Here is a 47,765-nt window from a genome sequence, read left to right as displayed (position 1 = left end):
TATCCAATCTATCGCATCAAAGAGAAATAATATTCCTAGGAAATCATTAAACTATAAAACGCCATTGGAAGTGTTTTTGAGTTATGTTGATAATGATATTTTGTCTAGCTTAATTTGACAAATGAAAAAATTAAAATATAATAAGTACAACAAAAAAACTTCAGCTATTTTGCTGAAGTTTTTAATAATTCATTATTCATTTAATTTTTGTTCTAGTTCACTGCCTTTAGGTTGAACATATAAACTTAATTTTAATTTTCCGTTAATGTATTGAGCCAGATAAACATTTGACACATCAGTATATTGTTTAGCTAATTCTTCATCCAACCAATCCCGATCTTTGCCAAAATTTTCTAAAATATCATTATCAACTATACCATTTGTGATAATTGGAAATTTAACTGATTCTTCACCGTATTGAATAATCGTCAATTGACCATTTTGTTCAATAATACCACGCTTAACTTGTTGTGTATCATATATATTAGCCATTCTTAACTTAAACATTAAATCACTAGCCGCAATTCCACGTTTCGCACATTCTTCAACAAGTACTTCACCATTTTTAATCAACAATGTCGGTTGCCCATCTACTAAACGTTTCATAAATCCAATATGTTCTTTTAAATATTTAAAAAGAGTGACAAGAAATGTCCAAATAACTAAAATCAGGAGAAAATTTAAAATTGAAATCTGATTATTATAGATAACACCACCTATAATACCACCTAAGGCATAATTTTGTAGTTGATCTAACGCTGAAACCGGTGCAAGATTGGCCTTGCCTAATAAATTCATTTGAATAACCATACACATAATACCTATGGCAAACTTAAGTCCTATTTGAATATAATCGTTCATCGTTTTAATCTCCTTCAATTATAACATTGACTTTATCCTGTATCAGAAATGTCTCTTCTAATTTATAGGAAGATAAATCGGGATTCATCTCAACCTGATAATAATCATCACCTATCTTAACAATCATTTCATCTCTAATTGATTGCGAATTAACAGCTAAATCGATTGCTTTCACATGTTGATTTTTAGCTAATTTATCTAAAAAACCTACCATTTGAGATGAATTGTTTTGATTAAGTTTCCCCACCTCATAATCATTCACTTGGATACCAACAAAAAAAATAATCGTTAATGACAATAGAATGACTAAATCGCGATACTTCATTTTTTCCAATGTACGAAACTGCTTTAAAATTAATAATAATAATAAAATTAGTAAAACAATAAAAATAATATACTTCGTTACATTTGTATGCTGTGATTGGTGTACAAAAAAACTATATGAATAAAAATCCATCTTATCCACCCCTTAATGAAATAAGTACAATAATACATGACTAAAAATTATTAGTATATCTCTACATTTATTATCATACCATATTCTGGTTTTACCAGTTTAGGCAAACTCACGATACGAAAAGAAAGCTATTTCTAAACAACTCTCAACTCTATAATCAATAAAAATCTTTAACTACTTGTTTAATCTCATTAAACACTTCCTTGACTTCTTCTAAATCTTTGGCATTAGCACCACTTGCAAGAGGATGTCCACCACCACGGTAACGTTTAGCAATTTGGTTGATTACAGGGCCTTTCGAACGAAGACGTACACGATAATGTCCTTCGGGCTGTGCCACAAAAATCCCCCAGGCTTTAACTGTTTCTATTTTTCCTGGAACAGAAATTAATGCCGGTGTTTCTGAGTCTACCATATCAAATTTATCTAGTATTTCTTGAGACAGCAAAATCATCGCAGCACCATTTTCATCAATAATTAAATTCTCAGTCACATAGCCTGACATACGTGCCACTTTCACAGTTATTTCATCCATTTTTCTTGTTAACGCGGACGCATCAAAATCATAGTCGCGTAATTTAGACGCCACCCATAGTGTGTGACTAGTAGTTGCCGGATAAAGGAATCGCCCAGTATCACCGATAATCCCTGCATAAAGAAGTTTGGCTGCTGCATCAGTCATCTTCAACTCAGATTGGTGCGCCTCATAAAAATCATAAATCATTTCACTCGTACTGCTTGCCTCGGTATTAATCCACGAAAAATCTCCATACGGTTCATCATTAGGATGATGGTCAATTTTTATAATTTCTTTCCCTAATTGATACTGAGAACCACTTACTCTTGACTCATTGGCTGTATCAGTTGAAATAACCAAAGCTCCTTTATACATTTCATCTGAGACTTCATCCATTGTCAGTAAGTAATCTAAATCATTTACAGGACCGCCGATACAAAAGATCTGCTTATTAGGAAATGTAGTCTTTAAAATTTCAGCCAATCCGCCTTGAGATCCAAGTGCATCTGGATCCGGGCTTTGATGACGATGAATCATAATCGTTTGATAGCTTTTTATTTTTTCTAAAATAGTTACAGTTGCATTCATTGTTTTTTCCTCTTCTCTTTACTACTCCATAATCTGACAAACAACAATTGCCCGTGCAACGGAGACATTATCAATTAAAACATCAATATCTAGTTTTGCGGATCGACGTCCAAAATCAATCAAGCTAGGACGAACATCAAGTTCACTATCAATTTGAATTAATTTATAATAATACAAACTAGATTGCTCAACAATTGAGTTTGTTTGGTGTTTCAACTGAATAGACCGGTAAGCTGCCTCTGCTATCAGTTGATTCAAAATACCATATGCCATAGTTCCCATACCATTTACCATTTGTGGAGTTACCGAAAATGAAAATGTCGGTAGTTCATCAACTTGACTTTGTTCTCTTTCAATCAAACCATTTGTAATTTGTTCTACGATAGTATTTCCGCCAGCAGATTGTTTTTGTTGTGACAGCTGAATAGCCTGGATAGCTTCTTGTCTTGAGATAATACCTTCTAATGTTAAATCATCTTTGACAACAGGAATTAACTCAATACCATCCCAAGTCATGATATGTCCTATACTAGCAACACTCATATGATTTTTAGCATATCTTGGATCTTTCGTCATAATCTTTTCAATAGACTGGGTTGGCAATTTACCGGCTATGTCTTTTGCTGTTACAATTCCCACTAATCGATTTCCTTTATTGATTACCGGATAACGGGTATGTCCTGTTTCTTCAACCAAGCGATAATAATCTTCTAATGTATCTTTGACATTCAGATAGTAGGTGTTTTCAAGCGGTTTTTGAATATCACCAACCACCAAAATATCCTTTTTAATCAGTTGATCACTCATCGCCCGATTAATCATAGTAGCTACTGTAAATGTATCTTCTGAAGTACGAATAATCGGCATCTCTACTCTATCAGCAATTGATAAGATATCAGGTGATACGTTAAAACCACCCGTTATTAAAACCGCAGCACCGTTTTCTAGAGCTAATCGTTGAACAGCTTCTCTATCACCAACAATCATCAAAGAGCCAGGTGTCAAATAACGCTTTATATTATTTTCTGTCATTGCACCGATAATAAATTGATTTAAAATTTTATTTAAGCCTTTGCGTCCTGCCAAAATATCGCCCTCAATAATTTGTACGACTGCTCCAAAGGACAATTTTTCAATAGTACTCTTTGCTTTTTTTTCAATTCGAATAGTTCCAACACGTTGAATAGTCGAAACCAAACCAGTATTTTCAGCTTCCTTAATTGCGCGGTATGCTGTCCCTTCACTTACGTGTAATTCTTTCGCTATACCTCGAACGGATATTTTTCCACCAACAGGAAGCATTTCAATATATTCAAGAATCTGGTCATGTTTTGTCATACTACTCATCTTATATTCTCCTATCCATTGAAGCAACTGTACTATTTTAATTAATATAACTGTTACAGTATACTCAAATATTCAATTAAAATTTTACCATGAATAGGATAAAAAAGATATTTCTTTAACTATAACAGATTTATTTATTTTCTAAATTAATTTGACGCCCCCTGATAAAACGGTAACTGGTTAACCCGAGTGCAACCATACAAAATATAAATGAAAAGAAATACGTGATGTGCATACCAAACGTAAAAACTTCTGAATTTCGACTAGTAATTGTTAGAATTTTTTTCCCGGCTTTTAAGCTCATTGACTGATACAAAATAGTCGTTGATAACGATATTCCTAATACCATTCCTAAATTTCTTGCCAGAGCGTTAAGACTTCCTGCAATTCCTAAATCTGAGTTATCCACGCTCGACATAATAATCGTATTATTTGGAGCTGTAAACATAGCATTACCGACGCCAACCAGTCCCATAATAGCTATAAACGCGGGTATCGGTGAAGATGGTGTTAAAAAAATAAAACAGAACTGAGAAGCTGCCACAATGAATAGTCCGGCTAGTGTAATAACGTACGGTCCTGTCTTATCTGTCAAGTACCCGCTGATAGGTGCCCCAATTACCATAATTAATGGGAAAACCATCATTAAAAATCCAGCCGTTTTTGGATCCATCCCACGAATATTTTGCAAATAAAATGGTAAAATGACATTTGAGAAAAAATTAGTAATAAAAATAAAAACAGCACAAATTAGACTAATTGTAAAAGTCGTATTTTTAAATAATTTTAATTGAATCAACGGATTACTATGTCGTTTTTCCCAAAATATAAAACCAATTAGCGCACATATCGAAATAATCACTGAAATAATAATACTTGGCTGATTAAAGCCTTTTTCTTGACCGATAAAAATAGCTCCGAAAAATAATGAAATAAATAAGGAAAATAGAATAAATCCAAAAAAATCAATATCTGCTCGCTTTTTAACTATCTGACTTTTCGGTAGTAACCTCCACCCGATTAAAATAGTCAATAAACCAATGGGTACATTAATCCAAAAAATATATGACCAATGAAAATGAGATAGAATCACACCGCCAATTCCGGGGCCTGCAATGGCACCTAAAGAAACGAACGAACCAATCATACCAAGTGCACGTCCTCGTTCAGACAAAGGAAATGCTTCAGTAATTATTCCGTTATTAGTTGCCATTGTCATGCTAGCTCCTATTGCCTGTACAACACGTGCAAGAAGCAATAAAGGCAATGTGTTCGCAATTCCACACAGAAATGAACCAATTATAAAAATAAAAGCACCAATTTTGAAAATTTTGACTTTACCATAGCTGTCACTAATTTTTCCAAATAATAATAAGAATGAACAAACAGCCATTAGATAGATTGACACGACCCATTCAGATTGATTGGTAGTCACACTTAAGTCATGAGATAATGTCGGTAGTGCAATATTAACTATACTACCGTCTAACGTAGACATAAATGTAAACATCCCGACAACCACTAAAATATACCATCGATATTTTTTTGATACTTGTTTGCTTTCCATATGTACCTCCTTAATCTTTCACTTCAATTATACTAAAAAAACTATTAATTCGCCTGAGGCAAATTAATAGTTTTACATTTTTATTTTTTCTTTTGACTGGCTTCCATGATAACTGGTAAAATAACTGGTTTACGTTTTGTCTGTTCATACAGGTATTTACTTAAATCATCACGAATCTCTTGTTTCAAGATGCCCCAATCAAATTCCTGTTTGTCTAAGTTAGCAAGTACTACTTTTTCCACAATATCTGTACTTTCCGCAATTAAATTATTGCTGGCTTTTACATAAACAAAACCTCTCGATGTTATACGTGGACTAGAGATAATTTTCTTCTGACGCCGACTAATTGTGACAGCTACGATAAAGATACCATCATCTGATAATAATTTTCGGTCACGCAACACAATATTTCCAACATCACCGACACCAAGACCATCAATTAATACATTATTTGCATCAACTGAACCGGTCATACGCAAACGACCTTTTTCTAACTCTAAAATATCTCCGCGACCAGTAATCAAGATATTTTTATAGGGAATACCCACTTCATATGCTAATTCTGCGTGAGCAGACAATACTCGATACTCACCTTGAATCGGCACCAAGTATGTCGGCTTCATCAAATTGATCATTAGTTTCAAATCATTTTGATTTGCATGTCCCGACACGTGAATATTATCAGAGATTGTCTTAACTGTTCCACCAGCACGATACACCATATCTTCTGTTTTCGCCATCATTGTTTCCATAGCACTCGATGGTGTTGTTGTAATGTATACTAAATCACCATCTGTTATATTAACCGAACGATGACGACGGCTTGACATTTTTTGCAACGACTTCAGTGGTTCTCCCATACGACCAGTTTCCAAAATTAAAATCTCATCTGGATTTTTTTTCTTCATTTCCTTCTCGGTGATAATTAAATCATCGCTCGGCATTTCTAATTTGCCTAAACGCATAGCTGTTTTAACAATCTGTTCAATGTCTTTACCTGTTAAAACGACTTGACGAAATGTCTTATGTGCGGCATTTAAGATTTGTTGTATCCGTTGAATATTGCTGGCGACACTCGCTACGATAATTCGACCATCCCAATAACGCAGTGTTTCATATATTTCATCAGCTGTTTCATTTTCTGATGCTACTATTGCATTACTCTCTGCATTTGTCGAATCACTCAATAGAGTTAGTACGCCCTCTTTACCAATTTCAGCTAATCGAGCAAAATCTGTTTGATATGATTCGCTTGCACTTTGGTCGAATTTAAAATCTCCCGTATACACAATTGTTCCTTCTTCTGTTTTCACAGCCATCCCAACTGACTCTGGAATAGTATGTGTCGTGCGGAAGAAACTGATAACTGCATTAGCAAATTCAATCTCTGTTAATTCATTAATTACGTGAAAATCATTATATTCTTTTGTATTTGGATAGTTTTTAACATTTAACTTAGCTAGTTCAATTGTTAATTCTGTACCAAATACCGGTACATCTATTTTTTCAAGTAAATACGGTAACGCCCCGATTGCATCGGCATGTCCATGGCTTAAAAAGACACCTGCTATGCGTTCTTTGTTCTCAATCAGATACGTAAAATCCGGAATAACCATATCTATCCCTAATTGTTCATCTTCTGGATATTTTAATCCACAGTCCATAATAAATATTTCGTCGCCTACTTCGATGACGTATATACTCTTTCCGTTCTCTCTGACACCGCCTAGAGGCAATATTTTTATTTGACTCACTGCTGTTTCACCTCAACTTATTCATTCTGTAATTTTTTAAACGCCTTTATTTTAGTCAGAATTACTTCAGTTTCATCAGCGGTACAAGCGACTAGAGGCAGTCTTGGGTTTCCGACAAATAAATCTTGACGATTATAAACAGCCTTAATCGGTGCAGGTGATGGGCAGGAAAAGACTGCTTGGTAAACTGATATCAACTGACGATGATATTTAGCAGCTTTTTCAATGTTACCAACACTGATTGCTTGAAACATATGGGACATTTCTGACCCAACAACATGACTTGATACTGAAATAACTCCTGTTGCTCCTATGACTTTTGCTGGCATAGCTAAAGCATCCTCTCCAGTATAAACTAAAAATCCATCTGGTGCATGCTCAACTATTTCAGATATTGCCTCTAATCCTTGACAATCTTTTATACCGATTACATTCGGCAACTGTGCCAAGCGTAGAGTTGTTGCTACTGACATTGAAATACCAGTGCGTCCTGGAACATTATACAACATTATAGGTAAATTACTAGCCTCTGCTAATGTTTTAAAATGCTGGTATAATCCTTCTTGACTTGGTTTATTATAATACGGAACAACACAAAGTGCTGCACTAACACCTTCCAGTTTAGCGACTTTTTTAAGAAAAGTCACGGTTTCTGCTGTATCATTTGTACCCACGCCGCAAATAATCGGAATACGTCCATTAACATGTGCGATAACAGTCTTAAACAATGACATTTCTTCGGAACGATCTAGCGTAGGACTTTCACCGGTCGTTCCAGCCACAACTAATGCTTCTGTTCCATTTCCAATTAAATAATCAACTAACGGTCCAACACGGTTTAACGCTACTGTACCATTTTTATCGAAAGGTGTCACCATTGCAGTAATGATTGATGCATCTGCTAAATGTTTCATCTTAATGTCTCCTTCCATCATTTTCTGGTACAGCAGCTAAATCTAGTCTATGAAGGCTTTCAGCAATTTGAATTGAATTCCAAGCCGCCCCTTTGATTAAGTTATCCGAAACAACCCACAAATGAAATCCTTTGACTTCATCGATATCCTTTCTAATTCTACCAACAAAAACATCAGGTAGATCAACACAATCTAAAGGCTGAGGATACAATTGCGTATTTGGATCATCTTGCAAGGTTACACCAGGAGCCTGTTCTAAGATTGATTTAATACTAGCTGTATTAACATCTTCTTGATCTATTTCAATATAAATTGATTCAGAATGTCCTGTAACAACCGGCACACGTACACACGTTGCAGATATTTTAATCGTGTCATCTGACATAATTTTTTTCGTTTCGTTAATCATTTTCCACTCTTCAAAGGTATACCCTTGGTCAGAAAAAACATCAATTTGCGGTAAAACATTAAAGGCTAATTGATAATGTTTTTTGTCTCCACCGCAAGGAAGTATTTCAGGTATAGGTATTTGGGAGTCGGTCAATTGTGCAATTGCTTGATTTTCCATTTCGCGGACAGCTTGAGCCCCTGCGCCGCTGACAGCTTGGTATGTCGACACAATAATTCGATTCAACCCAAATTGTCGGCGAATCGGTTCTAGTGCAACCATCATTTGAATAGTTGAACAATTTGGATTAGCTATAATTCCCTGGTGTGTTTTTAGTGCTGCTTCATTAACCTCAGGAACAACCAAAGGCACATCTTTCGTCATGCGAAAAGCACTCGTATTATCTATAACAACAGCTCCACGTTTAACTGCTTCTGGTGCAAATTTTTCTGAAATTGAACCACCTGCACTAAATAGTGCAATGTCCACACCCTTAAAAGAATCAGGTACTAATTCGTCAATTATATACTCTTGATTTTTAAAGGTTATTTTTTTCCCGGCCGAACGGCTAGAAGCCAAAAATTTTACATTTTTTATGGGTAGACTGCTTTCAGCTAATAATTCAGTCATTTTTTGTCCCACAGCGCCAGTAGCTCCAACAATTGCAATAACGTATTCTTTCATTAATATCAACCTTCCTTTTTTTATTTCCCGATATTTTTTATAGTCCCTATTTTAGCACATATCAAATAGTTTTTCTTTTGAGTATTAATTACCGACTTGATGTTTTGTTTTAGCTAAAGCAGTCGTCATCAGATACGCTCCCGCCACACCTGCGGACACTTGAAAAACATTACCCACTAATGAAACAATTGCGGCACCAAAGCCATATAATAATCCAGTTGCTAAAAAATAACTAGATACCATAACAAATGAAGCGATAATCAATATTGCGACTTTTGTACTCCAGCTCTTCTGTTGTGTCCATTGTCCTGCAATATACCCTTGCAGACCATGAATGACAAATGAAAAAATCATCCATTGAGGATAACCTAGAAGCAGATCTAACAGCAAGCCGCTGACAGCACCAACAACCAATCCAGCAGGACCACCGAATAAAAGTGCTGTTGTATAAATCCCCACATCTAGTAGATTAAAATAACCATTACTTCCGGGAATCGGCACATTTATCATCATGCCCAATACAACAGACAGCGCAATTAAAACTGCTAATAGGGGCAGTTTTTCTTTAATCATTTTCATACAATCACTCCTTTTTGTATGGTTTTAAGCATATCACTAATAACAATGTAAATAAATATTCAATTAGGATATTTTCAATAAAAAAACAATCCAAATATTTGGATTGTTTTTTACTCACCAATATCTAATATCAAACGTAAGTCGCTCACTGTCATTTGCTCTAGTGGCTTAACATCTTCAGCATTCATTACTTGATTAAATAGCTCTTTCTTAGACTCTTGTAATTGATGCATTTTTTCTTCGATGGTTCCTTCAGAAATCAATCGCCACACTTCAACTTTGCTTGTTTGTCCCATGCGATGAGCTCGACCAGTCGCTTGATCTTCAACAGCCGGATTCCACCACAAATCATACAAAATAACCGTATCAGCACCTGTCAAATTAAGTCCCGTTCCACCAGCTTTAAGTGAAATTAAAAAGACATCATTTTCACCACGATTAAATCGGTCTACCATTTCTTGCCTTTTTGCAATTGGTGTGCTACCACGCAGATAAAATGTATTAATTCCTAATTTTTCAAATTCCTTTTCTAAGATAGACAACATACTAGTGAATTGTGAAAACAACAAAATCCGGCGACCATTCGCTTTAGCTGTCTGAACTAAATCAAGTGTCTGATTCAACTTGCCGGACCCCCCAGCATAATCTTCTAAAAATAGTGATGGATCACAACAAATTTGTCGTAATCTTGTCAAACCTGATAAAATAGTTAATTTGTTGCGACTCAGCTCTGAATCTGACATTGTCGACACTTGCTGCTGCATCTGCTGTAAATAAGCCAAATAGACTTTCTTTTGTTCTTCTGTTAATTGACTGTACAAATCAGTTTCAACTTTATCCGGCAAGTCTTGTAAAACTTGTTTCTTATCACGCCGTAGAACAAACGGTTGAATCATCATTGCAATCGTTTCTGTTGGTAATTTTTTAAATTGACGTAATGATGGAAAGAAACCTGGCATCACTATTTTGAACAATGCCCATAATTCATCTAATTTATTTTCTATCGGTGTACCACTTAAAGCAAATCTATGCACTGCATGCAGGGTCTCAATTGCTTGAAATGTCTTGGTTGCTGCATTTTTAACCATCTGAGCCTCATCCAACACCAAACTATGAAAGGTAATTTCTTGGTATAACTCACTATCCTGACGTAGTGTTGTATAAGATGTAATTAAAATATCGACGTTTCCTAACTCTTTAGTTAGTGCTATACGCTCTTCCTTAGAACCAGTAACAATTTTCGACGTTAGTGTCGGGGCAAATTTTGCTAACTCTTTTTGCCAATTATAAAGCAGACTAGCTGGTGCCACAATCAAACTAGGCTGTGTTAAAAAGCCCTGCTCTTTTTCAGACAAAAGATAAGTGATCAACTGCAGTGTTTTTCCTAAACCCATGTCATCCGCTAGTATTCCGCCAAATTGATACTTACTTAACATTTTCAACCATTTAAAGCCGATTTCTTGGTAATCACGCAAAGCAGCATTCAATTGACTGGGAACAGCTGTAGGAAAATTTTCCGGCTGACTAAGATAACCAACCATTTCCTTTACGGTACTAGATGTTTCTACATCATCATTATCACTGACCAGTTGGTTGACTAAAATCCCACGATATTTTGGTACTGTCAGCTTACCTTTCTTAATTTTGATATCATGCCGTAATTTTTGCAATACCTGACTCGTCTCTTGAAATTGATCTTCATCTAAGAAAATTAACTGACCGCTCTTCAACTGATGGTATTCTTGATGCTTCATCAAACTAACTAAAACATCATTTACCTCATCATCTTCAATATTTGAAATATCAAAATTAATATCTAACCAAGATCCTTCATCAAGAATACTGATTTTCGGTTGATGTTCTGTCGGTTCAACAAATAAATGATTTAAGCCATCTGATAATTCTACGACAGCGTATTTTTCTAGAATCGGAATTTCTTCGCGAAAGAAGCGATACAAACTATCGCCCTTTGGAAAATTTTTCATAAAGGCTAACCCGCGCCGTGTGTACCCATAATGTTCCAAAAGTTTTTCAATTTGAGTTTCACTTACTTGATTTCTGACAACCCGACCTTGGTCAGGTAAGTCAGTGGTTATCTCAGAATTACTTGAAAAAATAAAATCACCATAAATAAAGTCTACACGAATACTTAACTGATCTCGTTTGCTATCAATAAATAAATGTGTTTTCAGTGGCACACGAATCATTTCAGATGTTAATGTATCTGAAATATGAATTGTTGCAATACTTTCTAAATTAGGCAAAATGTAAGAAAATAGTTTACTGACATTATCTTTATCAAAGACCATTGTCGGTTCTGGAATTCTTTTCAACAGTTGACGCAGTAATTGATAACGTTCAGATTGCTCGCTTGTCAACTCATAAATGGAATGACGCGCAATCACCCATTGATACTTTTCAAGATGCAGTTCCACCTGGTCTACAATTTTTAATTGATAGTCATTTAAGCCAACAGGCGATATATACAGATCAATGGGTAAATTGCTCGTCTTGAAATACAAAACATCCTTTTTCTCATCCCCCATATTTAATGACAATCGTTCTTCCATCATTAATTGAGTTATAAAAAATTTAGCATCTTCTTTGTCCAAAATTAAATAGCGTTTATTCAATTTGCCCTTTTGTTGTACACCTGTTGTATTAGTCAACATGTCTTGATTATGTGAAATTTCTACTAATCGATTCAATAACTGGTTATCACGTTTGGAAAAAGAATTATCACTAACAGAAAAATGATGCTCGTTTAGTAATAATATACCTTTAAATTCATAACACCATAATAAGTCCTTAATATTTTTTACAACATATGTACGACTCCCCGCCGTACGGTGGCCGATTTTAACCGATAGTCCAATCACCGATTGTTCTGGATGATGTGAAATTGCTTCGACAACTTCTAAAGACCAATCTAATTTTAATGTATCACTTTGAAGTAGCATACGATCAATAACTGCCTCTTGAACATGTTCAAAACTTTTAGCAAAAATATCAGAAGATGAAGGTGTTTGAAAGGTGTTTTTTACACCAGCTTGTTTCTTTATATAACGATTTTGTCCTTTTTCTCTTAATGCTAACTCTACAGCCACGGTATGCTTGCAAAAGCCGTGCTGCTGCCAATATTGACACTGACAGTTATCTTCTTCTTTAGCTGTGCCGTCCAATTCAACGTGAAAAACTTCCGAGCCAATGACATCAGCATACCAAACTTGCTGCTCCTCATTTTTACTAATTGATACAACACGTCCATCTTTTGCATATTCTCTGCCTTCTTCAACAATTTTCTCAGGGATGGACCATTTCATACTATCACGTCCTATTCAAATTCTAACAACTCTTTTACCTGACTTTTACCTTCAGGAGAAGCGGATACTTGCAACTGTTGCGGAATACGTTCTTTTAATTCGCGAACATGTGAGATTATACCAATCAAACGACCTTGTCCCCGAATTGTTTCTAATGACTCAATAGCCATTTCTAAAGAATCCTCGTCTAAAGAACCGAATCCTTCATCAATAAACATTGCTTCAATCTGGATACCTCCAGCATTTTGTTGGATAACTTCAGTCAATGCCAATGATAAAGACAGAGCTGCAATGAAACTTTCACCGCCTGACAGCGTATTGACACTCCGCGAAGCACCCATGTAATCATCAAAAATATCCATTTCCAGCCCTGTGCTTTTTTTATAAGAGCCCTGTTCTTGATTTATCTCAAATCGATAGCGGCCAGAACTCAAGGTACTTAGACGAACATTGGCTAATCGTAATATCTCTTCCAGATACATTTGAAGAACATAACGTTCCAGACTAAGCTTATTCAAGCCATCACCGTTCAGCACATCTGATAACTCCGTTAATTCTTGCAATTTCTTTAGCGACTCATTTGCGGCATCCTTTAATTTTATTACTTTATCAATAATTTGTTGATTTGTTTTCTGCATCACCACTAACTCAGTCAATTGATGCTGCTTTGCCGTCAATAATTCCTTTTTTTCTGCCAATTCTTTTGTCAAAATGGTTAAATCAGAAGGACTTTTATCTCTCAATTCAGCTGTTAAGTCGGATTTTTGCCGTTCAATACGATACATTTCACGCTCATAATTCTGAATAATTTGTTCTAGCTCATCTATTTGATTTAATTGTTTACGCTGCTCAAGATATTCAACTTCTGTTAAATCCTCAGCGGATAATTTTGTTAAATATAATTGCTGTTTTTTTTGGGCTGATTTTGTCAACTCTGACCATTGACGGTTGCTCTCCGCTTTTGTAGCTTCCAACACTTTTAATTGTTCCAAACTGTCTTGCAATTTGTTTTGAGCTTTTTCCACACGACTTTGCCAGTCGTTCAATTGTTGAACCAACTCAATTTGTTCACTTTGTAAATCACTTGTTGACAACTCTTCTTGCGGCAATCGGCTGTCTAAAGACGATAAACCGCCTCTATTAGCTGCAATTTGCTGTTTAAAAATATTTAGTTGCTGCTGCTGTTCAGTTTGTCTATTAATCAACAAGGCGTGCTGCTCATCTAATTTCACTTGCCGGCTTTTACGTTCGTTGATTTCTTCAAGCAGTTCAGTGCATTCTGATATTTTCTGATTAAACGTGCGCCGCTCATCAGATAACCGATTTTCCCAATCTGCAGGGTCAATGACAATTTGAAAAATTGCTAAAACCAATTCCTGCAGCTCAACTGTTTGTATTTCAATCGTCTCAACTAACTGTTCGGTCTGCTGCTTAAGACTGTAAACTTTATTATCTAAATCATTTTTCTGATTATTTTGATGTTCCAGTCGAGTTTCACAGTCTGCAACACGCTGCTCTAAAGCTATAATCGAGTCCATTGATATTTCTGTTTCTGCATGATCCGCAGGATGTTCTAATGCACCGCATACTGGGCAGGGTTCACCCGGAAGCAAATCTAATCGCAAACGATTAATTTGAACTATTGCTGATTCGCTTTTAGCTATTCGCAGTTCAGCTCTGCTTTTTTGTATAGCTTCAGCAGAAGATTGCACTTCACGTTCCAACTGCTCCAACTGTCGAATTACTTCTGATTTCTTTTTCTTAAGTTCGATCAAAGCGGCTAATTTCAGACTAGCATTATCAACCTCACGTCTAGACTGTTTGCACTGATTTAGTTGGTTTGAAACAAATAATTCTTTTTCCAAAAAGGCTGAGTTTTCTATTAATTCTTGATTTAATTCATTTACTGCAACATCAATTTGCTGCAAAGATGTTATAACCGATTGTTCCCTTTTTTTACTTTCAGCGATTTTTAAAAGAACCGAGTCCTTTTCTAAAGATAAGGGTAGCCATTTTTCAATATTTTGCAGACGCAGCTGCTTCTCTTCTATCTCAGCTGTTTGATCATTCAACCTATCAACATCAGCTTTTCTCAAAGAAACTATTGCTGATAGGTCTTCCATGTCTTGGGCTGTTCTTTTTATATTAATAAACGCTCTGTCTGCTTCCGATATTTTGTCAACTGCCGATTGATAGAAAGGCTCAAGCAAACCAATTTTTTTCAATCGCTGGTATACCTCTTTTTTAGAGTCAATAACCGACTGCTGTTCTGACAGCTTTTGTTTTTCCTCTGTTATCACAGACAGCTTTTCAAATCGTTGATTAATTAATTCACCTTGATTCAGGCGGTTGCCAACATCCTGATAAACCAGCTCCAATTCATTAATTTCGGCAGCAAGACTCTTTTCTATAGTTCTGTGCCGCTTAGTTTGTTCTTCATATAAATCTAAATAACCTCTAACATCATTAATGGTTTCAACAATTGGCAGATACTCCTGGTCCCAAGCAATTTGTCGCAAAAGTACCAAGCTTTCTTGTCGACTTTCTTCAGTTTCTATACTAAGTAATTTCTTTTTATCTTTAATATTTTCGGCAATTTCCTGATAAATATACGTATTAAATAGTTTCCGAAGAACTTTCTCCTTTTCGTTACTATCAGCATTTAAAAAACGTCTAAAATCACCTTGCGGCAGCATCATAATTTGCAGAAATTGTTCTCTGTTTAATTGTAATAAGTCACTAAGAAAAGGGCCGACATCTTTTTCTTTAGTCAGTTGATTAATTTCTTTGCCGTCTGAATCAAATATCGTTAGGCATACAGAAGCCGGCTGAATCTTGGTTCCCGTCCCACGGGCCTTATTTATTTCTTGTTCAGGTTCTCTTAAGAGTTCATATTTCTTGTTTAGATGTTTAAAAGTGAACATTACAGAAGTTTTTTTATCAGGTGACGCAAAGCTGGAGCGCATCTCCTTACCTTGCCTTAGTCCTCCTGACGTACTGCCGTATAAAGCATACGTCATACCGTCAAAGAGTGTTGTTTTTCCGGCACCCGTCTTGCCTGTGATTAAGAAAAGGGATTGGGCATAAAAATCACTAAAATCAATTAGACTATCCTCATAGGGACCAAAATTTTTCAAAGTTAATTGTAATGGCTGCATGAACCCCTCACTACCTTTCCTTAATTGTTTGAGCTGTTGCTTCATCCAACCACTCTTGCTGCTTAACAGTCAACGATCTGCCAACTACTTGTTCAAAATATTGTGTCGTCAGCTTTTCTGGACTTAACTTAGCGACTGTCGCCGCATGATGTTCTTGCAACTCATCTTTTTTCTGAGAGACTAACCGATCTAAGCTGATTAATTTCGGATAATTTTCTCGCAGACGATTCATACTATTATCAATAAGTGTCGTATCAGTTAAAGTAATTCCTACATAGTCTTGACGTGATATTTCAGGGTAATTAGTTTCGTCCAATAAGTTATCAAAAGAATCCGTTAAATGAAAGACATCATTTGTAGGAATAATAGGGCTAAATTTGCTGTCAACACCGCTCGCAGTTACATTTACGATGCGGACCCCTTTTGATTGGTTGACTTCGGATAGCGAATACTTTAGCAAAGCTCCGCTGTAAGCAATATTTGGATAATTTTTTAAAGCATCATAATAGTGCAAATGTCCTAATGCGACATAGTCAAATTCACTAAAGTTATCAGCAGAAACATTGTCTAATCCACCAACTTCCAAGGTTGTTTCTGACGCACTCTTTTCAGAACCAGATACAAAGAAATGTGACACCAGCAGCTGCTTTTTATCAATTTTAAATGTTTTCCTCATTTCTTCTATTACTAAGGGCATCGCTTGCTGAATTGTTCGAATATCTTCTTGCTCAAAGTATTGTCGTGCATGGAACGGTTCAAAATAAGGAAGCAAATATAATTGACAATTGCCATATTCAATCGGCGTAAATGCTTGTTCTAAGCGTGTATTCAAATAAAAATCTGCAGTTTTTAACCAAGGTGTTCCTACATCAAGCCGGATACTGCTGTCATGATTTCCGGAGATTGCAAATACAGGGAGTTGTTTTTCTAAATTCATTTCAATCATCATGTCGTGAAACAGCTGTACAGCATCAATTGACGGAATCGAACGATCATAAATATCGCCTGCAATAATAATACCGTCTACCCGTTCTTTTTCAGCTATTGCAATCATTTTTTTAAATACCTGTTCTTGCTCAGCTAAAAGAGAAAAACCGTTCAACTTTCTGCCTAAATGCCAGTCACCTGTATGTAAAAACTTCATAATCATCCTCCTGAAAATAGGTCTTCTTTCTATTATAACAAACATTTATTAAAAAATACCAATCAAGACCAACAAAAAAGCAGCAAGTAATCTACTTGCTGCTTTCTTTCGTCGGATGATGGTAAACAAAATCTGGATTAATTTCTTTATCTAGTTGATTAAATGCTGCTTGCATTCTGTTTTCCACTTCTGCAATACCGGATTTATCCATTTTTTTTATATCGGAAATATCAATCGGTTCGCCGTACTTAACTGTAACTCTGCGTTTCGTCCATAACCCCCAAAAAGTCATCGGCCCTTGATAAACAGCTGGAACAATTTTTTTCTTTGACATCTTACTCACTAAGGCTGCCCCACCCTTTAAATCTTCTTCATACCGACTACCACTCGGAAAAATCATGACACTTAAATCAGTATTTTTCAACGTTTTAACTGGTGTTTTTATAGCACTTGGTCCCGGATTTTCACGGTCAACTGCAAATGCATGACATTTAACTAAAATAAATCTCAATACTGGGTTCTTAAATAATTCTTTTTTGGCCATAAATGAAAAGCGGCGCGGCCAAGCACCTAATGCAAAAAAGATGGGTTCATACCATGTACGGTGTGGCCCGACCAATACATAGTTTTCATCTTTAGGTAAGTTCTCTTTGCCTTGAAATCTAGTATTTGTATTAACTAAAAATATCAACACGCCGCAAAGCCAAACAATAAACCTATAAAACATGTTTCTTCATCCTCTACTATTTAATTGTATTCAAAGTATGCCTAATAACTGGAAAACTTTCAAGTTTTTCTGCCTTTTTTTTGATATAATCAATAAAAATATAATATTTAAGGAGCTTTATCTATGAAGCCACTACTAAGAGACAATGAACGTATTGACCAACTGCTCTCTAAGAATATTCAAATTATCCAAAGTCCGGAGGTATTTTCTTTCTCATTAGATGCTGTCTTGCTGGCACACTTTGCGTCAATTCCAAAACGTGGACAAATCATCGATTTTTGTATGGGTAATGGTGCCGTTGCTCTTTTTATGCAACCACGAACTGCTGCAAAAATTACTGGAATTGAACTTCAAGAACGATTGGCTGATATGGCAGAAAGAAGCATTACATTGAATACACTTGATCAGCAAATAAATGTTATTCAAGGAGATGTCAAAGATGCTTTAACTTTTTTCCCATCTGATTCCATTGACTTTATTACATGTAATCCGCCCTATTTCAAAGAGCAAACCAATAGCAAAAAAAATCCCAACCCACATTTAGCCATCGCACGACACGAAATTCATTTAAAACCAGATGACATTTTTATCACTGCTTCTAAGCTGCTGAAAATGAACGGGAAAATCGCCCTAGTCCATAGACCAGATCGGCTGCTAGATATTATAGATAGCATGCAACGATACCGAATTGCACCTAAAAGGATTCAGTTTATTTATCCAAAACAAGGAAAAGAAGCAAATATTTTATTAATTGAAGGAATAAAAGATGGAAAAGCTGATGGCTTGAGGATACTTCCACCGCTGTTCGTTTATGATAATCAGCAAAATTATACATCAGAAATAAGGAGTTTGCTCTACAGTGATTGAACAAGAAACAGCTTATTTTTACGTGTTAAATTGTGCCGACAACACCTTCTACGCGGGCTATACTACTAATATTGAACGTCGCCTAGTTGAACATAATTCAGGCAAAGGCGCAAAATACACTCGTTTGGCTAAACGACGACCGGTCAAACTTATTCATTTAGAAAAATTTTCTTCTAAAAGTCTGGCTATGAAAGCCGAGTATGCTTTTAAGCAGTTAACTCGTAAAAACAAAGAAGCCTACCTAAAACAGACCAAAAGCGACATTATTTAAATTGATTTTCATTTCATGTATAATAAAACCAATCGAATAACAATTAATTAAGGAGGGATTAAATGGAAATCATAGAAAAAGCACCTGCTAAGATTAATTTAGGGCTAGATGTCATGCACAAGCGGCCAGACGGATATCATGAGTTAGAGATGATTATGGCAAGTATTGATTTGGCTGATTGGTTAACATTTAGTCCGCTGCCAAACAAACAGATTATTATTCAAACAGACAACGGCTTTTTACCACGAGATAGAAAAAATAACATTTACCAAACCATCGAAATTATGCAGAATGCTTATCATTTTAATAATGGTGTACATGTAACACTTAAAAAGAATATTCCTGTAGCTGCCGGATTAGGTGGGGGTAGCAGCGATGCAGCTGCTACATTTAGAGGCTTAAATCGGCTATTTCAATTAGGGGCGTCTCTTGAAGATATGGTGCCGCTTTCAATTCCAGTAGGAACAGATGTACCATATTGTTTATACGGTCAGACCTCGCTCGTTCGCGGCTTAGGGGAAATTGTCGAACCTCTGACTTGTCCTATCCCACAATGCTGGGTCGTTTTAGTGAAGCCTAAATTAAGTATTTCAACACCTAAAGTTTTCGCAAAAATGCAATTAGAGGAACTGCATCACCCTGATATTGTAGCTTTAAAATCTGCTATCGAAGCACAAGATTACTTTGAAATGACTAAACATTTAGGTAATTCATTGGAAGCCTATACGATGAAACGCTATCCAGTTGTACAATCTGTCAAAAATAAAATGTTGGCTTTTGGTGCAGATGCAGCCGTTATGAGCGGTAGCGGACCAACCGTCTTAGCTCTCTGTCACAAGCATTCACGAGCTTTGCGTGTTGCTAATGCCTTAAAAGGATTTTGTGATGAAGTCTATCTTGTTAGAACTATTAATAAATAAAAAGCAGAGTCTTATAATTAGACTCTGCTTTTGGTTTCACTTTATAAAAACTGACGGACTAATTCTTTCAAAGGTGGCAATTTAGGAAAATGATGATCCTTTTCAAGATACTCAATTGTGTATTTCCCATACCCCTCTGCTTCATCTTTAACAATTTTTCCTGGTAACGGTGCATCATCTGCCACATAAACATTTACTAAAGTTGGTTTAGAAACATGTTGCAAATCAGGCAATAAGTTTTCCAATTCTTCAGGAGTGCGAACACTATAGCCAGTTCCGCCACAAGCTTCGGCAACTTTAGCAAAATCAATATCAGCTAAGTCTATTTCATAATTCAACTGACCAGATGATTCTTGTTCATATTCAATAAAAGCCAATTTTTGATTGTTCACTACAAATTGAACCATTGGTAATTTATATTTAACTGCTGTAACAAAGTCCTGCATAACCATTGCAAATGCACCGTCTCCGGCCAAAGAAATAATTTGTCTATCAGGACAGTTTAATTTTGCTGCAATCGCTCCAGGTAATGCACAACCCATTGTGCCTAACCACGCTGAAATCAAGTAAGACTGTGTAGGTTGAATATTTAAAAATCTAGCACCCCACGATGTAGATGTACCAACATCAATAGAAAAAATAGTGTCTAGCGTTGAAATTTGTTCAATACACTTCATCATAAATGCCGGGTGAATTATATCTCCTTTCTTATTTTTTTCTTCTTCCATCCATTGATTCCAATGAGACATTGTTTCTTGACAAGCAGATAAAAAATTCGTATCACTGCGGAGCTCACCCAATTTATTTATCTCACTCAAAAATTCTTTCACAGTCGTTTCTAGTGCAACAGTAAGCGGAAATCTCTTTCCCATTACTTGCGGATTAATATCTACTTGAACACATTCACAACCAGGTTTAGGTAGATATTCCACATACGGATAATTTGTTCCTAATAATAATAATAAATCGGCCTCTTTCATCGCTTCAAATGCTGGCTTAGTTCCTAATTTACCAACATTTCCCAATGAATTAGGGTGGTTGTCCGCAACAACACCTTTACTAGGCATTGTCTTGATTATCGGAAGATGATTTGTTTCGATAAATCTCTGCAATTCTTGAGTACTCCCCTTAGCACCAACACCTGACAATACTACCGGATGTTTGCTTTTCTTAATTAACTCAGCAACTTTTTTGACTTTATCAATATCAAGAGATGGAAAACTAAATAAATTATCTTTACCACTGAGATTATGGTATCCTTCTTCAATCAACTCATCCGGAAAATTATCTGGAATTGTTAAAACGGCGACACCTCTTTGGTTGATGGCTGTTCGAATTGCTTCATCTAAAAGCCCTGGTAATGAGGCTGCAGATTGAACTAATTTATTGTAAACAGCAACACCTTGAAACATTTCTGTTGTATCAACTTCTTGAAAGAATGTTGAATTAATTAAACTAGATTTGACTTGGCCAACAATAGCTAAAACTGGCGCATGGTCCATTTTTGCATCGTACAATCCATTAACTAAGTGAATTGCTCCAGGTCCGCCAATTGAGATACAGACGCCTAAATCACCAGTCAATTTAGCCTCACTAGCCGCAGCCAGCGATGCAACTTCCTCATGTCTAACTTGGATAAACTCTATTCTATCTTTGACAGAACGCAATGCATCAACTGTTGTATCAACTGAATCACCAGGTAGTCCATAGACGCGCTTAACGCCCCAATTAATTAGTACATTCATCATTTCTTTTGATGCTTTTACTTTACTCATTTTTACACCACCTCAAATTTATGTATATTAATTATACAATTTAATAACTATTTATACAAAAAATACGGATTCAGAATTACAAAACTAGTAGAATAATCCTTCTATCTTATATTAAAAGACTTGTTTTTAAAATTAATTTATGCTATTCTTTCTTTTGTTTAAATAGTAATTTTTACGGTTTGTTTATAGAAAGGAGTCTTTATGAGATACATTGACGTTAAAGATTTGACCTTTTATTACGGTGAAGAACCCGTATTAGAAAATATATCTTATCATGTTGATTCTGGCGAGTTTGTCATCTTAACAGGTGAAAACGGTGCTGCAAAATCAACCTTAATAAAAAATACCCTTGGACTTCTAAAGCCTACAGAGGGAACTGTTTCTATCTCACCAACAAATACTACTGGCAATAAATTAAGTACCGGTTATATTCCTCAGCAAATTGCATCATTTAATGCTGGATTTCCAAGTACGGTAATGGAACTGGTTCAATCTGGACGCTATCCTCGAGGAAAGTGGTTTAAGCGCTTATCAGACTTAGATCATCAACATGTAGAAAAATCACTTCGAGCTGTTGGAATGTGGGATATGCGGAAAAATAGAATCGGTGATTTATCCGGCGGTCAAAAGCAAAGAATTTGCTTGGCACGAGTATTTGCAACTGATCCTGATTTATTCATATTAGATGAACCTACAACAGGCATGGATGAGGCATCTCGCCGTAACTTTTATGAATTATTACGTCACAGTGCGCACAAACACAATAAAGCTATTTTGATGATTACACATGACCACGAAGATATTAAAGAATATATTGATCGGCACATTCACCTTGTACGAAAGGAGGATACAGAATGGAGATGTTTTCATATGGGTTCATGACAAGAGCCCTAATTGCTTCTTGTTTTATTGCAATTATTGCGCCGATGCTTGGCATTTTTCTGGTTTTACGTAGACAGTCTTTACTAGCGGATACACTCTCACATGTCTCATTAGCTGGTATTGCTTTAGGCTTTTTTGTCAATATAAATCCAACTATCACAACACTATTAGTCGTCATCGCTGCTTCCATCAGTTTAGAATATATCCGCAGTTTGTATAAATCTTATTCAGAAGTGTCAACTGCCATTCTAATGTCTGGCGGTTTAGCAGTTGCTCTAGTCCTAATGAATTTAAATAAAGGCGAGAACGCAATGAATATTCAACAATATTTATTTGGATCCATCATTACAATTAATTGGAACCAAGTCATTATCTTGGGTATCTTAACACTAATCATTTTGATTTTATTTATTTTTCTTCGTCGCCCAATGTATGTCATGACTTTCGATGAAGATACAGCGCATGTTGACGGCTTGCCGATACATTGGTTATCACTAATGTTTAATGTAATAACTGGTGTCGCTATTACGGTCATGATCCCCATTGCAGGAGCACTGCTCATCTCAGCGATTATGATTTTGCCGGCAACAATTTCAATGCGTTTAGGAAAAACCTTCTCTTTAGTTATGGTAATTAGTATCATTGTTGGTTTTATCGGAATGATTTCCGGGTTAATTTCTTCATATCAACTTGATACTCCGCCAGGTGCTACAATCACACTGATATTTATTACTTTGTTCATTTTAGTCAATGTTCTTGATAAACTCAAACAAAAACGAAACAGGAAGAGCTCACTGTAGCCTTCCTGTTTCGTTTTTGTTAAAGTCGAATATTCGTATTTTATCAAAAAAGGTTTTGCTTTTTATCATAAACCTATATAATATGAAGTAACTGAATCTATATTAGGAGAATGACTATGAAAATTAAACGAAGTGAACGCTTAATTGATATGACAAATTACATTATTAATCATCCACATACTCTAACCCCACTTCCTTATTTTGTTAAAAAATATCACTCAGCTAAATCATCTATCAGTGAGGATTTAACAATATTAAAAAAAAGCTTCAAAGAACAAGGTTTAGGCACAATTGAGACAGTTGCTGGTGCTGCGGGCGGAGTAATTTTTACTCCAGAAATCACACAACAAGAAGCTGAAAAAATAATCAATCTGCTGTGTGAGCGTTTGTCAGAACAAGACCGCCTATTACCAGGTGGCTATGTCTATTTATCCGACCTGTTAGGTGAACCACAACTACTCAAAAAAGTGGGTAAAATTATCGCTTCTCAGTATGTTGGTCAAGAAATTGATGCTGTTATGACAGTTGCTACTAAAGGAGTGCCAATTGCTCAAGCGGTCTCTTACTATTTAAATGTTCCGTTTGTCATTGTTAGACGTGATTCAAAAATTACTGAGGGCTCAACTGTCAGTGTAAACTATGTGTCTGGATCATCTGAACGCATTGAGAAAATGGAATTATCCAAACGTAGCCTAAAACGTGGGTCACGAGTTTTAGTTGTCGATGATTTCATGAAAGGTGGCGGAACTGTCAACGGTATGAAGGCCTTGATTGAAGAATTTGAAGCCGAATTAGTTGGTATCACAGTTTTTGCTGAGTCAACTTTTGGTGGTCGTCGCGTTATTGATGATTACACATCTCTTTTATGCGTTAAAGATGTTGATACTCGCACCAAAACAATTAATGTTGTCCCTGGTAATTATGTAAAAAAAGATTAATTTAAGGAGTGTTTTTAGTGAAAAATCGTTATGCGATTATTTTAGCAGCAGGCCAAGGGTCTCGTATGAAATCAAAATTATATAAGGTCTTGCATCCCGTAGCAGGAAAACCAATGGTTGAACATGTGATGGATCAAATTGAAGCCTTAAACGTTTCGGATATTGTGACTGTTGTTGGTTTTGGTGCTGAAAAAGTCCAAGAAAAACTTGGTCATCGTTCAAATTATGCTTTACAAACGGAACAACTTGGAACAGGTCACGCTGTCTTGGCCACTGCTGACCTATTACGTGAAAAAGAGGGAACTACCTTAGTCATTTGTGGTGATACGCCCTTACTAAAAAAAGATACGTTAGAAGCTCTATTTACACATCATGAGCAGGTAAATGCTAAGGCAACTATTCTATCAGCGATTGCCGCTGATCCAACTGGATATGGTCGTGTCATTCGAGACTTGGATGGTCATGTGGAAAAAATAGTGGAACAAAAAGACGCCTCATCTACCGAGTTAACCGTAACAGAATTTAATACTGGTACTTATTGTTTTGATAACCAGCTCTTATTTAAAGCATTAGACCAAGTCGGCAATAACAATGCTCAAGGTGAATACTATTTACCAGACGTTATTAGTATTCTAAAAAAACAAGGTGAAACAGTTTCTGCCTTTATTATGGATTCCGAAGATGAGTCAATGGGAGTTAACGACCGTATTTCTTTAGCTAAAGCAAACCAACTGATGTATCAACGTATTAATGAAACGCACATGCGTAATGGTGTATCTTTTATGAACCCGAATACCACGTATATTGAAACCGGAGTTACAATCGGTCAAGATACTGTAATTGAAGCAAATGTTATTTTGCGAGGTTCAACGACAATTGGTGATAATTGCTTAATTGGCGCTGCCTCAGATATCCGCGACAGTCAAATAGGAAATCATGTCACAGTTACGTCATCAAATATTGAAGATGCTGTTGTAAAAGACAATGTTGATATCGGGCCTTATGCTCACTTGCGTCCGAATGCTGTCATTGGTTCTCATGCACATATCGGTAATTTTGTCGAAATCAAAAAAGCATCTATCGGTGAAGGAACGAAAGTCGGGCACTTATCATACGTAGGTGATGCTACGCTCGGAAAAGATATCAACGTCGGCTGTGGTACAGTATTTGCTAACTATGATGGCAAAAATAAACACCACGTAACAGTTGGTGACCACAGCTTTATCGGCAGCAATACGACCTTGATTGCTCCAGTAACACTTGGAAAAAACACTGTAACAGCTGCTGGTTCAACAATTAATAAAGACATCCATGACTTTGATATGGGGATAGCTCGTGAACGTCAAACGACAATTAAAGATTATGCTAAAAAACTACCTTATAATCAATAAAAATAGTGAAAACACTTGATTTATTAATAAAAAATGACTACTATTTATTAGGAAAGTAAAAATCTGACAAAAAAAAGAAAGCGGAGGTTCTCATGCCTAATCATTACTTCGATCCAAGACTTAAAATTTTTTCATTAAATTCCAACAAACCGTTAGCAAAAAAAATTGCTGATGCTGTTGGTGTGGAACTAGGGAAATCTGAAGTGCGACAATTCAGTGATGGTGAAATTCAAATCAATATCGAACAAAGTATTCGTGGTGGACACGTGTATTTAATTCAATCAACAAGTAACCCCGTTAATGATCATTTAATGGAATTATTAATCATGATTGATGCTTTAAAGCGTGCCAGTGCTCAAACAATTAACGTGGTTATTCCTTACTATGGCTATGCTCGTCAAGACCGTAAGGCACGCTCGCGTGAACCAATTACAGCTAAATTAGTAGCAAACATGTTAGAATCTGCCGGAGCAACTCGTGTCTTAACATTAGATCTTCATGCAGCTCAAATCCAAGGATTCTTTGATATTCCGGTTGATCACTTGATGGCAGCTCCTTTATTAGCTGACTATTTCAAGGAACACAGTTATGAAGGTGATGATGTTGTCGTTGTTTCACCGGACCACGGTGGCGTGACTCGTGCACGTAAATTAGCTGAAAATTTAAAATCCCCAATTGCTATTATTGATAAACGTCGTCCAAAAGCAAATGTCGCAGAAGTAATGAATATTATTGGTGAAGTTAAGGGTAAAAAATGTGTCATAATTGATGATATGATTGATACAGCAGGTACAATTACACTTGCTGCTGAAGCTTTAAAAGAAAAAGGTGCGACAGAAGTTATTGCTTGTTGTACACATCCTGTTCTTTCCGGACCGGCTATTGAACGGATTGATAATTCTTCAATTGAAAAATTAATAATTACAGATTCAATTCTTTTGCCAGAAGATAAACATTCAAATAAAATTGAAACAGTCAGCGTTGGTGAGCTAATTGGTGATGCTATCAAACGTATTCATGAAAACAAACCTGTCAGTCCTTTATTTGAATCAAGAAAATAATAACAGACCGCTTTAAACTCTAGAAATTTTCTAGAGTTTTTTTGTTTTTCATACATATTTCATATTTTTTTCAATATTATAAGCAATCTAGTTGTCTTTTTATTTCTTTTCAAGTAAACTACTAACAATTGCTAACAAATAATAAGTTATTAATTGTTAGGTTGAATGATTCGGAAAAAGTTGTTCAACTGAGACCTTTACTCTTACAATTAACAATTACCGTTTGTCATTTTTAGGTAAACTTTAAAGGAGGTTTAAAATGACTACTTATTTATGGACCATTGCGGTCATCATTATTTTCTTAGCTATCAACGCAGTTTTAGTGCGTTTGAGAGCCAAACACGTTAAATTCTCAAAACGTGTTTTCTTAGCTTTAGGGCTAGGTTTAGTCTTTGGAATTGTTCTACAATTTATTTTTGGTAATGGTAATGAAATTATTACTAAATCGGTCGATTGGATTAATATCGTCGGCAGTGGGTATGTTGCATTCTTACAAATGCTGATTATGCCATTAATTTTTATTTCAATTGTAGGTGCATTTACTAAACTAACAAGTAGTAAAAATTTAGGAAAAATCAGTTTCAATGTATTAGGAACTTTAATCGGAACCACAGCAATTGCTGCTCTGATTGGTATTTTAGTAGTTTTCCTATTCAACCTAGACGGTGCAACTTTCACTAAAGGAGCCGCAGAAACAGCACGAATTTCCGAATTGGCTCAACGTCAAGAATTAGTTAAAGACTTGACCATTCCTCAACAAATTGTTTCATTTATCCCAAAAAATATTTTTGCAGACCTTGCTGGAACTCGTGAAACTAGTACCATTGCTGTTGTTATTTTCTCAGCATTAACAGGTATTGCCTACTTAAATATGAAGAAAAAAGAAACAAAAGAAGCCGAGTTTTTCTTGAATTTAATTCAAAGTTTAGACCGGTTAGTAATGCAGCTAGTAAAAATTGTATTACGCATGACTCCTTACGGAATTTTCGCCTTAATGATCAGAATGTCAGCTACTAGTGATTTAAAAGCTATTATTGATTTAGGAACATTCGTTGTTGCATCTTACGTTGCTTTGATTACAATGTTTATTATTCACTTAATTATTTTAATTCTTAACCATATTAATCCAGTAAATTATCTTAAAAAAGTTTTCCCTGTATTAAGTTTTGCTTTCACATCTCGTTCAAGCGCTGGTTCTTTACCACTTAACATTGAAACACAGCGTAAAGCTCTTGGTGTAGATGATGCCACAGCAAACTTTTCAGCAAGCTTTGGTTTATCTATCGGGCAAAATGGATGTGCAGGTATCTACCCAGCAATGTTGGCTGCAATTGTAGCTCCAACAGTAGGAATAAATGTCCATAGTATTTCTTACATATTAGTGATTATTGCTGTAGTTAGCATCAGTTCATTTGGTGTTGCAGGTGTCGGTGGTGGAGCAACATTTGCTTCCCTAATTGTTTTAGGTTCACTTAATTTACCAGTTGAAATTGTTGGTTTGGTTATTTCAGTAGAACCATTAATTGATATGGGACGTACAGCTTTAAACGTTAACGGAAGTATGCTGGCCGGCATTACAACAAGTCGTCGATTACATGAATTAGATGAATCTATTTTAAATAATCCAGAAGCTGTTGTTGAAGCTCGCTAAACATCAAATTAAAAAAGGCCGCCACAGATAACAGTATCTGTGGCGACCTTCTTTTTATCTTGGCTGTATAATTTTTGATGTGGATGAAGAAATTCATCTACGTCTATTTTTTTACATAAAAAAGGAAACATATGAATTTTCCAGGTAAAATTAAGTGACCAAACCAAACTTTAGAAAGGAAAATTCATATGTCTCACAACCATTGTATCCGAGTTTCGCTTGATTTGAAAGACGAAAATATTTACTTTGATTCTATTTTTTGTGAAGAAGAAATTATCAAAGGAGTTAGATCTAAAATTTATAAGGCCAAACTTACTTATAAGCCTTTGGCTTGTCCCTGCTGCGGCATTAAAAACGAAAACTATTCCATCGTTAAAAATGGTTTTATGACTTCTCAAATAAAGTGGTTAAGTGTTGCTCATTACCCAACTTATCTTTTATTAAAGAAACAACGATTTCTTTGCCGTCTATGCCACTCGTCTTTTCTAGCGGAATCTTTAGAGATTGATAAACATTGTTTTATAGCTAATAGAGTTAAACAATCTATCGGCATGGAATTGTCTGACGCTATATCGCTGAAAGACTTATCAAAAAGACACTTTGTATCACCGACTACAATTAACAGAGTTCTCAATTCATTAGGTAAAGAGCTATCAAATAACTTCACCGACTTACCTCAAAGCTTATGTTTTGATGAATTTACATCTGTTAAAAATAAACAGGGAAAATATAGTTTTATCTATTCAGATTCTGTCTCACATAAAATTATTGATATTTTGCCTGATAATAAAACTCTTACATTAGAAAAACACTTTTCAAAATATCCTTTAAAGATAAGAAACAACGTCACAACTATCGTTGTTGACATGAATTCTGGCTATTTTAAGATGGCTAATAGACTATTTCCAAATGCTTCTGTTATCATTGATCGTTTTCATCTGATTCAACTAATTAGTCGTTCATTAAATATCACAAGAATTAGAACCATGAATAAGTTTAGAACGTCTAATTCCAGTGATTTGAAAGACTACAGAAAACTCAAAAAATATTGGAAACTCTTTTTAAAAGATTCTAGTGAGCTGAATTATACAAATTATCGCTACCAACGATTATTTAGAAATATTTTGCCAGAAACAGATATAATGGATTATTTACTTAGCCTGAATCAAGAATTAACTGAGACTTATAAGCTTTATCAAGATTTACTCTATTGCTGTAAAACAAATGATTTCGAAGCTTTCTCTGACCTGCTTCTATTGAGAAATGAGTTAATTTCAGATTCAATGAGTACTTCAGTTAAAACGCTGAAAAAGCATTTACCAAGAATTAAAAACACCTTCCAATTTCCATTCTCTAACGGACCATTAGAGGGATCTATTAATAAAATTAAACTAATTAAAAGAATAGCTTACGGATATAGAAGCTTCCGAAACTATAAATATAGAATATTACTCAGTTTTAAAGATAAACAAATAAGCAACAAAAGCCAGTCGGCTTTCATTGCTTAAATTTAGCTTATTTTTATCCATCCACATCATTTGACGTAGAACCTTTATCTTACTGATTATCATCTTTTGGTTTTGAATGGTTTCCTCTACTATCCACTTCCTGTTTTTCCAACAGTTCACGAATATCTGCAAGAATACTATCTGTTGTTTCTTTAGGTGCTTCCTCTTCTTCCTGCTCTTTTTCCTTAGATGGGATAATTGCTTCTGCTTTATTAACCGCTTTGACAATTAAAAATAGCACAAAGGCCGTAATTAAAAATGTAATAATAGCTGAAATAACAGTACCATACTCAAATTTAATACCATTAACATTAAAAACCATACCACTTGTTGCTTCTTTCATATCTTTATGGTTAGTCAATAACTTGATAATCAATCCGATGAGAGGTGTGATAATTCCATTGACCAAGGCATTAACAATCGAGGTAAATGCCCCACCAATAATGACACCAACTGCTAAATCCAATACATTACCACGCATAATAAATTCTTTAAATTCTTTAAGCATTATACCAACTCCTTCTATCCTTCAATAAACATTATACAATGTTTTGACTACTAAGTAAAAATAAACAACCTTTCTATTGACATGTAACCTTATTGTAATATATGATAATATATTGTAATTATATATTTCTTTTTAACATAGACTTATTTGGATTTCCTTAATTTTTAGTCAATTTAAGGGCTTTTTCTGTCTTGGCTCGTCTTTTTTTGGTAATCTAAAGAGTGAATCTATCAAACGGTTTATAATTATTGAGATATTAAAGGAGACTCATTATGAGCATAACACACCAATTAAATAAGCATGTTAATTTACATATTATTCCAAATGAAAAATATAAAACTGTCAGAATTCTCATTCGTTTTGCGACCAACTTAACCCCACAAAAGAGTAGCCAGCGCTCTCTTTTAGCGAGTCTAATGGAGACCAACTCAAAAAATTATCCAAGTCAAATCGAATTAAGTAAACAATTATCTGATTTATACGGTGCCGGTTTCGGCATTGGTGTCAGTCGCAAAGGAAATGAGCATTATTTGACAGTCGGATTAAACCTGATTAATGACCGGTTTGCCCCAAGTGGGTTACCCGTTTTAGAATCCGCTGTTAGTTTTCTAAAAGAAATTATTTTTCAACCAAATATTAGCGATAATCACTTTGAGGAAAAAACATTTTCAAGAGAACAAGCAAATTTAATCGAATACATCGAATCAATTTTTGATGATAAACAAACTTATTCTGCTTTACAACTGCAACAGTTATTTTTTAATCATTCACCCGAACAGCAAACACCTAGTTTTGGTGATATAAAATTTATTCAAAATGAAACACCTCATTCACTTGCTGATTACTATCATTCAATGATCAACAATGATCACGTCGATATCTTAGTTATCGGTAATGTCGATGATGGTTATGTAAAAAAATGTTTTACTGACTTTGGTTTTACTGATCGCACTGATTCTGATAATGATTTAAACCTACTTTATAAGCAACCATTTATCAATGTCATTCAACAGCAGACAGAAGTTCTGCCAGTTGTACAATCTAAATTGAATTTAGCTTACCATAGCGATATTTACTATTTTGATAATTTATATTTTCCACTATTAGTTTTTAATGGTCTCTTTGGCGGTTTCCCTCATTCTAAATTATTTATGAATGTTCGTGAAAAACATAGTCTAGCTTATTACGCCAGTAGCTCAATTGACACTTTCCGTGGATTCATCACTGTACAAACTGGAATTGATGCTGATAATCGCAAACAAGTTTTACGATTAATCAACGAACAATTGAAAGAATTAGCTACAGGAACGGTGACTGAAGAAGAACTGGAACAAACAAAATCGTTGTTGTCAAACCAGTACCTATTATCGTTAGACAGTCAGCATGCCCTATTAGAACAAGCATATTTAGGTTTGAGTATACCAAAGGCTAACCTGTCTCAAAAAGAGTGGCTAGCGCAACTAAATCGCGTAACCGTCAAAGATATTCAAAAAGTTGCTAAGAAAATTAAGCTTCAAGCAGTTTATTTTATGGAAGGAAGTGAAAAATAATGCAGCTGCTCCACTACCCTAATATCAATGAAACACTTTATCGAGAAGTCTTACCCAATGGATTAGAAGTAACTTTACTGCCAAAAAAAGATTATCATAAAACATATGGCATCTTCACAACTAATTACGGTTCCATTGATAATGATTTTATACCGATTCAACAATCAAACTATATCAAGGTCCCTGATGGCATTGCACACTTCTTAGAACACAAATTATTTGAAAAAGAAGACGAAGATGTTTTTCAAAAATTTGGTCGACAAGGTGCTGCTGCAAACGCATTTACTAGTTTTACACGAACAAGCTACTTGTTTTCAAGTACCAACCACGTGAAAAAAAATATAAAAACATTGTTAGACTTTGTCCAAACGCCTTATTTCACTGATGAATCAGTTAATAAAGAAAAAGGAATTATCGAACAAGAAATACAAATGTACCAGGATGATCCAAACTGGCGACTTTACTTCGGTATTTTAAATAATATGTATCCCAAGCATCCTCTACATATCGATATTGCTGGAACCGCTGAAAGTATCAATAAAATTACAGCTGATGACTTATATTTAAGCTACAACACTTTCTATCACCCAAGTAATATGAATCTCTTCATTGTGGGAAAGATGAATCCCGAAGCCTTGATGAACTTCATTAGAGAAAATCAAGCAATTAAGACTTTTCCTGAAGCAAAAGAAATTAAGCGTCGCTTTCCTCTTGAATCTCCAGAAGATTTAATTAAAGAGGATCAAATTGAACTATCAGTCAGTCGACCAAAATCAATTGTGGGCTTAAAAGGATTGGACAATGTTCCTGAAGACGACTTTAAACGATTTAAATATCAAACATCAATTCAACTCTTGCTACAGCTGCTTTTTGGTGATACTTCCAGCCACTATCTATCTATGTATAATGACGGGCTCATTGACGATAGTTTTTCATTTGAATTTGCACTCGATCGCAGTTTTCATTTTGCTGATTTCAGTACTGATACAAATAATCCTGAACAATTTGCTAATCAAATGATTAATCTTCTTTTAAAATCTGATCAAAGTGAAGAGTTAACGGAACGTAATCTTGCACTAGCTAAGAAAAAAATGATTGGTAAACATTTACAGTCCCTTGATTCTCTGGAATATATTGCCAATCAATATAGTGCTATGCGTTTCGGTGATACAAATTTATTTGACTTAACTAAAATAATTGAATCTATTAAATTAAAAGACTTGCTAGCTATCCAGAAACAATTCATTCGACCGGAAGGCCTTAGTCGTTTTTATATTTATCCAAAAAAACGTTAAAACAGCTCTTTATCCATTCGCCTCTTTAAGTTATTATAGTGGAGTACTCTCATTTATCTTAATATAGAAAGAAGGGTAGATTTTTGGACACAATTGGTGAAAAATTAAAGAATGCCCGAATTGAAAATGGGCTGACCATTGGAGATCTCCAACGGATCACTAAAATACAGCGTCGCTATTTAGAAGCCCTTGAGGATAATGATTTTGATGCAATTCCTAGTGATTACTATCTACGAACATTTATTAAACAGTATGCCGAAGTAGTCGGCTTGAACCCTCGTCCTTTATTGCGTCGCGTTGAAGGAAACAGCGGTATACATGAACAGGCCTCTCCTAGTATTCCTGTACAAGGGTCTAGACGTGTGAAACACAGTAACGCTGCAAGTAAAAGAAATTTATTCAAAACTTATATTCCTGTTGTTACCTTGGTTATTGTAGTAATTGCGATTATCAGCACCATTGGTTATGCCGTTTGGAAAGATTCCAAAAGCGGACCGCTTGTACCAAAGCCAGAGAAAACAACCCTTGTTGATAAAAGTGTCAGCAGTTCCAATGACAATTCAACCAATGATAGCAGCAATTCAAGTAAACAAAAAGCTGATGAAGAAAAGAAAAAACAAGAAGAAGCTGAAAAGGAACGTAAGAAAAAAGAAGCTGAAAAAAAACCAGAATTCAAGATAAAAACAGATACAGAAAATGCGATTACTTACGATATCAGTAATGTAAAAAAACCTAACGTTACCTTAACTGGTGTAAATGCGGCTGCTTGGTTCGGCATTCAAGAAACTGGAACAACAAATATTTTCTATCAAAATACTGCACAGCCAGGTGAACCAATTAAAGTTGATATTCCAGAAGGTATTAATAGTGTTGATATTATCGTCGGAGCATCAAATTACTTAACAATTTCTGTTGATGGCCAAGAACTTAAATTTAATGAAACCCATCCCGTTACTGGCAAAAAAATTATTACGTTAAATTTTAGTGGCGGCTCGCAACCTGAAAATTCTGATACAGCTGTTGAAACTGAAAACAACGAACAATATTATGAAGAATAGACAGAGGAGATTCTGATGAATTTACCAAATAAATTAACCGTACTAAGAATATTTATGATTCCGCTTTTTATCGTTATTGCTGTTGCCCCGCTTGATTTTGGTACTCTAAGTGTCGGCGGAACAGACTTACCTGTGACACAATTAGTTGCTGCAATTATTTTTGCTATCGCAAGCATTACTGATTGGTTGGATGGCTACTTAGCAAGAAAACATAATCTAGTCACAAATTTCGGTAAATTTGCCGATCCATTAGCCGATAAAATGTTAGTAATGACCGCATTTATTGTGTTAGTCGGACAAGGCCGCGCAGCTTCATGGATTATCGCGATTATTGTTTGTCGTGAATTAGCTGTTACAGGCTTACGACTACTATTAGTCGAAGATGGTGAAGTGATGGCTGCTGCTTGGCCCGGAAAAGTCAAAACTGCGACACAGATGATTGCGATTATCTTATTATTAATTAATAATGTACCATTTGCCGCAATTAATTTTCCCTTAGCTCAGATTATGTTATACATCTGTTTAATTTTCACTATATATTCAGGTGTTGACTACTTTATTAAAAATAAACATGTCTTTAAAGACTCTATGTAATGAAAAAGCCGATATGTTAAATTAATAACATATCAGCTTTTTTATTTTGCACTAATCTCTATTTTCTTATACAATAATAACTAAGAAAGGAGTTGTTCTTTTTGACATCTATTTTTAAGACCATGCAGCGTTATGCCATTATTCGTAGTATTGCATTAATTATTTTAGGTATCATCACTTTAGTCAGCCCTGAAAAAGTTTTTACAATACTTGTTTACAGTATCGCAATTTATAATGCCGTTATCGGACTGACTTATCTAATTGGTGCGTTGAGAAATAATGATGACCAATCCTCATTTCAGATGCCGATTGCGTTCTTTTATTTAATTTTTGCGCTAATCGTCTTCCTTTTCTCACGCCAGTTATTAGGTATCTTTACGGTATTTATCGGTATCTTATTTATGATTGGTGGGGCAGGAAAAATATCACAAGCTTTTAACATGAAACAATATGTTAATTTACCATGGGTACCTATGTTAGTTTATGGCTTAGTATTAGCCGGTATCGGTTTGTTGATTATCTTTTATCCATTCCGTGTTCTATCCACTTTCTTAGGGATAGTTTTACTGATTGTTGGTATTTTAGAACTTATCGAGTACTTCAAATTCCGAAACGTATCTATCTAAAAAAAGAAACTCCAACCTAATTTTTGGAGTTTCTTTTTTCTTTGACCATCTCTATCAATGTGACATGTTTTGGTTTGTGTGATTTCACATCGAGCAAGTCCAGTAAAAAAACAAATGCTGGAATACCAATAACAAGTCCCCAAACTCCGAAAAACTTCTCTGAAAACATCAAAATAACAAATACAAAAAATACCGGTAAATCAGTTTTACTGCTCATTAATTTAGGATTTAACAGATAAGACTCTAAAGCATGTATCAAAACAATCATAATTAACACATAAATAACATCTTGAATACCACCATTGGTATACGCAATTAAACTTAAAGGAACAGAAGAAATGACTACACCCGCAACCGGAATCAAACTAAATATAAAAATCATTAGTGCTAGACTTAACAATTGATCATTAGGAAAATTCATAAAATAAAGAGAAACTGTTGTTAGACATGTATTGACTACAGCAATAATAAACTGGGCTTCAATCACAACACCAAATGTATTGATGAATTTCTTACCTAAGTAAGCAACATCGCGACTGTAACAACCAATTTTACTATTAAAAAAGGCTTGTCCAAAATTAGTCACCCACTCTTTTTCAATAATAAAGAAAAAGCTCAGAATAAATGACATGATAAAAGTTATTCCCATTGATCCAATATTTGATAGCGTATTGAATAATACTTTAGCCCCCGTCGTTAGTTGCTGCTTAATTTCAACAATGCTGACATTAGCTGATATCCATTGGAACAGCTGATTATCTGTGTTCATTCGCTGATAAAAACTGAATACTTCTTCGATCATCTGTATGGTTTGTGTAAATAATTTAGGCACATATACCGTTATTGCGAAATACATAAAGATGACAATTATTGCATAGACACCAATTGTCAGAATTTTTTTAGGAATTTTTGTCCATCGATACATAATTTCAACAAGTCGAATAATTAAATACGTCAAGATAAATGTTAACAGCACTAAACTGAGTATTCCGCGAAATATATATAAAACAAAACAGACACTCAACAAGACTAATGTACGCCGTGCTACATCATTTTTGGTCATTTTTCCCCATAGTTCTAGCACCTAATCACTCCTTTTCCTCAGGCTTTCGAAATAATAACCTGAATGTATATAAATAAAATGTATATAGTGCACTGTATATAACAGCCAGCCAAGCACCAATTACTAATGAATCAATATCATAGATTAGCGGACTTAATTGAATAAAACAGGCATATAGTACAAAAACACTAAAAAAAATACTAAACGCAGCCGGTCCTTTTACATTCAAGCGATATAGCAGACGAGTTAATACCATATTAAATACACTAAATAGATAGAAAACTGTTTTATCCAAAGAATAGGCTGGATTAAACAAGGAACATAAATAAATGATAGTTACCGATATAATTGAAAATACTAATCTTTGATTAATTGTCCTTGATGTCGTAATTTTTTTCATTTCCAACCTCCTATTCATATATTTTACGCTTTCTTCAATAACTTATTAAAATTAGTGCACAAAATAATCACAATTTATGATTATTATATAAGTATACCAACAAAACAATCTAACAAACTTTTCATTTTATTTACTCCTCTAAAGTAAATAGAATAACTCCTTTTTACTGCTGACATCTGTCGGCAGTTTTTTTGTAAAAAAACTGGCAGTTTATGCCAGTTTTAATTTTGTCTTTTTAGCAGCGTCTCTGTCACTTGATAAAGAATATTTTTTTGCTCAGAATCTGGTAATTTTGCAATCCCCGAAAGTGCACGTTCAGTAAATCTTTCCGCAATACTTTCGGCTTTTTCGATTCCTTGATATTTTTGAATCAAGTACTGCGCCTGATTTAAATCTTCTGCAGTTAATTGATCTCGCTTGTTTAATAAAATAGCGAATTCTTCTTCATGACCTTCCATCGCAAGAATAAGCGGTAGTGTATAATATCCATTTTTCATATCTTCAAAAACTGGTTTTTTCATACTTTCTTCAGTTGATTGATAATCTAAAATATCATCCATAATCTGAAAAGCCATTCCAATATTATAGCCAGTCCGCTTAGCCATCAACTGCATTCTTTTGGATAAACCACCAAAATATGCACCCTCATAACAAGCAAATTCAAATAACTGTGCTGTTTTTCCTTTAATATGCTGAAAATATTGCTTCATCGTAATGTCAGTATTATATCTCAGGTTCATCTGGTCAAGTTCGCCAACTAAAATACGCTTCATACTATGAGCATTCATCTCAATTGTGCGCAAATTCTTTGTCGATGTTGCTAACAAATGAAAATACACGGTAAATAAGAAATCCCCAGTATAAACAGCTACATCTTGACCATATTCTGATTGGATAGAAGGTAATGATCGACGCATTGGTGAATCATCGATAATATCATCATGGACTAATGTGGCTACATGTAAAATTTCTAACGAAGCCGCTAAACGATACATTTTTTTAGGAGATTCCACTTCGCCGCATTGTGCAAAGAGCAGAAAATATGCCGGACGTAACAATTTACCTCCTGCATCAAAAAATAATCTCAGCGCCTTAGTTATTTCTTTATTCCTTATTTTTACAGATTTCTCCATAATTTTTTTAGTCTCGATTAAATCTTTATAAATCTTTGGGTATTGCTCCCACAATGGATGAATTGCCATACATGGCCTCCTAATAAAATAATCCTATCACTTATCTAAACAACTAGCTTTAAAAATTACTACTATATCAGTATAATAAACACAGAACAAAAAGTGAAGGAGTTTGTTATGAATTTTAAAGTCTTTGCTGAATTAGTCGAACTCAAAGCTAAAACAGCCAGTATCTTCCCCTTTTTATTGGGTCTATTGTACTCATGGTACCATTATCAACATATTTATATTGGAAATATGCTTTTATTTTTTATTTCTATGGTCTTATTTAATATGGCTGTCGATATTATGGATAATTATATGGATTTTCATAATGCGACGGACGTTCATGATTATAAGCACGCAACAAATATTATCGGGCGGGAAAAACTATCACTAAACCTAGTCAGAACTTTGATGTGGTCGTTTATTTTTATTTCAGCTGGTATCGGGGTCTACCTAGCCTCACAAACAAGTTGGATAATTCTTTGGTTAGGCATGTTCAGCTATGCTATGGGGATTTTTTACTCTGCCGGTCCTATTCCTTTATCTAGCCTTCCTGTTGGTGAAGTGACATCTGGTCTCACTATGGGTTTAGTCATTCCATTAATCTGTATTTATCTTAACTTATATGATATTGTCCCTTTTAATAGTACATTGATTTTTGATGTCGCTATTTTGTCGTTACCAGCAGCATTCGCTATTTCTAACTTAATGCTCGCTAACAATACATGTGATTTAAAAGAGGACGAATTAAATGAGCGTTACACACTTGTTCACTATTTAGGTAAAACCAGAGCTGTACGTCTCTTTAAAATATTAGTTCTGGCCTCTTTTCTTTTTGCAACTTTAGGCGTTTTTTTAGATATCATGCCTTGGTCTGTACTGTTTATCTGGCTTATTTTTCCAAAAGTCTGGAAAAACACTCAATTGTACGCTGAAAAACAAATTAAAACGAAAACTTTTCCGTTAGCAATAAAGAATTTAGCACTTATAGTCTTTAGTCAAACACTGTTATTCGCTGTGGGTATTCTACTGAATATTAGTTAAAAAAATACCAGACGTTGTTAACGTCTGGTATTTTTTTAATAACTGATAATCATATCATCATCATCTTTAGACGGCTCTTGAGATTTAATCTCAAGAGTCAATTTATGCGGTAAACAAATACTCATCTGTCCTGGACGGCTAATCCAACTAGTTCTTACAGCGATTTGATCAGGACTATTATCTTCGCGAACGCGAATCCGATTTCCTTCCAATTCAACGATATTATACTTTCCCTTTGCCGGATAATAGATTACTTCTTTATGAGGCGTATCATCATTTAATTCAAAGCGCTCTACTTCCTTGCCGTCAATTGATACGATAGCAACATTGCCCTTTGTCTCAGGCTCTTGGTGAGTGGCTGCAAATACAACATAAGGAATAAAAGATAAAATGATTAAACTCACAATCACAATACCGTCCATAAACCGCCACTGACTTTTTAACTCTTTCCATATATTCATCTGTGCCCCTCCCACTTGTCCACTATTGTAAGGTAGCGTGTTATCATTATTTAGTCAAGCATTTATTACTATAAATTAACTTTGTGAATAAAGCAAGTAAGTTGCCAGAGCTACTAGACTTCATCTATAATAGTTTGGTACAAATACAAGGAGGAATTACTTTGTCAAATTATCAAGTACTATTATATTATTTATATGTCCCAATCGAAGACCCTGAAATGTTCGCTGCAGAGCACTTAAAATTGTGTCAATCATTCAATTTAAAAGGTCGTATCTTAATAGCAAAAGAAGGCATCAACGGAACAGTATCGGGTCTAACTGAAGATACTGAAAAGTATATGACCTACATGCATAACAACGAACAATTTAAAGATATCTTCTTCAAAATTGATCCAGCTGATCACCAAGCTTTTAAAAAGATGTTTGTCCGTCCACGACCTGAACTGGTTTCTTTAAAATTAGAAGATGACATTAACCCCTTAGAATTAACTGGTGAGTATCTATCGCCGACAGAATTCAAAGAAGCTATCCTTGATGAGGACACGATAGTTATTGACGCACGCAATGACTATGAGTATGATTTAGGACACTTTAGAGGGGCTGTCCGTCCAGATATCCGTAATTTTCGGGAACTACCGCAATGGATACGCGACAATAAAGAAAAATTTATGGATAAGCGTGTGGTCACATACTGTACAGGCGGTATCCGTTGTGAGAAATTCTCTGGCTGGCTAGTCCGCGAGGGTTTTAAAGATGTCGGTCAACTTCACGGAGGTATTGCTACTTACGGACACGATCCTAAAGTTCGCGGTGAACTATGGGATGGTGCGATGTATGTCTTTGATGAACGTATCAGCGTACCAATTAATCATGTGGATCCAGTAATCGTTGGTAGAGATTGGTTTGACGGAACACCTTGCGAACGTTATGTAAACTGCGGTAATCCAGAATGTAATCGGCAAATGCTATGTTCAGAAGAAAACGAAGCAAAATATGTCCGCGGTTGTTCGCACGAGTGTCGTGTTCACCCTAGAAACCGCTATATACCCGAAAATGATTTATCAATTGAAAAGTGGCAGTCGCGCATTGAATCGTTAGGTGAAGATTTTCCAATTGATATTTTATTACAACGCTCTTAATCTAATTGAAAAATTAAAATAACAAGCGTATGCTTACATTAAGTTACTACTTAATAGCATACGCTTTTTTTATTGGAGGAGATTACGATGGTACAGTTTTTAATTGCAATTTGTTTAATTTTAATTGGAACAAAACTTGCAAGTCATTTATGCCACCGAATTAACATTCCCTCGGTTATCGGGGAACTCATGGTTGGAATCATTTTAGGACCCGGCCTGTTAGGTTTGGTGCAGCAAACAGAGTTCATAACACTTTTTTCAGAAATAGGTGTCATTCTCTTAATGTTTTTAGCTGGTCTTGAAAGCGACTTAACAAAATTAAAGAAATATCTTAATCCGTCAATTGTCGTTGCACTTTTCGGTATCACCTTCCCCATGATTTTTGTCAGTGGCTTAGGGCATTTTTACCAAATGACACTTACTCAATCGATATTTCTAGGTGTTGTCTTTTCTGCAACATCTGTCAGTATTTCTGTTCAGGTATTAAAGGAATATAAGCGTCTAGATACCTCAGAAGGCTCAGTTATCTTAGGCGCAGCTGTGGTAGATGATATCGCAACAGTTTTAATTATCAGTATCTTTACCGCCGTCTTAAATACCGAACATGGTGGAAGTATTAACAGTATTGGTTTTATTTGGGATTTACTGGCACCAAAAATTTTATTCTTTCTTATCTTGTGGGGATTTACTAAGTTTTTACTAAAACCGTTTCTATCATTTGCTAAAAAAGTCATTGCAACTGAAGTTGAAGCAGCGGTCGCATTAATTCTTTGTTTTTCCTTCGCAGCTTTTGCTGAAAAAATGGGACTTAGCGGTGTCATCGGAGCATTCTTTATCGGCTTGCTCTTGTCTCAAACAGACGAACAGAAGAGAATGGAGCACCAAGTATCAGTTATTGGTTATTCATTTTTTATCCCCGTCTTCTTTGTTTCTATCGGTCTGAATATTGATTTACAATCATTTGGCAGCTATGCCATGATGATTATCCTAATGACCATATTAGCAACTATAACAAAACTTGCAGGTGGTTACGTTGGTAGTCGGTTATTCAAAATGACAACACATCAATCACTAGTTGTTGGAGCAGGCATGGTATCCCGTGGTGAAATGGCATTGATTATAGTCAATATGGGTAATTCTTTACACTTGGTTAATCAGGGGCAGTATTCTGCTATTATTGTTGCTATTATTTTAACAACTCTCCTATCACCATTCTTAATAAAATACACCATTGACCGAGAAAGTGAAGCTATAAAAAAAGAATCCTAATCAGGATTCTTTTTTTTTATTTAATTGTTACAGTTACTTGACGACGTCCCCATGCATAGCACTGATCCACGGTTGGGAAATGAACATCAATAATATTGCCTTTAATTGCTCCACCAGTATCAGCTGCAATCGCTAAACCATAACCTGATACCTCAACAATTGAATTCAACGGTATGATACTAGGATCAACTGCAATAGCATTTGGATTTTTACGTAAATCCAACCCAGTCGCAGTGAACGGAGTTAAGCCAGCTTCACTGTATGAATATGCTGTTGATTGCATTGATAATGTACGTCCGCCGCCTGATGACGTTCCTGATGAAGGAACAGAGACAATTGGTTGTTCAGCTGCCGGTTGTGAATTATCACTTTGCGAAGCTGGAGAACTTGATTGTGTGTTGCTATCAGAAATTTTGGCTGCTTCTTGCTTTGCTGTTTGTTTTTGAGCTTCTTCTTTTTGTTTAGCAGCTTTTTCTTTGTCTGCCTTTTCTTTTTGTTCAATCGCTTCTTTCGCAATCCGATCTTTAGAAAGAGTATCTAATAATTTCTGATTATCCTTCAACTGTTGTTTTAGACCAGCCACATCTTCATCTAAATTACTTTTTTCTTGAGACAATGTTTCTTCTTTATTAGCTAATGTCTGCTGATTAGTACTTAAATCTGATTGTAATTTCTCTAATTTATCTTTATCTGCTGCTAATGTTTCTACCTTCGTACGTTCTGCACCTTGAATAACGTTAACTGCATGAACACGGCTGATAAAATCTGATAAATTATCCGCACTCATTACAGCATCGACTAAATTGAACGATGATTCATTCACTTGAATATCTTTCATACGTCCAGCCATTGCATCTGTTCTTTTTTTTATGCTGGCTTCAGTATCTTTAATACTTTTCTGTGTTTCACTAATTTTATTTTGTGTGTCAGAGACATCTTTTTTTAATGACTCGATTTCACGATATTTTTCATTTGCTTGTTGAAGAGTTTTATCAATAGAACTGCTGATTTGTGCACTTTCTTTTTTAGCATCGGCTTCTTTCCCTGAATCCGCTGCAAATACTTGGAACGGAACAGCAGATAGCATAAGCACAGATGCCATTGTTACCAACAATTTCTTACTTCTCAATAGTGACAACACCTTTCATCTCTCGTCTAAATTCTAATATTATTATACAAAACTCACTACTAGTCTTTGTAACAATCCCTTTACAAATTATTACAGTTTAAGCTAAGCTATAAATATATGTAATAGAAAGGCAGATGATTTTTTTCATGACTCATTCAATTTATTTTGCTAGCCCGCTTTTTTCTTCAATGGAAAGACGGTATAATGACTATTTAGTCGATGAAATAAGAAATAATCACCCAAATTTATCAATTTACGTTCCGCAAGAACAAATGGCCATAAATGACAAATCTAGTTTTGCAGATGCAAAAATGATTGCAACATATGACACACAAGCGTTATTAAATAGTCGTTTAATGATCGCAGTCCTTGATGGAGCAACAATTGATGTCGGTGTAGCTTCTGAAATAGGTGTAGCCTATCATGCAGGTATCCCGATTGTCGGCTTATTCACAGATTCTCGCCAACAAGGTGCCGATAACCGAGAAAAGATTGAAGCTCTCAGCGATATCGCTGAATCTCAATTTCCTTATGCAAATCTTTATACCATTGGATTAGTTAAATTAAATGGCCTTATTGTCAATAATGAAACCGATCTGATTAAAGTTCTTCCAGAATATCTATAGAGATAACTGACACTTGACTGAGAAGTTTTTCTCAGATTTCTTGTGTCTTTTTTATTACTTTAAAAAATTAATCAACTATCATACAATGGATGTATTAAATGTTTACAAAGGAGACATTATGTTTTCATTATTAAAATATGCCGCTGCTTATCGAAAACAGCTTATCTTAGGTCCTTTTTTCAAGCTTTTGGAAGCCGTTTTTGAATTACTTTTACCACTTTGCATGGCGAAGCTGATTGACAAAGGAATTAATCAGCATAATTCCCATGAATTAATTAAATACGCCACACTCATGCTGTTCATGTCGGTTATTGGTCTTGGTTGTGTGTTAATCTGCCAGTACTATGCGGCTGTTGCTTCTCAAGGATTTGGCACAGAATTACGCAAACATCTCATGCAAAAAATCAATCAATTATCACATAGCGAACTGGATAAACTCGGCACTGCTACCTTAGTTACACGAATGACAAGCGATATTAATCAGCTGCAGCTTGCCTTAGCTATGTTCATCCGTTTGGTTATCAGAGCACCGTTTTTAAGTATCGGATCCATCATTATGGCCTTCTATATAGACCGGCAGTCCGCTTTTGTTTTTTTATTTATTTTACCGGTATTTTCATTTATCTTATATACCGTTATGCGCAAGACCGTCCCACTTTATAAAAATGTTCAACAAAATATTGATAGTTTAAATGATGATGTTGATGAAAATCTGACCGGTGTTCGCGTTATTCGCGCCTTCGCTAAAACTAATAGCCGCGAAACACAATTTAAAACAATAAATCAACAAGTGGCCGATGCTTATATTAAAGTTGCCGACTGGTCATCAACATTAAATCCATTAACTACATTGATTATGAATACTGCTGTTGTCTTTTTACTTTATTTCGGCGGTATTTCAGTTAATTCAGGCCGTCTGCTGCAAGGCGACGTCTTAGCCTTGATTAACTATATGACACAAATGCTGCTTGCTTTAATTGTTGTATCCAACCTCGTCATTATTTTTACTCGTGCAGCGGCTTCTAATCAACGAGTGAAAGAAATTCTCGACATTAAACCAATAATAGAAACAGATAATACAAATATTAATCATGCGCCATGGACAAACCCGATAATTGTTGACTTTTCTCACGTCTCTTTTAAATACGATACAAATGGCGGGTATGCTCTAAACGATATTACTTTTTCTTTACCTAAAGGCGATACTTTAGGTATTACCGGTCCAACGGGAAGCGGTAAAAGCACACTGATTAATTTAATTCCAAAAGCGTATTTAGTCACTCATGGGCAAATAACGGTCAATGGTCTTCCTGTCAATGATTACGCAACAGGAGTTTTACGATCACACATTGGGATTGCCCCCCAAACCAGTCAATTATTTTCTGGTACCATCCGCAGCAACCTGCAGATGGGATTACCTGAAGCAGACGACAGCACTTGTCTCAAAGCATTACACATTGCACAATGCGATGATTTTATTAGTCAACTACCTGATGGCTTGGATACAATCATTGAAGCAGACGGAACAAATTTCTCTGGCGGACAAAAGCAACGGTTAACTATCGCTCGTGCTGTTATATCTCAACCGGACTTAGTTATTTTAGATGATAGTCTTAGTGCTTTGGATTACAAAACTGATTTAGCGTTGAGGCAAGCCATCAAACAACATTTAAAAACCAGCTCTTTGATTATTATTTCCCAGCGAATGTCGTCCATAGAGCATGCTGACCAAATTTTAGTGCTAAATCAAGGGCAAGAAGACGGTTGTGGGACACACGACGAATTGATGAAGTCTTCTGCAACCTATCAGCAATTAGTACAATCGCAAGCAGAATCTGCTAATGAAGGGGGACAATGATAATGCCGACATATCTAACTCATTACCTTAAATACTTGCTGCAATTTAAATGTTCCTTGATTACTGCTATTCTTCTTGGTCTAACCAATGGCGGAGTCCTTGTTTTATCAACTCTGTATATTGGAAAGGGCATTGATACCATGGTAAAAAAACACCAGGTCAATTTTACTGAACTGCTGTTTATTCTAGGGTTACTCATTATAATGACACTTATCAGTAGCTTATCGCAGCTCTTTATTCAACGAATCGGAAACAAAGTCGCTTATCTCTCAACGGCTGAATTGCGCAAAGAATCATTTAACCATGTCAGTAAGCTGCCAATCAGATATTTTGACCAACATTCGCATGGTGATATTATGAGTCGTTTCAGCAACGACTTAGATTTGGTATCAGAAGCAGCACTGACCATTTTCAACAGCGTATTCTCTGGCATTACCGTTATACTGATTTCCTTTATTGCCATGCTCTTTTTAAGTCCTGTTCTAACAGTTGTTGTCTTAATTTCAACATGCCTAATGGGTTTTGCCAATTGGATTATCGCGAAAAATAGTCAGAATGCTTTCGTTGAACAGCAAAAAACGGTCGGAGCTATCACTGGATTTGTCTCTGAACGAGTACCTCAACAAAAATTAATCAAACTTTTTCATTACGAAAATCAAACACAAATCGAATTTGATGTGTTCAATAAACGGCTCCAACAAGTCGGACAGCACGCTCAATTTGCTTCTTCTTTAACAAATCCGTTATCACGATTTATTGATCACTTAGGGTACTTGTCAATTGGTTTTATTGGCGGTTTACTTATCTTGAGGGGATCTCATATTGTAACTGTCGGTATTATATCTAGTTTTATTCTTTATTCTAACCAGTTTTCAAAGCCTCTAATTGACTTATCCGGAATGATGACACAAATCCAATCCGCTTTAGCTGGATTAAAACGGATCAATCAATTATTAAATGAACCCCTGGAGGAAAATACTGGGAAAAAACAATTAGCATCCAGTCAGGGAAAAATCGATTTTAAGCATGTATTTTTCAGCTATCAAAAGGAACGTCCATTAATTTCAGACTTCAATTTATCCGTACATTCTGGACAATCTGTCGCTATTGTAGGAAAAACAGGAGCTGGCAAATCAACACTAGTCAATCTCCTTTTACGTTTTTATGATATTGATTCAGGTGATATATTGTTAGATAATCAGTCGATTTACCAATTCCCTAAAGATGATTTACGTAAACAGTTCGGTATGGTTTTACAAGAAACTTGGCTTTTTAATGGCACTATCCGAGACAATCTGATTTTAGGCAATCCTCAGGCGAGCGAGGATCTGATTATCAAATCTTGTCAGGAAGCATCGATCTATCACTTTATTATGTCATTGCCAAAAGGGTTCGATACAATCATCGGTTCAGGAAATTTATCGTTATCCGAAGGTCAGCAGCAATTGTTGACAATCGCTCGAACAATGATTAGTAAACCAAATATCTTAATTTTAGATGAAGCAACAAGTTCGATTGATTCGCTAACGGATGAATTAATTCAAAAAGCGCTAAGTAAGTTAATGAATGGACGGACAAGTTTTATTATTGCTCACCGTTTAGCGACTATCGCGAATTCTGATTTGATTATTGTCATGGATCAAGGTCATATTGTTGAAACCGGGACACATCAAGATCTACTTAAAAATCTGGACGGTTACTATTACCAAATATATCATGCTCAATTTGAATAAAAAAATAAGGTTTGCCATTAATTGGCAAACCTTATTTCAGATTGTAGACAAAGTATCAGGTTTCCGATACTTTGTCTTTTTTTCTTGGTAAAATAGAGAAAAGGAGTTGATTGCAATGTTGAAGAAACAAGATATGAGTAGACGTGATCAAATTGGTTTTTA

41 protein-coding genes and 1 pseudogene are annotated in these 47,765 nt (G+C 35.3%); 22 read left to right on the top strand and 20 right to left on the bottom strand.

The features are described from left to right. Positions 1–118 (top strand): annotated as a pseudogene (locus CBF37_RS11985) (IS30 family transposase); the annotation flags it as partial. 74 nt (positions 119–192) lie between these two features. Here CBF37_RS11985 and CBF37_RS09680 read toward each other — a convergent pair. The 13 genes from CBF37_RS09680 to CBF37_RS09620 form a co-directional block, all read right to left on the bottom strand. Beyond that, positions 193–861 (bottom strand): DUF421 domain-containing protein, encoded by a 669-nt coding sequence (locus CBF37_RS09680; protein ID WP_125984551.1) that lies wholly within the window; start codon positions 859–861, stop codon positions 193–195. Positions 862–865: 4 nt separating this feature from the next. Beyond that, the gene (locus tag CBF37_RS09675) at positions 866–1,318 is read right to left on the bottom strand and encodes a DUF3290 family protein (protein ID WP_125984550.1); all 453 of its coding nucleotides are present in this window, start codon (positions 1,316–1,318) and stop codon (positions 866–868) included. A gap of 157 nt (positions 1,319–1,475) precedes the next feature. Continuing rightward, entirely contained in the window at positions 1,476–2,423 is a 948-nt protein-coding gene (locus CBF37_RS09670) for a DHH family phosphoesterase (RefSeq protein ID WP_125984549.1), read from the bottom strand. Positions 2,424–2,444: 21 nt separating this feature from the next. Further along, positions 2,445–3,761, bottom strand: a complete 1,317-nt coding sequence (locus CBF37_RS09665) for a DRTGG domain-containing protein (RefSeq protein WP_125984553.1) — start codon at positions 3,759–3,761, stop codon at positions 2,445–2,447. Positions 3,762–3,900: 139 nt separating this feature from the next. Beyond that, positions 3,901–5,337 (bottom strand): MFS transporter, encoded by a 1,437-nt coding sequence (locus CBF37_RS09660; protein WP_125984548.1) that lies wholly within the window; start codon positions 5,335–5,337, stop codon positions 3,901–3,903. An 80-nt stretch (positions 5,338–5,417) separates the two neighbouring features. Continuing rightward, a complete protein-coding gene (locus CBF37_RS09655; RefSeq protein WP_125984547.1) occupies positions 5,418–7,091 on the bottom strand; it encodes a ribonuclease J in 1,674 nt (557 codons plus the stop codon). Positions 7,092–7,108: 17 nt separating this feature from the next. After that, the gene (dapA, locus tag CBF37_RS09650) at positions 7,109–8,005 is read right to left on the bottom strand and encodes a 4-hydroxy-tetrahydrodipicolinate synthase (RefSeq protein WP_125984546.1); all 897 of its coding nucleotides are present in this window, start codon (positions 8,003–8,005) and stop codon (positions 7,109–7,111) included. 1 nt (position 8,006) lies between these two features. After that, positions 8,007–9,077, bottom strand: coding sequence for an aspartate-semialdehyde dehydrogenase (locus CBF37_RS09645; protein ID WP_125984545.1), 1,071 nt, complete (start codon positions 9,075–9,077; stop codon positions 8,007–8,009). A gap of 84 nt (positions 9,078–9,161) precedes the next feature. Then, a complete protein-coding gene (locus CBF37_RS09640) occupies positions 9,162–9,656 on the bottom strand; it encodes an ECF transporter S component (protein ID WP_125984544.1) in 495 nt (164 codons plus the stop codon). Positions 9,657–9,766: 110 nt separating this feature from the next. After that, entirely contained in the window at positions 9,767–12,979 is a 3,213-nt protein-coding gene (locus CBF37_RS09635; protein ID WP_125984543.1) for a DEAD/DEAH box helicase, read from the bottom strand. 11 nt (positions 12,980–12,990) lie between these two features. Then, a complete protein-coding gene (locus tag CBF37_RS09630; protein ID WP_125984542.1) occupies positions 12,991–16,182 on the bottom strand; it encodes an AAA family ATPase in 3,192 nt (1,063 codons plus the stop codon). Continuing rightward, complete coding sequence (locus tag CBF37_RS09625; protein ID WP_125984541.1) at positions 16,148–17,281, bottom strand: exonuclease SbcCD subunit D; 1,134 nt, start codon at positions 17,279–17,281, stop codon at positions 16,148–16,150. Before CBF37_RS09625 ends, CBF37_RS09630 begins: the two co-directional genes overlap by 35 nt. A gap of 91 nt (positions 17,282–17,372) precedes the next feature. Further along, complete coding sequence (locus CBF37_RS09620; RefSeq protein ID WP_125984540.1) at positions 17,373–18,008, bottom strand: lysophospholipid acyltransferase family protein; 636 nt, start codon at positions 18,006–18,008, stop codon at positions 17,373–17,375. Between the two features lie 123 nt (positions 18,009–18,131). On the opposite strand from CBF37_RS09620, the gene CBF37_RS09615 reads away from it, so the two are divergent. From CBF37_RS09615 to ispE, 3 genes are all read left to right on the top strand, one after another. After that, a complete protein-coding gene (locus tag CBF37_RS09615) occupies positions 18,132–18,875 on the top strand; it encodes a tRNA1(Val) (adenine(37)-N6)-methyltransferase (RefSeq protein WP_125984539.1) in 744 nt (247 codons plus the stop codon). Further along, the gene (locus CBF37_RS09610; RefSeq protein WP_125984538.1) at positions 18,868–19,146 is read left to right on the top strand and encodes a GIY-YIG nuclease family protein; all 279 of its coding nucleotides are present in this window, start codon (positions 18,868–18,870) and stop codon (positions 19,144–19,146) included. Before CBF37_RS09615 ends, CBF37_RS09610 begins: the two co-directional genes overlap by 8 nt. A 62-nt stretch (positions 19,147–19,208) precedes the next feature. Beyond that, positions 19,209–20,066, top strand: coding sequence for a 4-(cytidine 5'-diphospho)-2-C-methyl-D-erythritol kinase (ispE, locus tag CBF37_RS09605; protein ID WP_125984537.1), 858 nt, complete (start codon positions 19,209–19,211; stop codon positions 20,064–20,066). 41 nt (positions 20,067–20,107) lie between these two features. Here the strand turns inward: ispE and CBF37_RS09600 are convergent, their stop codons facing one another. Then, complete coding sequence (locus CBF37_RS09600) at positions 20,108–21,841, bottom strand: pyruvate oxidase (protein ID WP_125984536.1); 1,734 nt, start codon at positions 21,839–21,841, stop codon at positions 20,108–20,110. Between the two features lie 201 nt (positions 21,842–22,042). On the opposite strand from CBF37_RS09600, the gene CBF37_RS09595 reads away from it, so the two are divergent. The 7 genes from CBF37_RS09595 (at position 22,043) to CBF37_RS09565 (ending at position 30,072) form a co-directional block, all read left to right on the top strand. Continuing rightward, a complete protein-coding gene (locus tag CBF37_RS09595; protein WP_125984535.1) occupies positions 22,043–22,723 on the top strand; it encodes a metal ABC transporter ATP-binding protein in 681 nt (226 codons plus the stop codon). Continuing rightward, complete coding sequence (locus tag CBF37_RS09590; protein WP_125984534.1) at positions 22,696–23,523, top strand: metal ABC transporter permease; 828 nt, start codon at positions 22,696–22,698, stop codon at positions 23,521–23,523. Before CBF37_RS09595 ends, CBF37_RS09590 begins: the two co-directional genes overlap by 28 nt. A gap of 116 nt (positions 23,524–23,639) precedes the next feature. Continuing rightward, entirely contained in the window at positions 23,640–24,461 is an 822-nt protein-coding gene (gene purR / locus CBF37_RS09585; RefSeq protein ID WP_125984533.1) for a pur operon repressor, read from the top strand. A 17-nt stretch (positions 24,462–24,478) separates the two neighbouring features. After that, positions 24,479–25,852, top strand: coding sequence for a bifunctional UDP-N-acetylglucosamine diphosphorylase/glucosamine-1-phosphate N-acetyltransferase GlmU (gene glmU / locus CBF37_RS09580; protein WP_125984532.1), 1,374 nt, complete (start codon positions 24,479–24,481; stop codon positions 25,850–25,852). Between the two features lie 92 nt (positions 25,853–25,944). Then, on the top strand, positions 25,945–26,913 hold the full coding sequence (locus CBF37_RS09575; RefSeq protein ID WP_125984531.1) for a ribose-phosphate diphosphokinase: 969 nt from the start codon (positions 25,945–25,947) through the stop codon (positions 26,911–26,913). Positions 26,914–27,172: 259 nt separating this feature from the next. Then, the gene (locus tag CBF37_RS09570) at positions 27,173–28,564 is read left to right on the top strand and encodes an L-cystine transporter (protein WP_125984530.1); all 1,392 of its coding nucleotides are present in this window, start codon (positions 27,173–27,175) and stop codon (positions 28,562–28,564) included. Positions 28,565–28,788: 224 nt separating this feature from the next. Beyond that, positions 28,789–30,072, top strand: a complete 1,284-nt coding sequence (locus CBF37_RS09565) for an ISL3 family transposase (RefSeq protein ID WP_165866688.1) — start codon at positions 28,789–28,791, stop codon at positions 30,070–30,072. Between the two features lie 49 nt (positions 30,073–30,121). On the opposite strand, the gene mscL is transcribed toward CBF37_RS09565, so the two are convergent. After that, a complete protein-coding gene (mscL, locus tag CBF37_RS09560) occupies positions 30,122–30,580 on the bottom strand; it encodes a large conductance mechanosensitive channel protein MscL (protein WP_125984528.1) in 459 nt (152 codons plus the stop codon). 278 nt (positions 30,581–30,858) lie between these two features. Between mscL and yfmF the strand changes: the two genes are divergently transcribed. The 5 genes from yfmF to CBF37_RS09535 all read left to right on the top strand — a co-directional run bounded on the left by yfmF (position 30,859) and on the right by CBF37_RS09535 (position 35,703). Next, a complete protein-coding gene (gene yfmF, locus CBF37_RS09555) occupies positions 30,859–32,130 on the top strand; it encodes an EF-P 5-aminopentanol modification-associated protein YfmF (protein WP_165866689.1) in 1,272 nt (423 codons plus the stop codon). Beyond that, positions 32,130–33,425 carry an EF-P 5-aminopentanol modification-associated protein YfmH gene (yfmH, locus tag CBF37_RS09550; protein ID WP_125984526.1) on the top strand — a complete coding sequence of 432 codons (1,296 nt, stop codon included), beginning with the start codon at positions 32,130–32,132 and terminating at the stop codon, positions 33,423–33,425. Before yfmF ends, yfmH begins: the two co-directional genes overlap by 1 nt. An 83-nt stretch (positions 33,426–33,508) precedes the next feature. Continuing rightward, entirely contained in the window at positions 33,509–34,483 is a 975-nt protein-coding gene (locus CBF37_RS09545; protein ID WP_125984525.1) for a helix-turn-helix domain-containing protein, read from the top strand. 15 nt (positions 34,484–34,498) lie between these two features. After that, entirely contained in the window at positions 34,499–35,077 is a 579-nt protein-coding gene (pgsA, locus tag CBF37_RS09540; protein WP_125984524.1) for a CDP-diacylglycerol--glycerol-3-phosphate 3-phosphatidyltransferase, read from the top strand. 101 nt (positions 35,078–35,178) lie between these two features. Then, positions 35,179–35,703 carry an HdeD family acid-resistance protein gene (locus tag CBF37_RS09535; protein WP_125984523.1) on the top strand — a complete coding sequence of 175 codons (525 nt, stop codon included), beginning with the start codon at positions 35,179–35,181 and terminating at the stop codon, positions 35,701–35,703. Between the two features lie 16 nt (positions 35,704–35,719). Here CBF37_RS09535 and CBF37_RS09530 read toward each other — a convergent pair whose 3' ends face one another. From CBF37_RS09530 to CBF37_RS09520, 3 genes are all read right to left on the bottom strand, one after another. Further along, complete coding sequence (locus CBF37_RS09530; RefSeq protein ID WP_240626699.1) at positions 35,720–36,787, bottom strand: AI-2E family transporter; 1,068 nt, start codon at positions 36,785–36,787, stop codon at positions 35,720–35,722. 4 nt (positions 36,788–36,791) lie between these two features. Continuing rightward, positions 36,792–37,166, bottom strand: coding sequence for a hypothetical protein (locus tag CBF37_RS09525; RefSeq protein WP_125984522.1), 375 nt, complete (start codon positions 37,164–37,166; stop codon positions 36,792–36,794). Positions 37,167–37,387: 221 nt separating this feature from the next. Beyond that, positions 37,388–38,368, bottom strand: a complete 981-nt coding sequence (locus CBF37_RS09520) for a polyprenyl synthetase family protein (RefSeq protein ID WP_125984521.1) — start codon at positions 38,366–38,368, stop codon at positions 37,388–37,390. Between the two features lie 108 nt (positions 38,369–38,476). Here CBF37_RS09520 and CBF37_RS09515 point away from each other — a divergent pair, with 108 nt between their 5' ends. Beyond that, positions 38,477–39,388, top strand: coding sequence for a prenyltransferase (locus CBF37_RS09515; protein WP_125984520.1), 912 nt, complete (start codon positions 38,477–38,479; stop codon positions 39,386–39,388). A gap of 35 nt (positions 39,389–39,423) precedes the next feature. Here the strand turns inward: CBF37_RS09515 and CBF37_RS09510 are convergent, their stop codons facing one another. Continuing rightward, positions 39,424–39,849, bottom strand: coding sequence for a NusG domain II-containing protein (locus CBF37_RS09510; protein WP_125984519.1), 426 nt, complete (start codon positions 39,847–39,849; stop codon positions 39,424–39,426). A 161-nt stretch (positions 39,850–40,010) separates the two neighbouring features. On the opposite strand from CBF37_RS09510, the gene trhO reads away from it, so the two are divergent. Together trhO and CBF37_RS09500 are read left to right on the top strand one after the other, a co-directional pair. Further along, positions 40,011–40,988: an oxygen-dependent tRNA uridine(34) hydroxylase TrhO gene (gene trhO, locus CBF37_RS09505; protein WP_125984518.1), complete on the top strand. Its 978-nt coding sequence runs from the start codon at positions 40,011–40,013 to the stop codon at positions 40,986–40,988. Between the two features lie 87 nt (positions 40,989–41,075). Beyond that, positions 41,076–42,257, top strand: a complete 1,182-nt coding sequence (locus tag CBF37_RS09500; protein ID WP_125984517.1) for a cation:proton antiporter — start codon at positions 41,076–41,078, stop codon at positions 42,255–42,257. Positions 42,258–42,273: 16 nt separating this feature from the next. Here the strand turns inward: CBF37_RS09500 and CBF37_RS09495 are convergent, their stop codons facing one another. Next, positions 42,274–43,386: a 3D domain-containing protein gene (locus CBF37_RS09495; RefSeq protein ID WP_125984516.1), complete on the bottom strand. Its 1,113-nt coding sequence runs from the start codon at positions 43,384–43,386 to the stop codon at positions 42,274–42,276. A 146-nt stretch (positions 43,387–43,532) separates the two neighbouring features. Here CBF37_RS09495 and CBF37_RS09490 point away from each other — a divergent pair, with 146 nt between their 5' ends. From CBF37_RS09490 to CBF37_RS09480, 3 genes are all read left to right on the top strand, one after another. After that, on the top strand, positions 43,533–44,012 hold the full coding sequence (locus tag CBF37_RS09490) for a nucleoside 2-deoxyribosyltransferase (protein WP_125984515.1): 480 nt from the start codon (positions 43,533–43,535) through the stop codon (positions 44,010–44,012). Positions 44,013–44,130: 118 nt separating this feature from the next. Continuing rightward, positions 44,131–45,870: an ABC transporter ATP-binding protein gene (locus CBF37_RS09485; protein WP_125984514.1), complete on the top strand. Its 1,740-nt coding sequence runs from the start codon at positions 44,131–44,133 to the stop codon at positions 45,868–45,870. 2 nt (positions 45,871–45,872) lie between these two features. Continuing rightward, the gene (locus tag CBF37_RS09480; protein WP_240626698.1) at positions 45,873–47,603 is read left to right on the top strand and encodes an ABC transporter ATP-binding protein; all 1,731 of its coding nucleotides are present in this window, start codon (positions 45,873–45,875) and stop codon (positions 47,601–47,603) included. The last annotated feature ends 162 nt before the right edge of the window (positions 47,604–47,765 follow it).

The sequence above is a fragment of the Vagococcus vulneris genome (assembly GCF_003950515.1).
Lineage (GTDB): Bacteria > Bacillota > Bacilli > Lactobacillales > Vagococcaceae > Vagococcus > Vagococcus vulneris.
This window is presented reverse-complemented; position numbering and strand designations above follow the sequence as displayed.

Coding starts and splice junctions, on each gene's coding strand:
- CBF37_RS09680 (WP_125984551.1), bottom strand. CDS start 861: ATGAACGATTATATTCAAATAGGACTTAAGTTTGCCATAGGTATTATG.
- CBF37_RS09675 (WP_125984550.1), bottom strand. CDS start 1,318: ATGGATTTTTATTCATATAGTTTTTTTGTACACCAATCACAGCATACA.
- CBF37_RS09670 (WP_125984549.1), bottom strand. CDS start 2,423: ATGAATGCAACTGTAACTATTTTAGAAAAAATAAAAAGCTATCAAACG.
- CBF37_RS09665 (WP_125984553.1), bottom strand. CDS start 3,761: ATGACAAAACATGACCAGATTCTTGAATATATTGAAATGCTTCCTGTT.
- CBF37_RS09660 (WP_125984548.1), bottom strand. CDS start 5,337: ATGGAAAGCAAACAAGTATCAAAAAAATATCGATGGTATATTTTAGTG.
- dapA (WP_125984546.1), bottom strand. CDS start 8,005: ATGAAACATTTAGCAGATGCATCAATCATTACTGCAATGGTGACACCT.
- CBF37_RS09645 (WP_125984545.1), bottom strand. CDS start 9,077: ATGAAAGAATACGTTATTGCAATTGTTGGAGCTACTGGCGCTGTGGGA.
- CBF37_RS09640 (WP_125984544.1), bottom strand. CDS start 9,656: ATGAAAATGATTAAAGAAAAACTGCCCCTATTAGCAGTTTTAATTGCG.
- CBF37_RS09635 (WP_125984543.1), bottom strand. CDS start 12,979: ATGAAATGGTCCATCCCTGAGAAAATTGTTGAAGAAGGCAGAGAATAT.
- CBF37_RS09630 (WP_125984542.1), bottom strand. CDS start 16,182: ATGAAGCAACAGCTCAAACAATTAAGGAAAGGTAGTGAGGGGTTCATG.
- CBF37_RS09625 (WP_125984541.1), bottom strand. CDS start 17,281: ATGAAGTTTTTACATACAGGTGACTGGCATTTAGGCAGAAAGTTGAAC.
- CBF37_RS09620 (WP_125984540.1), bottom strand. CDS start 18,008: ATGTTTTATAGGTTTATTGTTTGGCTTTGCGGCGTGTTGATATTTTTA.
- CBF37_RS09615 (WP_125984539.1), top strand. CDS start 18,132: ATGAAGCCACTACTAAGAGACAATGAACGTATTGACCAACTGCTCTCT.
- ispE (WP_125984537.1), top strand. CDS start 19,209: ATGGAAATCATAGAAAAAGCACCTGCTAAGATTAATTTAGGGCTAGAT.
- CBF37_RS09600 (WP_125984536.1), bottom strand. CDS start 21,841: ATGAGTAAAGTAAAAGCATCAAAAGAAATGATGAATGTACTAATTAAT.
- CBF37_RS09595 (WP_125984535.1), top strand. CDS start 22,043: ATGAGATACATTGACGTTAAAGATTTGACCTTTTATTACGGTGAAGAA.
- CBF37_RS09590 (WP_125984534.1), top strand. CDS start 22,696: ATGGAGATGTTTTCATATGGGTTCATGACAAGAGCCCTAATTGCTTCT.
- purR (WP_125984533.1), top strand. CDS start 23,640: ATGAAAATTAAACGAAGTGAACGCTTAATTGATATGACAAATTACATT.
- CBF37_RS09575 (WP_125984531.1), top strand. CDS start 25,945: ATGCCTAATCATTACTTCGATCCAAGACTTAAAATTTTTTCATTAAAT.
- CBF37_RS09570 (WP_125984530.1), top strand. CDS start 27,173: ATGACTACTTATTTATGGACCATTGCGGTCATCATTATTTTCTTAGCT.
- mscL (WP_125984528.1), bottom strand. CDS start 30,580: ATGCTTAAAGAATTTAAAGAATTTATTATGCGTGGTAATGTATTGGAT.
- yfmH (WP_125984526.1), top strand. CDS start 32,130: ATGCAGCTGCTCCACTACCCTAATATCAATGAAACACTTTATCGAGAA.
- pgsA (WP_125984524.1), top strand. CDS start 34,499: ATGAATTTACCAAATAAATTAACCGTACTAAGAATATTTATGATTCCG.
- CBF37_RS09525 (WP_125984522.1), bottom strand. CDS start 37,166: ATGAAAAAAATTACGACATCAAGGACAATTAATCAAAGATTAGTATTT.
- CBF37_RS09520 (WP_125984521.1), bottom strand. CDS start 38,368: ATGGCAATTCATCCATTGTGGGAGCAATACCCAAAGATTTATAAAGAT.
- CBF37_RS09515 (WP_125984520.1), top strand. CDS start 38,477: ATGAATTTTAAAGTCTTTGCTGAATTAGTCGAACTCAAAGCTAAAACA.
- CBF37_RS09510 (WP_125984519.1), bottom strand. CDS start 39,849: ATGAATATATGGAAAGAGTTAAAAAGTCAGTGGCGGTTTATGGACGGT.
- CBF37_RS09500 (WP_125984517.1), top strand. CDS start 41,076: ATGGTACAGTTTTTAATTGCAATTTGTTTAATTTTAATTGGAACAAAA.
- CBF37_RS09490 (WP_125984515.1), top strand. CDS start 43,533: ATGACTCATTCAATTTATTTTGCTAGCCCGCTTTTTTCTTCAATGGAA.
- CBF37_RS09485 (WP_125984514.1), top strand. CDS start 44,131: ATGTTTTCATTATTAAAATATGCCGCTGCTTATCGAAAACAGCTTATC.
- CBF37_RS09480 (WP_240626698.1), top strand. CDS start 45,873: ATGCCGACATATCTAACTCATTACCTTAAATACTTGCTGCAATTTAAA.